The sequence below is a fragment of the Ochrobactrum sp. MYb379 genome (assembly GCF_037479515.1).
Lineage (GTDB): Bacteria > Pseudomonadota > Alphaproteobacteria > Rhizobiales > Rhizobiaceae > Brucella.
The window spans coordinates 461372-519042 of the sequence record NZ_JBBGYW010000004.1 but is presented as its reverse complement, the minus strand read 5'-3'; the positions used below and the strand labels follow the sequence as shown (position 1 = coordinate 519042).

The window sequence follows — 57671 nt, the reverse complement described above, 5'->3', positions numbered from 1 at the left end:
AGCATCGTAGAAGCTCTTGGCAGTTGGCGAAGAGAACAGTTCGCCAACTGCAACCGCGTCAAGCAGGTTTTTGCCGGTATAGCCGATGAAAGCTGGCTCATGGCCCGAGCCACCACCCGTGATAACGCCAACTTTGCCCTCAAACGGTGCATCTTTAGCGACAACCACGCGCGGGTTTTCCGTCGAAAGCCGGACAAGGTCCTTATGCGCCTTAATGAAACCCTTAACGGTATCTTCGACCACTTCATCCGGGTTATTGATAAATCTTTGCATTTTGCACCTATCGAAGGCGAGAGATAAGTTCCCGCTCTGTAATTTTAAAGCCGAACTTCCGGCCCCGAACAATCGTCAGACTGTCGGCATACTTAGAGAATTGTGTAGCCACCATCGATCAGGAGGTCTGCACCATTTATCATGTTTGCGCCACTGGATGCGAGGAACACTGCAGCGGCAGCAATTTCTTCCGGAAAGGCAAAACGTCCGGTTGGAATGCGCTTCTTGGCAGCTTCGCCCTTTTCGCCATTCCAGGCCTTCTTGCCGAGCTCTGTGAGAACGATGGTCGGCGAGATCGTGTTGACGGTGATGCCATATTTGCCCCATTCAGCAGCAAAGGTTTTCGACATACCGATAACGCCGAACTTCGATGCACAATATGCAACGTGGTCTTCAATCGCCACGGTGCCAGCCTGAGAGGCGAGATTGACGATCTTGCCTCCTTTGCCCGCAGCGATCATGGCGCGGCCTACTTCCTGCGTAACAAGGAAGCTGCCCTTGAGGTTGATTGCAATCGTGCGATCCCAATCGGAAATGGTTAGATCTTCGGCAGGGGCTAAGAAAACAACACCGGCGCTGTTTACAGCAATATCGATCTGTCCAAACGCTTCGACCACGCCCGATACAGCAGCCTTCACCGAAGCCGGATCAGATACATCGCAGACGAAAGGTTTTGCATCCGCTCCAAGCGCTTCTGCCTTAGCGCGCGCCTGATCAGCATTGATATCAAGCACAGCAACCTTTGCACCCTTGGCAGCAAATGCCTCAGCAACAGCCGCGCCAATACCGGAAGCAGCACCAGTTACCAGAGCAACTTTACCGTTGAGCGGGAAGTTGAGGTCGATTTGGGGAGATTGGTCGGACATTGTTTGATCCTCGGCGTTGTGAGGGTAGCGGGAATTTTTAGGGTGCGGGATGAGCCGGGGGCTGCCCATCCCGCCGTTCTCTATTACTTGCGTGCTTCGAGCAGCTTGTCGACGTTGTCGGCAGTTACTGGCGTCCAAGGAACATTGTATTCCTTGTCCTTACCGTCGTTGAACGGCATGTCAGGATACTGCGCCCAAATGTCGGACTGTGGCTTGTAGTCACCCTTCTTCGCGTGAAGAATTGCGAGGTCCATTGCACCCTGCGCCTGAGCGCGTGCATCCTGAAGGATCGACGTCATGGTGCCAGCCTTAACAGCATTCAGCGCATCGGTCACACCGTCGATACCAGCGATCGCAAAGTCATCGACCTTGAGGCCTGCCGACTTGATTGCTTCAATCGCGCCGAGTGCCATTTCGTCGTTCTGACCAATGACGCCGTTGATTTCGCCCTTATGCGAAGTCAGCCAGTTTTCCATCAGGGTCTGTGCTTCAGCGCGCGACCAGTTAGCGGTCTGCTGCTCAAGAACCTTGACGTCCGGGCATTCAGCAAGCGCCTTCTTGTTGCCTTCGAGGCGCGAAACCTGCGAGGACTGGCCAATCGGGCCTTCGATGATCACAACATTGCCCTTACAGCCGATCTTATCGAGAACGTTCTTAGCTTCCATGTAACCGGAAACCGCATCGTCAGAACCGACATAAGAAGCCAGAAGATCGGAATTTACGCGGGTGTTGGAACCAACAACCGGAATGTTTGCGTCAGCTGCTGCCTGAACAGCGGTTGCGCCAGCTTCAACGTCGATTGGCACGAAGATGATCGCGTCAAATTTCTGCGTGATCATGTTGTTAAACTGTTCCTGCTGAACGAGCGCATCATAGCGACCGTCGAAAACAGTGAGCGAAACTTCGCCGCTCTTCACAGCAGGATGTTCTTTCAGAGCTTCAGACCAGATCTGCATGAATTCAGCATTCAGGCCGTAAGGCGCTGCGCCAATCTTCAGCTTTTCCTGAGCATGTGCAGCGCCTGCAAACAGGGCCGTGGCAGATGCCAAAGCAATAAGCAATTTCTTCATCGGTATTCTCCTCCACAATATCCGCCATGACTAAATGTGCGGTGTTCGTTGCGCCAGGTGACTGGCAATTAGAAAACTCTGAAAATCAGGCGTTCTGGTTGCGTTTTTGATCGAGCATCACAGCACCGACGATCAACGCGCCCTTGAGAACTTGCTGGTAGTAAGATTCGATACCCATCAGATCGAGACCGTTGTTCATCACGCCAATAATGAGCGCGCCAATCAACGTTCCGGTCACACGGCCAACGCCGCCCGAAAGGCTGGTGCCGCCGATCACAACCGCAGCAATTGCATCGAGTTCGTATGCAATACCGGCCTGTGGCAGTGCCGATCCGGTACGGGCTGCAAGCATCATGCCTGCAAGACCAGAAAGCGCGCCAGAGATGACATAGACAGAGAAGCGGACGCGGGTGACATTAATACCCGATGTCTTTGCTGCATGTGGATTGCCACCAACGGCATAAATGTAACGACCAAAACGGCTGCGCGAGAGCACCCACCAGGCAGCTGCAAACACGATCACCAGAATGATCACAGGCATTGGAATGCCGAAGATTTTTTCTGTACCGATCCAGCGGAAATCAGGTGTCAAAGCAGGCACAGGCTTGCCGCCGCCATAGATAAGCGTCATGCCGCGTGCTGCCGAAAGCATACCAAGCGTTGCAACGAATGCAGGCACTGAGAAACGCGAAACGATCCAGCCAACCAGTCCGCCGCAGGCGCAACCAACCGCAAGACCAGCAGCAATAGCAACAATTGCCGGGTAAGGGCCGCCCGCAACTCCCGCAGTTGCTGAGGTTGTTGCAAGACTTGCTGCAACAATGCCGGTCAGCGCTGCAACCGAGCCAACAGACAAATCAATGCCGCGCGTCAGAATAACAAACGTCATGCCAACAGCCAAAACGCCGTTGATTGAGGTTTGCAGCAGCACGTTTGAGATATTGCCCGTTGTCAGGAAGTATGGATTTGACACCGACAAAATGAAAACCAGAAGCAGGAAAGCGAGGAAGATGCCGTATTCCTGAATGATCAACCGGCCCTTTTCAGAAGCGAACCAGCTGGTCGATTGTGTGTTTTCGTTGTTGCTCACGTTTTCTAGCCTCTCCCAGCCTGCCAATGTCAGGCTTAATTCTCAATCTTGCGCGCAGAGCGACATCCATTGTCAGGTAGACAGATGCACCAGCTTTTGTGCATCAGTGTCGGCCCTGTCATAGACGCCAGCCGACTTGCCCTGCCGCATCACAAGGATGCGGTCAGACATGCCCAGAACTTCGTCGATTTCGGATGAAATCATAACGACGGTTCCGCCTGACGCAGTGAATTCGCAGATGATGCGATAGATTTCGCGTTTTGCGCCCACATCCACACCGCGTGTTGGCTCATCGAGCAGCAACAAGCGCGGATTACGCAGGAACCATTTACCCAGCACAACTTTCTGTTGATTGCCGCCCGAAAGACCTGAAACCGGCATCGTATCGCGTGCTGCCTTGATGCCGAAATGCTCAATCATTTTCGCGCTTGCTGCAGCTTCTTCGCGCTGGCGCATAGCAAATGACGGGCTCATTTCAGGCAGACTCGCAAGGCAGATATTGGCGCGCACGCTGTCTGTGAGGTTAAGCCCCGTCAGCTTGCGGTCTTCGGTAACAAAGGCAATGCCTTCAGCCATTGCATCCGCAGGCTTGCTCACTTTAAGCGCGCGGCCTTCAAGCTTTATTTCGCCCTTGCTTGCCTTGTCGAGACCGAAGATGCAGTTGAAAATTTCGGAACGACCCGAACCCATCAGGCCGTAAATGCCAAAGATTTCCCCCTTACGGACCGAGAAAGAAATGTCTTCAATCTTACCCGGCAGAGCAAGATCGGAAACCTCGAAGCCAATCTGATCGGCCGGCTCATTGGTCTTGATAAATTCTTCGCCAAGCTCGCGCCCAACGATCAGACGGATCAGTTCCGGGCGATCAATATCGCTCAGCGCACCCGAACCGACATAACCGCCATCGCGGAAAACCGTATAGGAATCTGCAATCTGGAAAATCTCAGACAGTCGATGCGAGACATAGACAATGCCTTTGCCCTCAGCCTTGAGACGCTCGACTGCCTTAAACAGATGCTGCGCTTCTTTTTCACCGATGGCCGATGTCGGCTCATCCATGAAGATCACATCAGCATTGTGACTGAACGCCTTGGCGATTTCCACGAGCTGCATCTGCGCAACGGACAACTGGCTCATCACCTGTGTCGCGCGAATGTCGAACTCCAGACGATCCAGAAGCGCCTGCGCTTCACTGTTCATCTTCTTGAAATCGATACCACCAAATCGCGTTGAAGGTTCGCGACCGAGATAGATATTTTCTGCGACACTCATATGCGGAACAGGGCTCAGCTCCTGCTCGATAATCGCAATGCCGGATTTCAGCGCTTCCGCAGGCGTCGAATACTGGACCTCTTCGCCGCGCAGCCAGATCTTGCCGCCGTCGCGCTGCTGGATACCCATCAGAATGGAGAGGAACGTGGATTTGCCTGCGCCATTACCACCGCACAGCGCATGGACCGAGCCTGCACGCAGTTCCAGCTGGCCATTGCGAAGTGCTGCTACACCGCCGAACGATTTTTTTAGGCTCTCAACTTTTAATAGCGTCTGCACGGCATCCTCCTTGACCACGCATGACAAAAATCAACAATTGATCGACAAATGTCAATATAAGAATTTTACATTTGTCGAGTTTTATACGTCATTTGTAATTTTGGCGATAATTTTGGCTTTAAAAATACGATGTAAATAACTGAAAATACGCCTGATATTATCATTGCAGTAATCCTACTTTGTCGCCTTTCCGTCCCGTAGAACGAGGCGGATACGGCTTCTCAAACGGGCTTTGTCAACAAAAAAATTTACAGTTGATGGGTTATTGCCTGTTCGGTTGTGAACATTAGGCGAGGCAAAGAGGAATGGCCATTGACTTCAAAGGGGCTCATTTTCATAAAAGTGTCGTGCTTTATGCCGTGTACTTTTACCTTCGTTACCCTGGCTCCTATCGCGACCTTCAAGAAATTATGGCTGAACGTGGCGTAAATGTAGATCGTTCAACATTGAACCGTTGGGTCGTTCGATACTCTCCTCAGATTGCGGATCAAGCTCAGAAGCGTAAGCGGCCAACGTCTGGCTCTTGGCGGGTCGATGAAACCTACCTAAAGGTCAAAGGGAAATAGACCTATCTGTACAGAGCCGTTGATCGTGACGGCCAAACCTTGGAATTTATGCTCTCGGAGCGCCGAAATCTCAGTGCAGCGAGGCGTTTCTTTAAGAGAGCCATTGCAAGCAATGGTGTTCCGCACAAGGTTGTCATTGAAAAAAGCGGGGCCAATCTGGCTGGTGCACAGGCTGTAAACTGCATCTTGAAAATGACAGGTGCTGGTAAGTTGATTGAAATTCTGCAAGTCAATTATCTCAACAACATCCTTGAACAGGACCACCGGTTCATCAAACGGATCACCAAACATATGTTAGGTTTCGCGGCAGCAAATCATTTTCTGGTGCCCCTCCCCCAATCCGTAATCATAAAGCGCAATATTTATAATCCGGACAACGCCACGACGGGATCAAGTTGCGACGCGCTTCTTGCCGGAAGGTATCCAAAGACCACGCCGATGAGTGTCGAACACAGAAACGCCGTCACGATTGATGTTGTTGAGTAAACGAAGCTGAAATCACTACTGAACAGGCTGAACAAGGTGCCGAAACCCAGCGCCGTGATAATGCCGAGCACACCGCCAAACAGACATACAAGCACCGCTTCAATCAGGAACTGTCGTAAAATATCACTCTGTCGTCCGCCGACAGCCATTCTGACACCGATTTCCGAAATTCGCTCGGATACGGTTACGAGCATAATATTCATCACGCCAATGCCACCGACGATCAATGATATGACAGCAATAGCCGCAACCAGAAGTGTCATCGTCTGGGTCGCACTTGTGATCGTCTTGCGAATATCATCAGTGTTCAGGATATAAAAATCCGTTGTTCCGTGCCGTTGAGTTAGGAAATCAGTCACGGTCTGTTCAGCCAATGCCGTATCAATACCGTCTTCAACTTGCAAAGTGATACTGCGCAAGGAGTTGCTGCCCAAAAAACGCGACTGGACCGTGGTGTATGGCAGATAAAGCGACAGGTTCTGGTTGGAGCCAAAGCCACCTTGCTGTGGCTCCATCACCCCAACAATGCGCACGGGGACAGTCCCGATCAGAAGCACCTGCCCGACCGGACTTTGGTTGGTGTCTGAGAACAGAGCATTTTTGGTATTTTGATCAATGACAACATCCTGCGCGATTCTGCGTACACTATCATTGTCGAAGAATTGACCGTCTGCAATTTTGCTGCCCTTAGCAACGAAGTATTGCTCACTGACCCCGTTCACCTGTGCATTGGATTCTTTCGAGCCAAATCGGACAGTGCTGCTTGTTGAAACCGTGGGTGTCGCCGCTTTCACATAAGGCTGCTTTGTAAGTTCAGTTGCGTCTGAAACCACCAATGTCGTGATCTTGCCAGAACGAACATCGCCGAAGTCCTTGCCAGCAAATATCTCGAGCGTGTTGGTGCCCAGGCTGGAAATATCGGCAAGAACCTTTTGTTGAGAGCCTTGACCCAGTGCGACAACGCTCACGACTGATGCAATACCGATGATAATACCAAGCATGGTCAAAAACGTACGTAATTTGTGTGCACGCATTGACAGCATTGCCATCAGAAATGCTTCACGAATGGCGCCAGTTACAGCGTGAAGAGATAGAGCCGGTTTCGTATTGCTCGACACTTTTTCCTGTGGGAGGGTTGCGACGGGCGTGGATTTTTCGACTTGCCGATCTGCAATTATCTCGCCGTCACTAATCTCAATTATTCTGTCGGCCTTATTGGCAATCGACATATCATGCGTAACGATAATGACTGTGCGGCCCTCAGCATGAAGCTCGCCGAGAATGCGAAGAACTTCTTCCCCGCTCTGTTTATCAAGCGCGCCCGTTGGTTCATCAGCGAGAATAAGGTTGGCATTGTTCATCAATGCACGCGCGATTGACACGCGCTGTTGCTGCCCGCCGGAAAGCTGCCCCGGTTTATGATGAAGACGCTCGCCCATACCCAAACGCTGTAGCAAAGCAGTTGCGCGTTTCGCACGCGTTGCAGGATCGACACCGGCATAAATCGCAGGAATTTCAACATTTCCAAGTGCCGTCAGTTCAGCCAAAAGATGGTAGCGCTGAAAAATAAAGCCGAAATGCTCACGACGCAAAGCCGCCAGCTCGTCGGCATTCATCAATGCTGTTTCGCGCCCTGAAACCTCAAAGCTTCCCGATGTCGGGCGATCGAGGCAGCCAAGAATATTCATCAAAGTTGACTTGCCAGAACCCGATGCGCCAACAATCGCAACCATTTCACCGGCGTGAATCGTTAAGTCGACATCTTTCAAAACGGCAATCGAACTATACCCCGATGGATATTCCCGTCGGATTGCTTTGAGTTTAATAAGCGGATCGGTCATCGTCAGAAGCCCATCGGCGGAGGTCCACCGCGATTATTCGATCCTGAATTAGCGGAGGCAGACAATTCGCCTGTGATCACGCGGTCTCCTTCGTCAAGACCGGAGCGGACTTCAACATTGACTTTATTGTTGAGGCCAATTTCTATTTCTTTGGTTTTGATTGCGCCACCTGGCTCGACAACACGCACACTATAGCGATTGTCACTATTCGAACGTCCTAAAGCGGAAGAGGGTATCGTTAAAGCATCTTTTGCCTGACCAAGCACGATATGCACTTCGGCTGTCATATATGTGCGCAAATGACCATCAGGATTTGGAACCGTAAAGAGACCATTGTAATAAATCGCTTCGGAAGAAGAGCTGCTGCTGGATGAGGACGAGGAACTTGTGCTGGAAGAGCTGAAACTGCTGTCGCTTCTGATCGATTCAGGTGCAGGCTCGACCGACTGAAGTGTTGCATCATAACGACGATCCTGATCGCCCAGAACAGTGAAATAGAGTGGCAGGCCCGGCTTGATCCGAACAATATCGGCTTCCGAAATTTCCGTGTAAACGGTCATGCGGTCGAGCTGGCCAAGGATGACTATTGTTGGCGCAGACTGCGATGCGTTAACGGTCTGCCCTTCCTGACTGACAATTGAGAGCACAGTGCCTTCAATTGGTGCTGTGATCTGGGTGTAACCAAGGTTTGCTTTCGCTGTTTCAACGGCAACCTCTGCCTCCCTGATCTGCGCACCGATCGACTCAATCTGTGCCTGCGTTATATCCAGATCAGCCGCTGCTGTGTCGTAATCTGCCTGCGAGACAGCATGTCTGGCAAGCATGGTTTTCTGGCGGCTCAAGGTCTGTTGGTTCAGCTGGAGAGTTGCCTGCTTTTCTTTCAGCTGTGCCTTCATATTGGCAAGTGCTGCTTCTGAGGTGCGCAGATCGTTCTTCTGCGTTGTCGAGTCAATTTCTGCAATCAGATCATTGGCTTTAACAAGCTGACCGAGTTCCACCTTCACAGACGTGATACGTCCCGAAGCCTGCGCACCCACAGCGACAAGACGAACAGGCTTGATTGTTCCTGTGGCGAGCACTGTGACGTCAATATCGCCGCGCGTTGCAACGGCAGTCATAATTGACTGCGTTTGCGAGGCTGATTGACCGTAGAAGTAATAATAACCGCATAGGGCGACGGCGATAATCACAGCAGCCAAGATAGACAGACGTTTGAAACCCATTACCGAAAACCCTGAAGCTGCTGCATTATCTTACGTAAAACCATGTTATTGCGTTGATGCCTTGGTGACAGCGCCATGTTGCTGAAGATGAGGCCCTGTGTTGGTGTCAGCGATCTCTGGCTTTGCCACTTCAACAGCGCCACTCCAACCACCACCAAGTGCTTTATTCAATGCGATATAGTCTGTGGAGATGGCCACCTGACTGCTCAGCAGTGAATCTTCTGCCGAGTAAAGCGAGCGATCAGCCTCAAGCAGATCAAGGAAGCTCGTCGTGCCGGACTGGTAAAGCGAACGCGCGAGCGAAGCGGCCTCACGATAATGGCGTGCAGAAACGGAGAGCTTCGACGACTTGATGCGTTCTTGCGCAAGCGAAACCATAGCATTATCAACGTCTTCAAGTGCGGTGAGGATCGATGATCTGTAGGCGATAAAATACTGATCGCGCTGTGCTTGGGCGACTTCAACGGCTGCTTTGAGTTTTCCGGCATTGAAGATCGGAACACTCAAGCTTGGGCCGAAAGACCAGCTGATTGAAGAGCTTTTGCCAAGATCACCAAGTTGCGAACCGGAGGTTGCGATACTACCGGTAAGGCTGACGCTTGGATAGCGTGCTGCTTCTGCCTGCCCGACCTTTGCAGTATATTGCGCGTATTGACGTTCTGCCAAGCGTACATCGGGGCGGGTCAGGAGTATGTCAGCCGGTATGCCCGTGGGCATTGGTAATTTTGGTTTTGGAATTGCTTTGACAGGCTTCATGCGATCAGCAAGTGCTGATGGTGCGCGGCCCGTCAGTACCGACAACCGGTGAACTGATTGCGCATAGGACGATTCAAGATCAGGGATAGCAGCTTCAGTTGATGCGGCCTGTCCCGATGCATTCGAAAGATCGACTGCCGAGGAAGCACCGGCTTCAAATTTATCACGCGTCAGCTGTGCGGTCTTTCGTTGCGAGGCAGCTGTTCGTTTCGCCAGAGCAATACGAGCTTGATAGCCTCTTGCTTCGACATAATTGGTGGTGACGTCACCAATCAGCGTCAGCAATGTGTTGCGCAACTCTTCTTCGGCACTATCCATACCATATTTTGCTGCTTCCACAGAGCGCTTATTGGCACCGAACAGATCCGCTTCCCAACTTGCATCAAGCCCTGACTTAAACAGGCTGCTGGTTGATGACGCACCACTATCACCACCGGCTGTTCTGCTGCGTGTTGCAGATGCAGTGCCATCCGCTGAAGGGAACAGGCCTGAAACACTCTGCCTGTAAGATGCACGCGCTTCGCGCACCTTGGCTTTGGCGGTTGCGACTGTCAGGCTACCTTCCACGGATTCATCAACCAGTGCATTCAACAATGGATCGTTGAAACGCTTCCACCACTCAGCCAGCTGCGCTGGCTTTTCTTGTTTGGTGGCGGCCTTATTGACCCAACTAAATGGCATGTTCACGATTGGCTTTTGGTAGTCCGGCCCGACAACGCAGCCACTAACAGCTGTCATCAGGAGCACTGCACTCAGCACTCTGAAATATCGGCTAAAGGGGCGCTTTTCAGCGCCCTGTAAATTCTGTTGCATATTGTTCGCAGCCAGTAGTTTGTTAGTTTTTGTCATGATGATTTTCCGTCTGTAACTGCGGCGAAACTGTTTGATGAGAAGCGGGTTTGCCCTTGAATATGTGTCGAACCGTCACAAACAGCAGTGGAGCAAGAAAAATGCCAATGAAGGTAGAGGCAATCATGCCGCCCATCACGCCAATACCGATAGCATTTTGCGCGCCAGAACCTGCACCGCTGGCAATAGCCAAGGGGGTGACACCTAAGATAAAGGCAAATGAGGTCATGAGAATTGGCCGCAAACGCTGACGGGAAGCCTCAAGCGTTGCTTCGATAACCCCCATGCCTGCGGCCTGACGTTCAATGGCAAATTCGACAATGAGGATCGCGTTTTTCGCTGCAAGGCCAATGGTCGTAAGCAGCCCCACTTTGAAATAAACGTCGTTTGATTGGCCAAAAATCGTCGCTGCCAGCAGTGCACCGAATATGCCGATAGGAACTGTCAGCATGACGGCAAAAGGAATAGACCAACTTTCATAAAGCGCCACCAGACACAGGAACACGACCAGCACCGAAATAGCATAAAGCGCTGTTGCCTGATTGCCGGAAAGCCGCTCCTGATAAGAGAGCCCTGTCCACTCATGGGAATAACCGGCTGGCAATTGTTTCATGATGGCGTCAATTTCATCCATCGCGACACCGGAACTGACGCCCGATGCAGCTTCGCCCTGAATTTCAACGGCTGACGAACCATTATAGCGTTCAAGGCGCGGTGAGCCATAATTCCAATGACCGGTGGCAAATGCTGAGAACGGAACCATCGTGCCGCTTGAATTGCGCACCTGCCATTTTTCCAGATCTTCCGGCTGCATTCTAAAATCGCTGTCGGCCTGAATGTAGACAGGCTTGATGCGTCCACGATCAATGAAATCATTGACGTAAGAACTGCCCCATGCGGTCGAAAGCGTTTTGTTGATGTCAGACAACGACACGCCGAGGGCGCTCGCCTTTTCCTGATCAATCGTGATTGAGAATTGCGGTGTATCTTCCTGACCATTCGGACGAGTGTTGGTCAGCTTTTCACTTTGCTGGGCAAGCCCCAACAGCTGGTTGCGTGTTTCAATCAGCTTCGCATGACCGGCGCCATTGACGTCTTTCAAGTAAAAATCAAAGCCATTGGAGTTGCCCATTCCCTGAATTGCGGGCGGTGCAAGTGCATAAACCTTGCCATCCCGAATTTGCGAAAAGACTTTCATCGCTCGACCGGCAACAGCACTTGAAGACAGATCAGCAGATTTGCGGGCGTCAAAATCTTTCAACCGGACAAAGGCCATGCCGACGTTCTGGCCTTGTCCACCAAAGCCAAAACCAACCACGCTCATCACACCATCGACGGCATCTTTTTCGTTTTCGAGATAGTAGTCAGTAACCTGCTTCAGGACGCGCTCGGTACGGTCTTGCGTCGCGCCAACAGGTAGCTGGACGCCGGTGATCAAAATGCCCTGATCTTCCTGCGGGAGAAACGAACTCGGCAATTTGGTGAAAAGCCAACCCATCGCAATAACGATTGCGACAAAGACGGCAAGAAACCGTGTTGAACGATTGAGAATTCCACTCACACCATTGCGATAGGCATTGGTTGTGCGATCAAATCCCCTGTTAAACCAGCCGGTTATGCCAGTTTGTTTAGCATGTCCTTCAGTTTTTTTCAAAAGTGTTGCGCAAAGCGCCGGCGTGAGCACAAGTGCCACGACCACCGAAAGAACCATCGCTGAAACAATGGTGACCGAAAACTGGCGATAGATAATGCCGACGGAACCACCAAAAAATGCCATTGGAACGAAAACAGCAGAAAGAACCGTTGCAATACCGATAAGAGCGCCAGTAATTTCCTGCATGGACTTGAGCGTCGCTTCTTTAGGCGAAAGCCCTTCTTCCTCCATGACACGTTCAACGTTTTCGACGACGACAATCGCATCATCGACGAGAAGACCGATAGCGAGCACCATCGCAAACATTGTCAGCGTATTGATGGAGTAACCAAACAGAGCCAGAACACCAAATGTACCAAGCAGAACCACTGGAACTGCGAGTGTTGGGATCAGTGTTGCGCGGATATTTTGCAGGAAGACCAACATCACCACAAAGACGAGGATGATGGCTTCGATCAGGGTTTTAATAACTTCTTCGATGGACAACTGAACGAAGGGCGTCGTGTCATAGGGGTAGACGACTTCAACGCCTTCCGGGAATGTGCCGGACAGGTTGTTGATGGTCTGCTGAACGGCTTCAGCCGTGCTGATGGCATTTGCACCCGTTGCGAGATTGATCGCAAGACCAGCCGCTGGCTTGCCATTGTAGCTGGAAGAGTTGGTGTAACTCTCTGCACCCAGTTCTACACGCGCAACATCATTAAGTCTAACAAGCGATCCGTCTGTTGTGCTTTTGAGAATAATATTGCGAAACTGTTCTGGTGTCTGGAGACGGCTCTGGGCTGTAACCGTCGCATTGAGTTGTTGGCCTTGTTTTGCAGGAAGAGCTCCAAGCTGACCGGCAGAGACTTGTGTATTCTGCGCTTCGAGTGCCGTCGTCACATCGCTCGGCATAAGCGCATATTTTGCGAGCTTATTGGCATCGAGCCATATGCGCATTGCATAGCCTGAACCAAAAATTTGTGTGTCGCCAACACCTTCAACACGCTTGAGCGTATCGTTGAGAGTGCTGTCGATATAATCGGCAAGGTCAGTTGCATTGAGTTTGCCGTCTTGCGAGACAAAGCCAATGACCATCAGAAAGCTGTCAGACGATTTGCTGACCGTAATACCCTGACTTTGAACGCTTTCAGGCAATTGCGACTGCACAAGCTGTAGCTTATTCTGCACCTGCATCTGCGCAACATCGGGATCAGCTGCACTGGTAAATGTCAGCGAAATGGATGCCGATCCTGTCGAGGTTGACGTAGCAGTCATGTAGTCGAGATTATCGATCCCGGTCATGCCCTGCTCAATCACTTTCGTAACTGAGTTTTCGACTGTCTCTGCATCCGCACCCGCATAAGTGGCATTGATGCGGACTGTCGTTGGCGCAATCTGCGGATATTGGGAAACGGATAGTGAGTTGAGCGCGAGCAGCCCGCCCAGCATGATGACAATTGCAATCACCCAGGCAAAGTTGGGGCGGTTAATGAAGAAACGTGACATCGTCTATTCCTTCACCGCATTGTTTTCAGTTGAACTTGCTGGTGCCTGTGCAGATTTGCGCTCGCGGACCTCTCCGGTGGTGTCGTCAACGATAACCGTCACGGCTTCGACATTCTGGCCGGCTTTAACCATGAGAGAGCCTTCGACGATCACGCGATCGCCAGCAGATACGCCTGCACTGACCAGCCAATTATTGCCGACACTTCGGTCAACCTGCAGAACGCGCTCTTCAACCTTGTTTTCAGCGTTTACGAATAAGGCGGTTGGCTCACCCTTGGTGTTGCGGGAGACGGCGCGCTGCGGGACAAGAAAACTGTTCGGCGCGACGCCTTCTTCAACAAGAGCACGGACATACATTCCCGGCAGCAAAAGCCGGTCGGGGTTTGGAAACTGCGCGCGCACTGTAAATGTGCCGGTCGTTTCACTCACGGCAGATTCAGCAAATTCGAGTGTACCCGCCAAAAGATATGTTTCACCATTTTCCAGACGAAGGCGAACACTCACATTTTCGCCGGTAATCTTTATGCGTCCATCTTTGATTGCTTGCCGTAAATTAAGAAGGTTGGTGCTGGATTGCGTCACATCCACATTGATCGGATCAATTGTCCGGATAGTTGTGAGCGCCGTCTCCTGACTTGCGGTTACAAGTGCGCCGGGCGTGAGGGTCGATTTATCAATGCGGCCACTGATTGGCGCTTTGATGGATGTGTAATCGAGGTTGATTTTCGCAGTGTCGAGCGCTGCTTTCGCCGCCGCGACATCTGCTTTTGCTTGCGCTAAAGAAGCTGCGGCTTCGTCAAAATCTTGGCGAGCGACCGCATTTTGTTTGATCAACCCTTGATAACGCGTGACCTTAGCCTGTGCACTTGGAACAGAGGCTTCCGCTTTCTGAAGATCAGCAGCTGCGCTGTCATAGGCGGCCTGATAGCTGGCAGGATCAATCTGATAGAGAACCTCACCTTCTTTGACCTCACCGCCTTCTTTAAAAAGGCGTTTTTGAATAATGCCGTTAACCTGTGGACGTACTTCTGATGTCAGTGAAGCCGTCGTACGACCGGGCATTTCAGCCGTTATTGAGATCGATTGCGGCTGCAAGGTTACTACGCCGACTTGTGGTTTTGGGGCGGACTCGGCACCTGCGCCTGTCGTTCCTTCTTGAGAACATGCAGAAAGCAATATGAGTGAAAACGTAGCGGAAACCATGCAGCCATAGCGAACGGACTTTATGGTATTCTTCATTTTTTTATAGGTGACGCAGGGGGGGAACATCGTATAACCTTATTTATAAAACGAAGTCGTACCATTATTATATTTGCATAATGAGTCAATCATGCGTGGTCCGTATTCGGACCAAATGATATGCAACGCGCGAAATTGTGATGATAAGCGAGGGCCTAATGATGGAAACGAAAGCAAAACGCGGCCGTCCAAAAACGAAGTCTGATGAACAACGGACCGTTGAAATTGCACATCTTGCGCGTGATCTTTTTATTGCTAATGGATACGCGAATGTGACGATGGATGACATCGCTATTAATTGCCATATCTCTAAACGAACGCTCTATTCTTTGTTCAAAAGTAAGAGCGATATCTTTTCGACAATCATCGACAACCATCGTCAGACCATGCTTGCGCTGCCCGGCGACTACGATCACTTGTCGATCTTTGACGCGCTCTGGGCGATATTCCTGCTGGATTTGAGCAAAGAGCAGGACCATGAGCGCCTTGCGATCATCCGTCTCGTACGCCTTGAAGCAGAGCGGTTTCCTGAGCTTGAGGAAGTGTTGCATGAGCGCGGAGGGGAGTATTCGCGTCGTTTGCTTGCAGATTGGCTGCAAAAGCAAAAGGATGCGGGACGGATTGTTCTCGGTGATCCCTGGAATGCTGCAAAAATCCTGATGGACATGATCTTCGGAGCGATCATCGTAAAACACAGACAGGAGCTTTTCTGGCCATCGGATACGGAAAGACGTGCCTATCTCAGTCAATGTATCGCGATTTTTACAAAGGGCATTTTGCCTGTTGAAAGCACGGAACGTCCTGATTGATCTTTGATCGGATGACACGGATTTAGCCTGACCACCAAACCATCCCCTCTGGAAGAGGCAATAAAAATGCCGAGGACGCAGAAGGTTCGGATACCATGCGTCCCCGGCTTTTATGCGATGGGCAAAGTGAACTTTGCGTCGCGTAAGCTGATCATTTTGGAGAACATTGCACGGGGTCTTGCGGGCCATAGATACACATGTTGTCCGATCAGTTTTGGGTACTGGCGCACCCATATTCAATTTACTTTTAGCCACATCTAAAGCAAGTTTCGTTTTGTAATGATTGTTGTCCGAATGTTTCTCGGCGCGCTTTGATGTTGTTTGCAACATGCTCTCGGCTTTTATTTTCGAGCGGCTTTTAACGTGACGCGCTGCATAAAACCCTTGGGCGTTTTATTCTCAACAGTGATGGTGCCACCAAGACGCTCTATAATTTCCTTAGCGATTGCCATGCCGAGTCCAGCACCGGGATGCTTCTTGCGCCGACCTGCATCCACACGGAAAAAAGGCTCGAATATGTGTTCAATCATGTCCTCGGGTATCCCGGGGCCCTCATCTTCAATTTGAACGACCACATTTTTTCCATCCGTGCACCACGACACTTTGGCGTGCTCGCCATGTGTCGCTGCATTGATGATGAGATTTCGCAATGCGCGGGTTAATGCAATCGGGTTTGCAACGACAGATGTTTGCTTATCATAATCACGTTTGCTGAGTTCCACTGAATAACCGAGCGTTGAAAGCTCACTGACAAGACCGCTAACCAATTCGCTGACACGTAAGGACTGCGTTTCTTCAGCTCCGCCAACCTCTTCCCGCACAAGCCGGATCGCGCTATCAGCAATCAGGTCCAGCTCTTCAAGATCTGAAAGCCACTTCGCACGTTCTTCTGCATCTGCAACAAATTCGGCACGCAATCGCATTCGGGTCATAGGTGTCCGCAAGTCGTGACCTGCGGCCGCAACCAGTCGCATACGGCTTTCCATCGCATTCTTCAGGCGAAGCGACAGATTATTGAGTGCGCGCGCTGTCGCCCGAATTTCTGCTGAACCTGTTTCGGGCACATGGTTTAACCTGCCGTCAGGTCCAATATGGGAGACGGCATCTTCAAGAAGGCGCAATGATTTTGTGGCCTTGTTCGCGGCCCATAAAGCGAGCAAACCGCTACCAAGAATAATCGTGACGACCCACATTGCCAAAATACTGTTTCTGCCCGGAGGCGGGCCCATGCGTGGTATTTGAGTAATCAGCCACTTGCCCGGCTGAATATGGACGGAAACAGCATCAGATCGAGGGTTTTCGGTATGGCTGACAATGATTTCCCAATTGCGACCACTTGAGCGAAGAGATTTAGCAATAAAGTGAGTTGCTCTTTCGTCAACGTCCTGCACATCAGGCGCAGTTTCGATCCGCACACCTAAAGATCTCGCCTTATCTGCGTCCTCTTCGGCGAGTGCAGCAGCAACGACGATCTGGCGCGCGATTGGATCAAACATCAACGGCTGCGGCGGTGGGCTTAAAACACGATCGGCCGCAAAAATGACCAATCCAACGACCATGACAATGACGCAGATTAGCAAGAGGGCTATTCGGTTGCGAAGTGAGTTCATTGCTTAACAACGGATGTTGAAACGGGAAGTGTCATTTGATACCCGCCATTGCGCACTGTCTTGAACACGTCGGACGTATGATAAGGTTCCAGCTTTTTGCGCAGACGGCTCATCAAAACATCGATAGAGCGGTCGAGTGGACCGCGTCCGCGTCCCTGGGTGAAATCGAGAAGCTGATCACGTGATAATAGCCGTCCCGGCCTTTCCAGAAACACCTTAAGAAGATCAAATTCAGCCGCAGTCAGATCGACTGCGCCGCAATCTGCCACAACCACAGTCCGCAGCTGCGGATTTAGTGTAAGCTGGCCAAAATGATAAATTGTGACTTCGTCGCTTGGCAATGTGCCAAGTTGCTGTGTGCGTCGGAGCACGGCCTTTATGCGCGCTATCAGTTCACGCGGGTTAAAAGGTTTGCCGAGATAATCGTCAGCGCCGATTTCCAGCCCAATGATCCGATCAACGTCTTCTTTGAGTGCAGTTAGTAAGATTACTGGAAGGGTTGAGTTTTCATTGTGCAGCCGCCGACAAATATCCAGCCCTGAACCATCTGGCAACATGACATCCAGAACTAAGAGATCCGGGTTTGTCTCCTGTAACTTCCGTTCGCACTCGCGGCGGTCGCCAGCCACAGAAACGCGAAAACCCTGCTCACTGATATAGCGAGACAGGAGGCTGCGTATTTCTGGGTCATCATCGACAATTAAGATATGTGGCTGCGCGTTCATTGAGTTCCATCGCTTGTTATGGAAACATTTATAATGAGTTTGCCAGCTTTGGCTGAGCTTTTTTGTATCCGAATATTGCTGCATAGCGTTCAGCAATATTCGGATACAAATTTCGATGCCATTTTCACGTTCAGAAACATGCTGGACGGAAGAGAATTACACAGCTGCGATAATTAGCCTCTTCATGTTTTGAATATGAAGGGAAAAATCGTGAAGCGCTATCTTTTGGCTACGCTTCTGCTCACGCAGATAGCTATTATTCCACAATTCGCATTTGCTCAGAATTTTCCACCGCATGAATTTGAAAGTTCCCCTCCAGAAGGGCAACTGCCCTTTTATCCGGCAAATAAGCTTTGGATGGGCGAGAAGCCACCTCTTCATCCGGGCCTTATTTTGGCTGCGGAACTGAATGCGGTTGCGACTTACATCGGTTTGGAATCTGGACAGAACGAAGCCTGGATCGGTTTCACAACATCGCTCATTGCTTTGCGCGAACCGCCAAAACCAAAAGATTTTTCCCCGGCGCATATGGATGTGATGGGCTTGCTTCACCAGGAAGCCGATGACGCAATCCGTCATGGGCAGGATGCTGAAAAGTTTAAGGACGCTTTGGCGAAATTGTCAGCAACCTTGCGAGCTGACCAATTGGAAAAATTACAAGCGGTTTTAAATCCAATGCCGCGTTTGATGCCCAAGCCGCCTTTTGGATCTGGTCCTCATATCGAGAGAGAACCACTCGGGGCTCCTTCGGAAAATTAAATCCGATTTTCCTTACGCGTTCTTTTTCACTTGGCCATCAAAGCCGAGCATCCAGCTATTCGAAAGACAGACAATTGTATTTACGGACCGCTAGCTTCCACACGTATCCCCGCGGTTGGCCCTACTACCCGGGTTCGTGGCTTTCCTATTCCAAGTTTCAATATCGAATTGAAGCAAGTGATGCTTTGCGCCGCGGAATGCAGAGAACCGGAATGAAAACCGAAGTCGGCCCTAAGTGGAAGCCGAGTAATGCCGATATAGCAGTGATCTGGAGCTGGAAGCGCCCCAAAATCATTAAGATGGCGCAGCAAAAGAATACACCGCTCATTGTGATGGAGCGTGGTTTCATCCAACCACGCAATGAGTGGGTCAGCCTCGCACTGAATGGCTTCAACAATCGGGGGTATTTCCCGCCAGCCAATGATGCCGGAGAACGGTGGGAGAAGCATTTCAGCCATCATTTGCGACCGTGGCAGGAGCGAAAAGGCTATGCGTTGCTCATAGGGCAGGTCCCCGGAGACTCGTCGCTAAACGGCCTTGATATCGTGGAGTGGGCACAGTTTCGAACTGATGAGTTGCGAAAGGCTGGGCACGTTGTTGTCTATAGACCACACCCTTTGGCCTATACACCTGTGCCTGATGGTGCCGTCTGCTCAAGACGTGACCTGCAAACTGACCTTAACCACGCTGGCTTTGTCGTAACTTACTGCTCAACAGCAGCAGTTGAGGCTGTTCTCGCCGGGGTTCCGGTCTGCGTCGAAGACGAAGGCTCCGTTGCTTATCCAATGGGTTCTCATCGAATTGATGAGCCCTTGATACGGCCTGATCGCACACAGTGGTGTCACGACCTTGCATGGCGCCAGTGGTCAATCAATGAATTAAAAAACGGCAGTGCGTGGCGACATTTGCTCTCCGCGTTTTCCCCTCTCTAAGATAAAACCTGGCGAACTCTTGATGAAGAAGCTTCTTTACATTTTGATTGTTGCTGCGTTTACTTATGACGTAGGAACTGCCGCTGCCGCGTTGCAAACTGCGAGCGACATGACGTCTCCTTCTATCGCTTTGGAAGTGCCAGAAAAGAAGGGTCCGACTGAAATCAGTCAAATGACTGATACGGCGGAAGAAGTGAGAGCTTCTCCTCAATGGTCGAGCGAAGCGGATGCTATAATTGAGAAATACGGCAATTGGACCTTTGATTGTCGGCGTTATGCGGAAGGACCGCGTTGTTCAATCAGTCAAAAAGTTGGCGACCAGCTCGGCATTGAGGTGCTGCAACCTGATAAGAAGGATACAAATAAGGCGTTGTTATTATTGCCTTTTGGACTGGCCGTTTCGGAAGGCGTTACTCTGGTGATAGACAATATACCATCTGACCATCGCATACCTTTTTCCACCTGCGCTCCAGATGGATGCATTGTGCCGATGGTGGTGGCAGATAATAGCATGGATCAAATTCTAGCTGGCACTCAATTAAAAATAATCAGTTTCGACGCTATTTCTTCAAAAAGAAAAGAATTCTCCATACCACTTAACGGCATTGTGAAGGCCTACCATAGGCTCAGAAGCTACCAAAAAAACTGATAGACCCGATCAATTCACAGGCCACCTATATGGACATAATATATACAATTGCAGGTGCGTTGTTGATCCTGCGTTTCATCATGATAGCTATAGTAGCAGCGCTATTCTTAGGCGTATTTTTTCTACTAAAATCGCTTTTTAAAGTATGCAGGATAAAGTCTGATACGCTTCAATAGCGCGCAATCCCAGCTTCAGTTATGCTGAATTGCCAGAGCAACTTTCAGCAAACAAATGTTACAAATTACGCGTTGTAAGCAGTGCAACACTCAATATCATCGCGTGCACAAAGACACAGATTCTGGACAACCCTTCCGTAAGTGTCTTGTCTGCCCTCGTTTTTTAGTATCGTGTAAGAAAGCTCTTCCTGCATGAAAAACCCCAAGATTCTTGGTGCCGCTTCAGCGCTCGCCATGTCAGTTGCTCTGGTAGCTTCAGGTTCGGCTGCGCTTTCTCTTGCATCGGTCACTGCTGCTCAGGCTGCTGTTGTCAATCGCATTGAAGTGCGCGGCAATGCACGCGTCGATGCGCAGACGGTCCGTGATAATATCGGCATTCAGCCGGGCAAAGCTTTCAACGCCAATGACATCGATGAAGCTGTAAAGCGTCTTTACGCTATGGGCCTGTTCTCTGATGTTCGCATCAACCAGTCCGGCAGCACGCTTGTTGTTCATGTTGATGAGCGCTCGGTCGTCAATAACGTCCTGTTCCAGGGCAATAAGAAGATCAAGGATCCTGATCTGGCACGTGCTGTTCAGCTCAAGGCGCGTTCGCCTTATGATGCTGCAACCATGGAAGCCGATAAGGAATCCATCAAGGGTGCTTACGCGCATATCGGACGCAGCGATGCGATCGTGAATGCACGTACCGTTGATCTCGGTCAGGGTCGCGTCAACGTGGTCTATGAGATCACTGAAGGTGGCCGCACCAAGATCGCTGACATTAATTTTGTCGGTAACAATGCTTACGGTTCGCGCCGTCTGCGCGATGTTATTTCCACCAAGCGTTCGAACCCGCTGTCGTGGTTGACCCGTAATGACGTTTACGACGAAGGCCGTTTGCAGGCTGACGAAGAAGCGCTGCGTCGTTTCTATTACAACCGTGGTTATGCCGATTTCCGCGTGTTGTCTTCCAATGCGACGCTTGATCCTTCGACCAATGAATACACGATCACCATCAATGTTGATGAAGGTAATCGTTACAACTTCGGTGACGTTTCGGTTGAAAGCACCGTTGAAGGTGTTGATACGCAGGCACTCAATGGCCTCGTAAAGACCCGTTCCGGCAAAGCTTACAGCGCCAAAGAAGTTGAAGACTCGGTGACTGCGATTACTGAAAACGTAGCCGGCAGCGGTTATGCTTTCGCGAAGGTTGAGCCGCGTGGCGATCGTAACTTTGAGAACAACACGATCTCGGTTGTTTATAGCGTTGATCAGGGTCCGCGCGCTTATGTTGAGCGTATTGAAATCCGTGGCAACGACAAGACACGTGATTACGTAATCCGTCGCGAATTCGACATGAACGAAGGCGATGCCTTCAATCAGGTCATGGTTCAGCGCGCAAAGCGTCGTCTTGAAGCGCTTGATTTCTTCCAGACAGTCAATGTTTCAACCGCTCCGGGTGCAGAGCCTGATCAGGTTGTTCTGATTGTTGATGTTGTCGAAAAGTCGACCGGTGAATTCTCCATCAGTGGTGGTTATACAACAGGTGGTGATACTGCCGGCCCATCTGTTGAAGCCTCCGTAACAGAGCGGAATTTTCTCGGTCGCGGTCAGTTTATAAAAGTGAGCGCCGGTGTCGGAACAGACGATGTGCAAAATTATGCACTCTCATTCACGGAGCCATATTTTCTTGGCTCCCGCGTGGCAGCTGGTTTCGATGTATTTCGTAGAACATATACGGCTAATAGCACGTATTATGTTGAGCAGACTGGTGGTACGGTGCGCCTTGGTCTGCCAATTACCGAAAATGTTACTGGTGGTATAGCTTATAATCTCGTTCAGGATAAATACACACTGGATGATGATGTGAGCGACCCGGAAAGTTACTATGCGCCAGCCATCATTGACGCTGTCAACAACAGCCCCTGGATTCGTTCTTCGATCAGTTATTCGCTGACCTATAATTTGATTGATGACATGAAGAACCCGCATGATGGTATCTTTGCAAAGTTCAATCAGGAATTTGCAGGTCTCGGCGGTGACGCGAAGTACATCAAGACGACTTTCAAGGGCAATTATTATCAGACGCTCGCACAGGAAGCTGATATCGTCGGCATGCTGGGCGTAGGTGGCGGTTATATCTACGACTATAGTGGCGACGGAACGCGTATTTTCGATCTCTTTAAAAGCAGCACCGACATAATTCGTGGCTTTAAATACATCGGACCCTATCAGGAATCGACTAGCGGTAAAAAATATTGGCTTGGTGGTAATACTTATTTCAACGCAACTGCTGAGCTACAGTTTCCTCTTCCACTAGTACCAGATAGCCTAGGTATGCGCGGCGGCGTTTTTGCAGATGCCGCAACGATTTATGGCAATGATACGAGTGGGGCACTCGGTGAGGATATGAAGTTGCGTTCGTCAGCGGGCGTTAGTCTTATGTGGGCGTCGCCATTCGGGCCTTTGCGTTTCGATTATGCTTTCCCAATCACCAAGGCTGACTCTGATAAGGTGCAAAACTTCAATTTCGGCATGTCTACCAAGTTCTAATGTTTAACGCATAACCGTTTCATGTCGTAGGGAAGCAGAGAATAGTTTCTTGCTACTACAATTTACGCGCGGCAGCAGCCAGACGAGACACGAGTTTGGGAAAACCATAGGGCATTGAGAGGACCGTCGGCGTCAACACAGACCAGATTTCTGCCGGGTCCTCTAAAGCCACAACTGTTCCTCGCTCAACCGATGGCAAAGTACGGAATATTGGCTGTCTATTCAGCGCTGCTTCTGCCCCTTCAGAAAACCAGGCTATCAAAATGTCACAGTCCAGCACATCAAGCTGCTCAAGACTGACCGGTTTGACGTATCGACCGCTTTCCGCTTTTCACAGATTAAGAACACCTTGGCATGGACGCAAACCCAACTGTTCAAACATTTCGAAACGGCTATCACCAGATAAATAAACATCAAAGCCGTTTTGCCGCGGAAAATGTGATACAAGCGCGAAAGACTTACCTGCAATTTCCGCGTGTTTTGTTCTCAAATCATCAATTGACAGATCAACCGCATCTATCAACTGAGTCGCTTGCGACGTTTTCCCCATGGCGTGTCCTGCCAATAGGGTTTGCTCACGCCAGTCGCTTGTCCAGGCACCATTTAAAGGGCAAACGACTGGAGCGATCTGCGATAGCCTTTGGTAGGCAAGCCCATCTATCCCCGAAAAAACAGACAAAATGATATCTGGGCGCAACGCAGCAATCTGTTCGTGATCTATCAAATAGTTCATCAGAACTGGCTTCTCGGAACCAATATACGATCTGTTCCAATCCGCGATTTTATCCGGCCAATAAGGATAACCCGTCATGCCAACCGGCACTTCGCCCAATGCGATAACCGGATCCTCGCCACACCACCCAATTGTCACAATTCTCTTGGGAGGTTTAGGAACAATCGTTTCCCCAAACGAATGCCTGATCGTAACAGGAAAGCCGTCGTCTGCTGTTGCCGGCTCGATAAAGAATAGTGAGGGGACAGCGATCCCCCCAATCAAGAGCTGCCTGCGCTATAGACGCATAGGACGCTTTCTCAGTAGCTGCCGCGAAGCCTCGTCACACATTATATGTGCTCAAAATTTCGCAGTTAGAGTAAGATTAAAATTGCGGGGTGCTCCGTAAAACAGGAGACCGTCTTCCGTTAATCGGGAGTACTTTTTATCAAATACGTTGTTAACGTTGAGCTGTGCTTCCATGCTGTCGGTAAATTTATATCGTGTAAGGAGATCGACTGTCGCAAATCCAGATTGCTTGAAGTCTACAGTCTCAGTACCAGTAGATATTGGCCTTGATGTTCCGCCCTGCCAACAGACCCCACCGCCCAGCGTCAGCCCGTCCAAGCGATCCTTCAAGTCATAAGTGGTAAACAGACCAGCGGTAGCGCGTGGAATTTGTGGATTGACCCGAACTCCGTCAGCATCTTTGCTTTCCATATAGGTTCCACTCAGCCAGGCATTCCAGCCGTAAGCGATCTCTCCACCAATCTCGGCTTCAATACCCTTCGTTTCAACACCTTTGGCGCCAATATAGGCCTGACTGGATGTGCCGGGTACGTAATAACCAGTATCTGTAACGGCGACATTGTCCTGGAGTGTGCGGAAGACCGCAGCAGAAGCATTCAACCGACCATCCAGAAACTCACCCTTTAATCCAATCTCGTAACTTTTTCCTGTTTTTGGATCGAGAAAATTGCCATACCTGTCAAGATTGGTTTGCGGGGCAAAAATGTCCGTATAACTCGCATAAACAGTCAAATTATCAGTCAGATCGTAGGTCAATCCAACGTAAGGGATAACTTCATTGCCGGTGGCGATGGTTCCATAAGTGTTCTGTTCCCACTTTGTAAACCGGCTTCCGACGATCGCGTGAAGCCCATCATATAACGAGAGCCGTGTCGCAACATAGGCCGCCTGCTGTTTAGTTTCCGTGAGGTAGTAATATGGGTTTGTCCATTCTGGTTCTGCCATCGAACCGTTCCAGTCGAACAGGTTCACAATCGGGGTGAGCGATTTTCTCGAGCGGAAATAGTAATTCTGCTTGGCATAGTCACTCGTCAGTCCGGCCGTGAATTCATGCTGTCGTTCAAACAGCTCGAAGTCGCCTGACAAATTAAGATTAAGGACACGCTGCTCTGCATCCGCAATCATATAGCTTGGAGCAAAGCTGATCCCACTACCATCCGGGTTAAGTACCCCACGCGGGAAATTCCCCTTCATGTCATAGTTGCTGCCACGTTGCAGCGCATCCGCACGCAGTTTCCAGCCATTATCGAACTCATGATCAAGGCGCCCAAAGACATTCCATGTCTCAGCTTTATAATAAGTCCAATCCGTTGATGTAGAGAATGATCTCGGGAGGTTGGCAGGCTGGCCGTTACTCATCATGGCCGGTATTCCACCCCACTGCGCACCATCGGTATCTCGTTTTTGATAATCCGCGCCAATGGTGACAAGCGTATCTTCAGAGACATCTATTTCTGCGGTTCCATAGATCGCGCCGCGTTTCATGTGCTCGCGATCAAAAAACGCTTCTTTATTTTGCAGTACGCCAATCACGCGCCCACGAACCGTACCCTCCCTATTTAAAGGCGAAGAATAGTCCAAAATCGTTCGATAATTGTCCCAAGAACCAGCACTTGCTGTGATCGACCCATGCGGAGTTTTGGAGTCGGCACGTTTACGAACAAAATTTATGGATGCAGACAGATTGCCAGCGCCGGTCATAAGGCCAGTCGAGCCTCTGACGATTTCAGCATGATCGTAAAATGCACTCTCATTGGAATGCTCGCCATGCCAGCCATTCTGCACATTGATCGTCACGCCATCATATTGAAAGCGGTCGATATAAAAGCCACGGGCATATGGTTCTGATCGATAACCATCTGTTTCATTTACAAAAATGCCGGGGCTGGATTTCAACACATCTGTAATATTTTGCGCATTTGTATCTTTGACGCGCTGTTGTGTAATCACACTTATGGATTGGGGAGTTTCTCGCGGCGAGAGCGCCAATCCAGTCGCAGAATTCATGGACTCAATCGTATAGAGATTGGAACCTTCAGTCTGGTTGCCGCTACCCTGAACTGTAATTGTGTTCAGAACAGTGGTGCCTTCAGCATTTAAACCACTGGCCTGTATGCCGGGTTTTGCAATCAGAACTGTCTTGGGTCCCGCGAATTTATATTCTAACCCTGAACCTGTCAGAAGACGTGTAAGTGCTGCCTGTGGAGTTAACGATCCGGAAACACCTGCCGAGGTGAGGCCACGCAACGCAGAAGCATCAACCGATACCTGCATCCCAGCCTGCTGTCCAAAAACAACAAGAGCATTTTGAAGAGATTGTGGGTGGATAGTAAAAGACTTGCTTTCAGCATGCTGCGAAAGAGCTGGAGTAGCCATTCCAATGATCGCAATTGCGGTACTCATCCACAACGCCGCAACCACACCTCGTCTCACAATGCCCTTAGCACGCATTTCTAAAACCCTTCACTCTTCAGTATGAGGAGCAATGCAATTGCATCGCCTGAAAGCCTCTTACCTAAAGAACGAAACAGGTTTCAGTTTTTTCAGATAAAAATACTCATGTTTTCAATTTTCTTCAAAAACGCGCTTAAAATGTTGAAACGACTGTCAGCCAGGGACTGATCTGCCGGATACGTGCACCATGAACCTGCACAAGAGCAGTCAAAGCATCCATAGGCTTATTAAGATCATATACCCCGGTTACCCGCCTATTACCGAGATCATCGCTAGCCAGGACTACATATGGCGTCTTAGCGGTATGCTGAGCTAAGACGCCATATTTGTTACACATATTTCAGTCGCCGGAAACTAACTCTTATGTTCAACGCATGTGCCGACGAGAAAATTAGTCTATTAAAGGTTACTAGCGGCCTTCTCGCATCTAAGCAGCATTCCATAAAGATCGCGTGGCTCATCGGGATCGGCAAGCATATCAAGCTCATCAAACAAGCCTGTTTCAGCAAGCTTGCTACGAACATAGCGAAGTGCGGAAAAATCTTCGATCGCAAAGCCGACGCTATCGAACAGAGTGATCGCGCGTTCTGATGAGCGACCTTGAATGCCACCAGTAATGACTTCCCACAGCTCCTTCACCGGATAATCCGCATCAAGCTGCTGAATTTCACCTTCAATGCGGGTCTGCGGTGGGTACTCGACAAAGATGTCGGAGCGCAACAGGATATCCTTGTTTAGTTCCGTCTTGCCAGGGCAATCACCACCAACAGCATTGATGTGTACGCCCGGACCAACCATGTTGTCGCTCAGGATCGTTGCATATTGTTTGTCTGCCGTCACAGTCGTGATGATATCAGCGCCTTCAACAGCCTCTTGGGAGGTGCCAAAGATCGAAACTGAAAGTCCGGTGTTGGCGAGATTGCGCGCGCAGCGCTCGCTCGCAGAACGGTCAATGTCGAAGAGACGCAGGTTTTCAACACCGACAATCGCTTTGAATGCGAGTGCCTGAAATTCGCTCTGTGCGCCATTACCAATGATGGTCATCGTTTTTGAATCTGGCCTTGCAAGATGCTTAGCCGCAACTGCCGACATTGCGGCGGTGCGCAAGGCAGTCAGGATCGTCATCTCGGTCAAAAGCATTGGATAGCCATTGCCAACATCAGACAAGACGCCAAAAGCGGTTACAGTTTGACGACCTTCTTTGGTATTCTTTGGATGACCATTGACGTATTTGAAGCCGTAAAGCGTACCATCGCTTGTCGGCATCAACTCAATCACACCTTCATCGGAATGCGATGCAATGCGTGGCGTTTTGTCGAACTGCTCCCAACGGCGGAAGTCTTCTTCAATCACATCCGCCAGTTCTTTGAGGAAGGTCTCGACACCAATGGTCAAAACCAGCTTCATCATATTATCAACGCTGACGAAGGGGACAATGTTCAGCTTTTCAATGGTCATCTTGTTAATCCTCTATCGGATGGTTTGGTGCTGAACTTCAGTCACGCTTAGACAAAAACTCTTCGGCGATCATCGATACTACCTGCGGCAACACCCCAAATGCATAAGGCGCATGCACGCGTTCCAGCTTCTGGTGGAATTCACGCCCCCAAGGACCGATGTTAACGACAGGGAACCGCAATGCATCGCTTGCCGGATGATCAACCAAACGTGCAACTGGTGTATTGAGTGAAACGAGATCCTGACCCAGCGTCGCCTGCCCCAGGAAGCTCATGTCTGAAATGCCTTGGAAATATGGCTTCCAGACCAATGCCTGATCTGCAAAATTTGCAAACTGCTGCATTGTCACATCAATCGCCTGTTTGAATGCACGGTCATTCACCTGCTTTTCATCCAAATGGCTTGCAGGATAATGAAGACCGGCAAAGCCGACGACGACCGCTGGCCCGGACAGATGCGCCACACCCACCAGCCATTCAGTCAACTGGCGGCTGACGGACAAAGGATTATCGATGTGTGAAAGGCGCTTTTCCTGTTCGCCGTAAAGCGCCTCGAACTTATCGCCTGCTACTTCTGCAGCCATAAGCCGTAATTGCTCGAATGTGATGAGCTTCGGAGCTGCCGGAATTGCACCCGCACGTTTGCCGATCAGCTTGCCAAAAGCTTCGGACTGGGCTGCAAAACGTTCAACTGCTTGCGTGGCCCCTGCAAGCACTTCACTCTTGAAGCGCTCAAACAGTTCTTCTGCTGTCATGGCATGGTAAAGCCAATTCAATGCGATCCAGAAGCGTTCCGGTGTTGTGACTTCATAGCCATCGCGCAAGTCTTTTGCTTCAAGGCAGATAGGCGGTGGTGAAATATCATTTTCGTCGCGATCTGCAAGAGCAGCATTGCCCTCAAAACGTGCTAAAATACCCGCAGCCATCGCCTGCGCACTGACACCTTCATATGGGTAGCTCGCATGCGAACTGAGGCCAATAACCAAGGCAAACGGCAACAACTTACCAATCGTTCCGGCGTAAACCGCGCGGCCTTCCTGACCATCGCCCTGATCAGACGTCACATCGAGATTAATTGCTGCTGCAATTTCAATATCAAAGTCACGCGCAATTGCAGGCAGCGCATTGCGCATTGAGCGCATACCACGGCTTTCGCGTTCTTCATCCGGTGTGAAAACAAGCAGGAGATTGCCGCTGCGATCTTCATCTTCGGCAAATTTTTCGACGCAAGCGATACCAACGGCAAGGCCGCTTTTCATGTCAAGCATACCGCGTCCCGGAAGGAAGTCGCCGCTCAGCAAATCTTCCAATGCGCGCTCTTCCTGTGCAGAGCGTGAACGCCTGGATAAATCCGCAATCAGCGCATCTTTAAGTTTGGTGCTTTCGCAGGCAAGCGATTTCAACTCGTGATAATTATCAGTCGCAACCGTATCAAAATGACCTGCCAAAGCGAGCGTATGCTTGCCCTTACCTCGCACCAGTGCGACGACATTATGCGTTAGCGGATCACCATGGCTGGCAATCGTACGAATATTATCGGGGTTCTGCTGGAAATATGGAATTTCCTTCAATACAGAAACCAGATGGTCGGAGAATGTCGCTTCGCCCGGCGTTCCGGTTTCGCTGCTCCAGCCAACAAGACGCAGCGCCAGTTCTTCAACATGCTGCGCATTAATATGGTTGTGCACCATCGTTACGGCGTTGGGCGCGCCGTTTGTAATATTTGCAGTCATAGATCAAATCTCCTTTGATCGAAGCGTGTTCGCAATCAGCGCAACACGCCTTTAAGGCATTAATTTCAAATTCTAATGAGACAGATGCTTACGCAAGAATGCGCGCGTGCGCTCTTCCGTTGGATTGGACAGAACCTGATCGGGTGAACCTTGTTCAACAACCACACCGCCATCCATAAACATCACATGATCACAGACTTCCGCTGCAAAGCGCATCTCATGCGTAACAATCAGCATTGTCATGTGTTCACTTGCGAGCTGCTTCATCACCTGGTTCACTTCTTCAACCAGTTCGGGATCAAGCGCGGATGTTGCTTCATCAAACAGCATAACCTTGGGCTGCATCGCCAGTGCGCGGGCAATCGCAACACGCTGCTTTTGGCCGCCCGAAAGTCGTGCTGGATAGGCATGGCCCTTATCGACAAGTCCGACCTTCGCAAGCAGACTATTGGCACGTTCCAGTGCAACAGCTTTCGACAAGCCCTTCAGCTTCATCGGGCCAACCATGATATTCTGGAGAACAGTCAGATGTGGGAACAAATTAAACTGCTGGAACACCATCCCCATTTCCTGACGGATATGGTTGATGTGCTTTTCAAAAGCGCGTCCCTTCAGCGGGCGATTGACCTGATGCCCATCCAGCCAGATTTCGCCGCTATTGGTCTCTTCCAGCATATTAATAGAACGCAAAAGCGTGCTTTTGCCTGAGCCGCTGGGGCCAATAATGGAAACGATTTTACCTTTGGCTACAGTCAGATCGATGCCTTTCAGCACTTCGATATCGCCATAGGACTTTCTGATCTGACGCAGTTCGATCATAGGAGGCTGTGTATTCATCGGATAGCTTCCGCTTTCTTGGCCGCTTTACTCAAAAACCATTCCATCAGAAGATTGACGAGGTAATAGAGAACGGCTGCAACGAAGTAGAACTCAAAAGGACGATAAGTTTCGCTGATGCCACGTTGTGCACTCAGCACCAATTCCGTGATACCAAGCACCGACAAAACGGCTGTGTCCTTGAGCAGGATAATGCTGTTATTTCCGACTTGCGGCAGCGCAGTCAGAATCGCCTGAGGGATGATGAAATAGCGCAGTGACGCGCCGCTTCCAAAACCAAGCGAACGTGCAGCTTCCATCTGTCCTTTATCAACAGCTTGAAGGGATGCACGGAAAATATCGGCATTATAAGCCGCGTAGTGCATACCAAGGCCTAAGACGCCGGTCCAGAAAGCTGGCACCATAATGCCGATTTGGGACAGACCATAATAGAGCAAATAAAGCTGCAAAAGCAGTGGCGTCCCCATGAACAGAAACACAATACCGCGTATTGGCAGGCTGATCAGTTTGGGTGCATGCAACGTTACAATCGCAATGATGATTCCCAACACAATACTAATTAAGCCAGCCAGCAGTGTTATTAGAACCGTCCAGGTCAGACCAATCAGCATCAGTTCGGCATAGGGCGGAACAACGGTAAAATCGAGACTCATGCCCCTGCCCTCTTGTCTGCACTGAAGTAGATTTCAAGGCCGCGAATGATCAGGGAAATGACAGCGATAATGACAATGTATGCCGCCGCCGCCACCGCAAAAACCTCAAACGGCTTATAAGTCGAAGTCACAAAACGCTGCGCGGTGTAAGTCAATTCGACCACGCCAATCGTGGACACAAGTGCAGTACTTTTTGTCAAAATAACCGTATTGACGCCGAGCGAGCGGATCATCAAGGGTGCAGCTTGTGGCAGAATAAAAAGGCGCATCGTTCCAACACGACTAAAGCCAAGCGACCGTGCCGCTTCATTCTGCCCCTTATCAACGGCCAGAATTGCGCCGCGCATGCCTTCAGACATATAGGCCCCGATATTGAAGCCCATTGTGATCACGCCAGCGACAAAGGGCGTGAATTCGAAGCCGAATTGCGGTCCGCCGAAAAAAACGAGGAACAACTGTACCAGAAGCGGCGTACCACGCATGACGCTGATATAAGCGGTTGCGATCCATCGAACGGCTGTATAACGCGAAAACTTGGCAGTCACCAACAGGCTGGCAACAACGAGGCCAATAAGCAATGACACGACAGTCAGCTCAACTGTGACCCACCCTGCCTGAACAATGAAGGGAAAAATCCGCTCAATGAGTGCGATATCCATCCTTCAACCTTTCTGCTCCAACTCAGGAAGCATCTGCCATATCTGAACAATCCGGCAAGGTGCCAGAAGATGCATATGACAAAGTTTAGGAACGAGAGCATTCTCCGAGCGATTGCGTGACATTATGTCAAAGCCAAAAGCTGGGGGAAGCTTGAGCGGCATCAACAGTGATGTCGCGTTTATCGAAGGTGGAGCGGCTAATAAGCCGCTCGCAACCAAGTTTAAGATTAGCGGATATCCGCACCAATCCACTTTTCAGAGATGGTTTTGTATGTTCCATCTGCCATCATATCATCGAGAGCTTTCTGCATGGCATCGCGCAGCTCTGGATTGTTCTTGCGCACGGCAATACCAATGTCGTAGCGCGGCAGCTGATCGTCCTTAACCTGATCGATTGGCGCATTGCTTTTGCTAATTGCAACGAGAACTGGAACGTCGTCGGCGACAACGGCATCAATACGGCCCGAACCAAGATCGAGCAGCATTTCCGGCAGGCCTTTATAAGTGCGGACTTCATATTTCCCCTGCTCACGAACCCACTTTTCGGAAGTTTCGCCGAGCGTCACGCCAATGGTCTTGCCTTCAAGCTCATTAAGCGACTTAACCGCATCACCCTTACGCACAAACAGCGCCAGACCAGAACGGTAGTAAGGCCCGACGAAATCAATCGCCTTCTTACGCTCGTCAGTAATGCCCATCGATCCAACGATCGTATCAAAACGACCCGTGACCAGACCGGCAATAATACCATCCCAGGCAGTGGTTACGATTTCAGGCTCTGCCTTCAGACGGCGCGCAATTTCAGAACCGATGTCAACGTCAAAGCCGACGACCTGATTTTTTTCATCAACAAAGCTGAAAGGTGGAAACACGCCCGAAAGCGCAATTGTCATTTTGCCGTTCTTCTGGATCTTTTCCAGATCATCAGCTTTTGCCGCATGTGCGGAGAAAGAAATGCCAAGCGCAACAAGCGCCGTGGAAATAAGTCTCGCCATTTTCATTATCAACGTTCCCTACGAAAGCTCCGAACGGAGCTGTTGACGCAATTTTCACAGCCTTGTAACCGGCCTGAACGGGGAATAATACCGCACTCCTCCTGCTTGCAGCATTTTAGGAGTCACTTTTACATTCCCCTTGGATGAAATCATTAGCTACAATCTCATTGACAAAAAAGAATATAAAGTGATTATTTTTATAATATACTGACGATTTAGTCAGAAATAATTACGAAAAAGAAAGTGCGAACGATGGACGAACTGGATAAGAGACTGATTACAGAATTGCGCATCAATGGTCGTGCGTCCGTTCCACAGCTGGCAGAACTCCTCGGCGTCGCGCGCGCGACGGCTCAAAAACGCCTCGACCGCTTGATGGCCAATGGGGACATCAAAGGTTTTACGGTGCGCGTTCGCGATGACATCGGAAAAGACCAGATCCGCGCCTTTATGCTAATCGAAATGTCAGGTGCATCACTTAAGGCCACCATTGCCGCAATTAAGCGTGTTCCCGGACTAACCAGCCTGTGCAACACCAATGGCATTTGGGATGTCATCGCCGAGCTCGAAGTCTCAACCATCTCAGAGTTGAATGAAGTCATCTCTACAATCCGTTCACTTCAAGGTGTGAGCAAAAGCGAGACTTTCATCATGCTCGGTCCTGCATAATCACAAAAGTCTTAGCCGCGGGCAGAATGCAAAGTGAATGCGCAATTTTCCATTATCGGTTAGCTATTAATTAGTTCGCATTTTTATTTACAGAATACACCAATGCCGAATAAACCTATAATTGCAGAATTTCGGGGGATATACTTCATGCGACGGCAAGCAGTGACGCTAATTCGAAACATTTCGGGGATTGGCCTTCTTTTTGGATCAGTACTGTTTGCTGCTGCGCTAACACCGAGCTTGATACCTCGCACTTTTGAAGTGCAGGGCGTATTGGCTGGAATCGCTTTCAGCGCAGGTTATGGTATCGGCGTCGCGATACGTAATCTTTGGCAGTATCTCGAATTACCAGTCGCGGATCAATATTTTACCAGGATTTGGAAATTATGCGCCGCTACGGTCTGCATCGTTATCATGCTTGTAGCTCTCTATCATGCCGCTGACTGGCAAAATTCGGTCAGGCGTGTAGTAGGAATGGAAGCAGTCGATAGCGCTTATCCTCTGAGCGTTACATGGATTGCTATTGTGTGTTTTGGCATTCTATTATTTTTGGCGCGGGGATTAATTTGGCTAGGACGGTACATCGTAAGCAAACTGAACTGGCTCCTTCCCCCCAGAGTTTCTATTGTTATCGGTGTATTTTTAACAATTTTGCTTATCTACACGATCACAAACGGCGTGCTGATCAGATACTCATTTCAAGTAATGGACAGTTCTTTTCGGCAGTTGGATGCATTGGTAGAGCCTGACAGACCGCAGCCACTGATCGCAGAACGAGCAGGAAATCCACAGTCAAAACTGGATTGGCGGAAATTAGGACGCACTGGCAGAGAGTTTGTGGCCTCCGGGCCAACGGCACAGGAAATCAGCAGCTTTACGCGGCAAACTTCTCTCGAACCTATACGTCTATATGCCGGTTTACAGATAGCTGAAACCCCCGAGCAAAGAGCATCATTATTGCTGGAAGAATTAATCGCGCTTAAAGCTTTTGAGCGTGATGCATTGGTTATCATAACTCCCACGGGTACTGGTTGGGTCGATCCGTCAGCGATTGATGGACTAGAGTTTCTGCTTAAAGGCAATGTTGCCAGCATTGCGTTGCAGTATTCCTATTTAAACAGCCCACTCTCCCTGCTATTTCAACCCGAAAACGGGCTGGTCTCGTCGGAGGCCCTGTTTAGAACAGTTTATAACTATTGGAAGACGCTACCTAAAGAACAACGTCCCAAGCTCTATCTGCACGGACTTAGCTTAGGTGCGTTCAATTCACAGCGCTCAATTACATTCTTCGATGTTCTGGGTGATCCTATAGATGGCGCAGTATGGAGCGGCCCTCCTTTCCCAAGTGAAAAATGGCGATCGCTGACAAAAAATAGGGCGCCCGGTTCGACCGAATGGCTTCCTGTTTTTCAGAACGGACGTTTTGTGCGTTTTATGAATCAATCAGGAACGCCGGAAGGAAACACCCAGCCGTGGGGCGATCTACGCTTTATATATCTGCAATACGGCAGTGATGCGATTACCTTTTTTGATAAGAGTTTGCTTTATCGAGAAGCCGATTGGATGAAATCACCACGAGCACCGGATGTATCACCAGACCTTCGTTGGTATCCGATTGTAAGTATGCTTCAGATGCTGATTGATATGCCTTTAGCCGACACCGTGCCGATGGGATATGGTCATGTTTTTGCGCCCGAACACTATCTTAATGCCTGGTTGGAAGTCACTGGCATAGAGGGTTGGACTGATGATCAAATTGTAGCGCTCAAAGCGCTGCTAAAACAACGCAGCATGCGTGGCGACGGTTATGAGGGACGCGGCGGTTAGGGGCGTTAAAGTCAAACTGCGAAAGTACTTATTAATTTGAAACGGTAAAAGAATGGCTGCGCTATTTGGGTTCTCGATCTTTAAGTCGCTATTGGCATTCACAGGCCTTGGCTTGATATTTTTTTTGGTTGGGTATTTCGTATTGTATATCCTTGCTCAACGCAAAGACTACAATCAAACAATTCCAATTGGTGCTTTCATTGGAACTGTTGCAACAGCCTGGGCACTGGCTCTGGGTTTCGTGGCTGCGGACATATGGGCGAACTCTGCAAAAGCGGAACAGGCGACTATCGATGAACGGTCTGCCATTGAGCGATTAATTGGGATCGCTGGCTCACCAGAAATAAACGCTGTCGAGATGAGAAAGGCACTTTTACTATACAGAAAGGCCGTAATGGATGACGAATGGACCAAGAATATTAATCTTCGTCCAGCCACTTCCGTTGAAGCTGCATTACAAACCATCAGAGACAATATACTGGCTCTTGGAAAATCGGATATTGCAGCCCCGATCGTCGCGCATGTACTGAACGATTTTGATATCCTACAAGATGCAAGAAACACCAGGCTGGCAGTCGGGAGGACATCAATTGACGCATATAAATGGTATCTCGTGCTTATTCTCACCGCAATGACCATCATTACGATTGCGGCTACACATGCAGACAGACGCCGTGCAGGAAACACAGCTCTTACCATTTTTTCTTGTAGTGCAACTTTATGCTTATGGATCTTAGCAATCCACGCAAACCCTTATCAAGGACTCGAAAAGCTGGAACCAACACTCTTATTGAATGAAGCCTCGACCAATCAATAATCTCCAGAATAGAAAATATATCATTTAGATATTTTTGGATATTATGAATAATGCTTTGGAATAAACGGCTATCATAGATATACCTGACGAAATAAAAAACTCCCTTGCAAATGCCAGATCTTGCAAGGGAGTAGAAGCCGCAATGTTTATTTTTTCTTCAAAAATTCAGCATGATATTCATCGGCCATTTTCCGCAATGACCGACCAATAGCGGCGTACTCAAACTCATTCAGATTTGCGAGAGATGCGCGCCCCGACGGATGCTGTGTACCGAACCCACGCCCTGGCAGCAGGATTATACCCGTTTCATCAGCGATACGAAATAGTAGCTCATTGGCAGAAAACTCTTGTTTCACCCATACTGCAAAGTCATCACCATAAAGTTTCCTTGCAATCTTCTCGAGGTCCAGAAGAGTATAATAATCAACGGAATTTTCATTGTCAGGCATATCTATGCCCAGTTCGGCATAAAGCGCTGCTTGCCTGCGACGGATAACACGCTTAAGTGTCGCTTTGTAGCTATCTTGTTCATCCATCAAAGCAAACAATGAAAACAACACCATCTGCACCTGTTGTGGGGTTGAGAGGCCAGCTGTGTGGTTCAAGGCGACTGTTCTGCTATCCGCAACTAATCTATCGATAAATTTGAGTGATGATACATCAGTCACAATTGACGAATAGCGCCTTTCTAGTGCCTCTTTGGCATCATCAGGGAGCTTGGCAATAGTGTTATCAAGCACATTATTGTGGTGGAGAGCAACGGTTCCCAAACGCCAACCTGTTGCGCCAAAATATTTCGAATAGGAATAGACGAGAATTGTATTGTTGGGGCAAATAGCAAATAGCGATTTGAAATTATCGGCAAATGTGCCGTAAACATCGTCCGTCAACACGATCAGATCCGGACGATGATTTTTCACAATATCTGCAATTCGCTGCAAGCTACGCTCATCCAGCTTCACAGAGGGTGGATTGCTTGGATTGATGCAAAAGAAGACCTTGATTGAAGGGTCTTTCAACTTGTCCAGTTCGGCGTCCGGATACTGCCAATCTGCATCTGGATCGGCATTAATCGCCACCTCTTCCAGACCATAAGCATCCAGCTCAGGGATTTCGATATAGGGCGTGAAAACTGGCATCCCGATAGCAACTTTATCGCCTTTTTTGACAAGGTGATTTTTCTTTAACGTGTCAAAAACATAAGTCATGGCAGCAGTGCCGCCTTCGGTCGCGAACACATCGACATCTTTGCCTGAAATATGTCCGCCAACCATTTCTTTCATCAGATATTGGCGAACAATATCTTCACTGATACGCAACATTCTCGGCGGAACCGGATAATTGCAACCCAAAATTCCTTCAACCATTTCATGCAGAAAGTCTGAAGCCGACAAACCGAGCTGGTCGCGAACATAGCTGATGGCGCGGCGCAGAAAATCGACGCCCTCCTGATCGCGATTATCTGCCAGAAAACGTTCAAATCTCGCTTCAATGCCTTCAATGCGCGGCAAGCCACCAATACCCTGCTGCATGTAGGAAAAGGAGAGTTCAGACTCTGTCGCAGCAAAAAGACCAAGCCTGAAAAAGCCCCGACGAGGAAGGGTCGCAAGGAAGTTAGGGTTGCCGCGTCCAGCATTAAGCATAACCATATCGGTTTTGGTGGACGCCAATTTGATGAGCTCGTCTTTAAGTTCAAATGGGCTGAGCTTGGCGAACTGGCTGTAGTCGTTCATTGCTTCTCTCTCCAATAATTTAAACGAACGCGATAACGAGTGGCCCCAACAACGTCAGGAAGACGTTTGCAAGAGCATAGGTGATGGCGAAAGGTGTGGTGGGTACAGAATTGCCAGCCTTGTCGAGAACTTCGCCAAATGCTGGGTTGGCGCTACGAGAACCTGTCAGGGCGCCAGCGAATACAGCCACGTTTTCGTAACGCAGGATGTACCTTCCCACAAGCATTGTGATAATGAGCGGCACAACTGTCACAATGACACCTGCGATAAAGATCGACAGGCCACTTTGTGCAATCGTTGTCACAGCTTGCTGGCCAGACTGAAGACCGACAACGACGACAAACCCGGCGAGGCCAAGATCACGAAGTAATGTTGATGCAGCAGTTGGCATATTGCCAAGCGTCATATGTCGGCTTTTATACCAGCCGAACACGAGGCCAGACATAAGTGCACCACCGCCCGATCCCAGTGTCAGAGGGATCGAACCTATCTTGACGACAGCCAATCCGATGAGCAAACCAACAGCAATGCCGAGGCCGTGAAATACAAAGTCGGTTTTATCACTTGGGATAAGCGCAGGGCCAACACGTGCGGTTAAACGTTGAAGATCTTCCTGTACGCCATGGACCGTTACAATATCACCGATCTTGATAACCGCGTCGTTGGTGAGATCAACTTTGCTTCCGCCACGTGTAACATTGAGCACATAGATACCATGGCGCAGTTCACCACTGGCTTGAATAATCTCAGCTACAGTATGATCTGCAAAATCTTTGTTACGAACGACAATGTCACGGGTTGTGACAACCAATTCCATGCCTTCACTACCAGATACTTCTGGACCAAGCTTGTCTTCTAGTCCGATGACACCATTGCGACGTCCAACAATCAGAACCAGATCATCAGCGAGAAGCTTTGTGGTTGGCTCGACACCGATGATTTTTCCTTTTCGTTTGATGCGTTCAATCGTGACTGCATTACCACCAACAGTAATAACACCGTCATTTGTGAGAGACTCAATCGTGCTGACAGTTTTGCCCGCAGCTGAACTTATCCGATAAATACGGCCGACAAGTTCAGGGAGTGCTGGCGTTTCGCCTACTCCGTAAATTTTCGCGCCCTTTAACATTTCCGCTTCGGCTTTAAGAGCATCATCACGAATGCTGCGCTTCATAAACCAAGGCAAAATATTAACGCAGACGATAATCGCACCAAATGATCCGAAGATATAAGTCACCGCGTAACCAATCGCCACGTTTGACTGCAAACGTTGCACTTCATCGGCGGCAAGACCTAGCTTCTCAATTGCAGAACCTGCTGTACCTATAATCGCAGATTGCGTTAAGCCTCCCGCTGCAATACCAGCGGCAATTCCTTTGTCGAGTCCCATAATCCGTGCAAGAATAACAACAGTTACAAGACCACTAATGGCAAGAACTGTTGCCATCACGATTTCACGGATTGATTGTTTGCCTAACGATCGGAAAAATTGCGGACCACTTTCAAAGCCAACTGCGTAAATAAAAAGTGCAAAGAGTACAGCTTTGATACCATTGTCAATTTCCACGCCAACCTGGCTGATCACTACCGCAGCGAGCAATGAACCTGCGACGCCGCCAAGCTGAAACTTACCAAATTGAATTTTTCCGATCCAGTACCCGATCGCCAAAGACAGGAACAGCGCGATTTCTGGCGAATGTTTAAATATGTCACCAAGGGAAAACATCAGATTTCCTAACCATCAGACCAAATACATCTATCTTTGATAGATCTCTTTCGTGAACTTAGAAAAAATGAATAATACCTGTCCAGAACTTTATTTAACATTATAAATATTTATCCACCTTCATAAAATCGAACAAGAAAATATATATCCGGCAGAATGAATGACAAAATATTTGTCATTCATTCTGCCGGTTACAACAAATATTGTTCAATCCTCTATGGGATTAATTTTTAATATCTACCGTTAGAAACTTCAATTCTCCAGCACTGGAAAAATCTTTACTGACCTCGCTCACAATGCCATTTTCCAGAGTCAAATCCTCAACCAGATTGAGTTTCATCTGATCCGCGCCCTTGGCCAGGTTTAAATCCTTGATGTTCACCCAGACGATGTTCGGGCGCGTCGTCGACTCAAATACATAGCGCTTATTGGTCAAGTCCACGACGGTTTGCCACAAAGTCTGCGACGCCTCCGGTGCATCTGGATCTGGTATTCTGAAGGGCTGGGCTGCATTGCGCATGACGCTAAACATTGAAGCAACAGCCTGCACGTCACTTTTTGGTTTAGGCAAACGGCTGACGTAATAACTAGCGCGCGCAAAACGATCACTTGCTTTTGTTGATCCGGGAAGTGATTGCGATCCGCCCAAACCGCTAATTTGTTTAACCAACTCCAATTGCTGATCATAGGTAGGCGAGTTCGTCATTACACGGTAATCCGTACTATGATAAACGACAGGCTTGCCATGAACATATTCTATGATGCAGGAGTCTCCGGTAGCATCTTCAAGAGCCAGGTGGAGCGCAAGTGGAACGCCACCTGTTGGGTCCTCCATCTGCACGACTTGTACATTGGTCGCCTTGATCCAGGAAACAGCGTCCGCGACAGTTGAAAAATTATCAAGAAAATATTGCAGCCATATCGCCTGACTAAGCTGCGGCCGGCTTGGATCCACTTCACCGTATTCCGACTCCGCCAACCACAGAATATGCCCGGCAAGTCCAGCTTCGTTTAATCCATCAACAGAGATCATATCGAAACAGCTAGCGACCACACTTCCATATTTGGACGTCCATTTCAAATCGCCGTTAACACCGTTATTTCTATCAATACCACGAGGCTGCGTCCAAATATTTGTCATAAGATCTTTATAAAAATCCATATTTCGACCGGCTATTACTAAGCCATTATCATCAGACCAAAGAACTCGTGTGCACATACATGACCCCCGTATGATTTAACCCGCAATGAGTATTTTGATATAACCTAGGCCAAATACCAGATTAATCAATCTGCGCAGAAAAAATAAAGCGCTAATAAAATGCTGTTCAAAAAAAATTTAAGAACCGCAATTATAAAATCGTGCCACCGATCGATATTTTGGTTTACGTAACGCTCATAATATCGATACATGTTAAGAAAAGTTATATTCACGGCGGATATACAAGGATTATTAAATGGATTTCGCGCCTGATCTGGTAAAATATGTATCTATTGTGGTGATAGGTCTTCTGCCAATTATGAACCCACTGACCACCATTCCTTTATATATGTCATTGACCAAACGCATGAGCGACGAAAACAAACGCGCGCAGGCAAGAAAGACATGCATTTATGCGTTCTTAATCCTTACTGTATTTATGCTGCTGGGCAATGGCATTATCAAAATATTTGGAATATCGTTGCCAGGCATTCGTGTCGCTGGCGGTATAATCATAATGATATTAGCCTTACGCATGATTTTCTCTGGCGAAGACACTTCCTCTGAGGTGGACGCAGATCCCGCAGACATTAAAAAAGCGGATCTCGATTACTCATTCTCACCTCTTGCCATGCCAAGCTTGGCGGGCCCCGGCTCTATAGCTGTTGTTATGGGTTTCTCATCCCAGATCCCAAGTGATCATAGTATATTTGGCCATGCTGTGATCGCTATCGGTGTCGCTATCATGTCCATCATCGCCTATATTGGCTTGCTATCATCCAACTGGATTGAAAAATTTCTGGGTGATCACGGCATGCAAGCGGTGACGAAAATTATGGGGTTTCTTTTAACTTGCCTTGCAGTTCAATTTCTAGCATCTGGTATTAGTCAATTTGTCGTGCAATTTGGCAAACTCTAGTCTCGTGACAGATTGACTATGAATCAATAGCGATAGTCCACAGATGCACTTTAAAACCATAACTGTGGACACCCAACGCGGCAGCTGCTTCCTTTAAATGGAGCACACCTCGTGCTGGAGCATGTTATACTAACACTTTCTTCACGAGGTTCCGCCAATATGCAACACCGAATGGTATAGCTTTATCATCAAAGTCATATTCTGAGCTGTGCAGTGATGCGCTGTCACCATTACCAATGAACATGAATGCCCCCGGCACCTTGCGCAGGAGAAAGCCGAAGTCTTCTGCCGCCATTGTTGGCTTCATGTCTGCATTGACAAGGCCCGCATCTGTAGCCGCTTTGGCTGCGTCTACTGCAATATCGACCTGTGCCGGATGATTGATCGTAGCTGGATAAGGAATGCATCCTTCAGGCAGGACTGCTTCAATATTGACACCAAAGCCATTCGCGGTTTGCAAACACAAGGACTGAATTTCATTACCAATGGTTGCGGCGACATCTTCCGAAAAGCTGCGAATATTGCAACGCATCTGCACCTTGTCTGGGATGACATTCCACGCCTCGCCGCCATGAATAGATGTGATCGAAACGACTGCAGGATCCAGCGGGTCTAGCTTGCGTGACACAATCGTTTGCAACAGGGTGATAAGATAGCCAGCAGCGGCTATAGGATCACGTCCAAGATGTGGCTGTGCGGCATGTGAACCTGTACCCTCAATCGTAATGAGGAGCGCATCCGCGCCTGCCATCATAGCACGCGGTGCAATGCCAAAGGATCCAACTGGCATCCCCGGCCAGTTATGCAAACCAAACGCTGATTGAACCGGATATTTTTCCAACAAACCCGCATCAATCATTGCTTGAGCGCCTGCCCCACCCTCTTCAGCGGGCTGAAAACAGAAGACAATGCTGCCTTCAAAATCACGCCCATCAGCAAGAAGTTTTGCAGCACCTAATAACATAACCATGTGGCCATCATGACCACATGCATGCATATTGCCCGGAAATTTCGAACGATATCCAAGGCTTGCTCGCTCTTCAATCGGCAAAGCATCCATATCCGACCGCAGCAGAATGCGATGCTGCCGGCTTTTTGCAGGCCCCGTTCTGCCATGCAAAACACCAATAACACCGCTTTTCGCTATGCCTTCAATAACCTCATCAAAGCCAAACTGACGAAGCTTATTGGCGACAAAAGACGCTGTCCGGGGCAACTCATACATAAGCTCAGGATATCGATGCAGTTCGTGCCGCCAGCTGATAAGCTCTTGCAGAAACTCCGAATTGTTTTCCAGATTGAGCAAAGACATAACAGACCTTTTTAAACGAGATATTTCAATGTCTGAAGACTAACCCGTTCAAGGCCGGCGCTTACTGCTTTCCGGAATAAGATAAATAGCACCAGCGGCAATTAGGCTTGTAACCATCACATACCAAGCCGGAGAAATCGGATTGCCAGTCGTTTTAATCAAATAGGTAATGATGAAGTGGGTGGTGCCACCAAAAATCGTCACACTCAGACCGTAGGCAATCGACAGACCTGTTGCACGTATCGACCGGGGCAGCAATTCCGGAATAGCTATGAAGGTAGCAGCTCCACTGATTGAAGTTATACCTGCAAGGATTGCGGATGTAAGAAACAGTGTCGTAGGTGACGGATGCAGTGTCAGCCAAATAAATAGCGGCACGATGATGACAGCAGTCATAACACGAGGCCAGAACATCACGTTCCACCGCCCAATACGATCAGACATCCAGCCGCCAATAAGACTACAAATCAAAACTGCCAAGCCGCCTGCAATTGTTGCACCGATTGCCACAGAAGGTGAAAGCTTTAGCGTCGTGATTGCATATGTCGTCATATATTGAGCGACATATGTTGAAACAGTCAGGCCCATAATGCTTAATATCGCCAGAATAATTAGTCGGGTATAACCGCGTAACTCACCCCAGCCCTGATGTTCACGTGAAGACGTGCCATGCTCGCGGGTTTCAGGCATATCGCGGCGTAAATAGATGCCAATAGGGATAAGCAGCAGACAAAAAAGGAACGGAACACGCCAACCCCAATCGGCAAGCTGTTCAAGAGGCAAAATCAAGGACATCAGCAGGCCTATTAACCCTGCCATCATCGCAGCAACACCCTGACTTGCAAGCTGCCAGCTAACGAAGAAGCCTTTTTTATTTTCCGGGGCGATCTCGACCAGAAATGCTGTCGATGGTCCAACCTCGCCACCCAAAGCAAAACCTTGAATCAATCTGCATATAACGATGATAATAGGAGCAGCGACACCAATTGCTGCATATGTTGGCGTAAAGGCAAGACCCAAAGTCCCAACTGTAATGAGCATGATAGTCAGCAGCATGGCCGGTTTACGACCGATCCTATCAGCAAAACCGCCGATAAAAATTGCGCCTAATGGTCGGGAAAAGAAGCCAACGCCATAGACTGCAACGCTCAACAACAGACTGACATACGGATCCGTTGCCGGAAAGAAAGCATTGCCAATATAGACAGCAAAAAACGCATAGACGATGAAGTCATAGAACTCCAACGCATTGCCAGCGACCGCGGCAACCACGACTTTCTTTTTAACCGGGCTATCTGCCTGAGCATTTTGATTGGACAGAATGCTGCCCTCATTTGGCGTTGTTACATTCAAGTTCATCTATGTTCCCCAAGGTCATGGCCTTTAAACCAACGATTGAATGGATTGATGCCTGACTTTAAAGCCGGCAGTTCCATTTTCTTTTCTCGCAGTTTGATCTGATACTCACTTTATCGGCTGGCAGGTTAGCAGTAGTGGTACGTATGTTTTTATCGATCGGGCCTGAGTCTTTATGCATGGGGACATTTTTCCTTACAGTCAGACGCGACGGCCCATTTGCTAGACTTTGCCAGCAAACAGGCAGTCGAAATACTTAATCAATGCAAACCATCTATTTTTTCACCAGTGCACATTGTGACTTGTCCAAAGGTTGAAACGCCTTGTCGGGTGAAACAGTAGCCAACAACTTATAGTAATCCCAATCACCACTCGATTCCGTGGGCGTTTTCACCTCAAATAGATACATGTCATGCATCATTCGACCATCTTCACGGATATATCCGTTCTTGTAGAAAACGTCATTTACGGGCAGTTCCCGCATTTTTGCGACTACTTGCTCGGTATCATCGGATCCTGCTTTCTCAATCGCGCGAAGATAGTGCAGCACTGACGAGTAAACACCTGTTTGCAACATATTGGGCATTGCGTTGCGCTGCTCATAAAACCGCTTAGACCAAGCTCTGGTTTCATCATTCATGTCCCAGTAACTCGCTTCGACAATTGTCAAACCTTGCGCTTCCTCAAGTCCCAACCCATGGACGTCGTTGATAAAGCCACCGAGTGTTGCAACTTTTTGCCCTGCCTGTGTAAGACCGAACTGCGCAGCCTGTTTCACCGAGTTGATTGTATCTGCACCAGCATTTGCAAGCGCTACGACATTAGCACCTGAACCCTGAGCCGTCAGAAGAACTGAAGCGAAATCTGTGGTTCCAATCGGCAGACGGGTGCTACCTAAAACAGTGCCACCACGCGCCTTAACCACATCGCCTGTTTCTTTTTCAAGACCGTGCCCAAAAGCGTAATCCGCCGTTACAAAATACCAGCTATTCATACCCTGATCAACGAGGGCCTGCCCCGTCGTATGGGCAATAGCATAGGTATCGTAGGCCCAATGCATAACATATGGACCACAAAGGTCATTTGTTATGCGCAATGAACCAGGAGAGCTCAAAACGATCAGTTTATTTTTTTGCTTGGCAACTTCAAGAGCTGCCAACGCAGGCGATGATGAAGCGACGTCAAGAATTGCATCAACATTGTCTTCATCAAGCCATTTACGCGCGATTGCCCCGCCAATATCCGGTTTATTCTGATGATCCGCGCTTAAAATTTCAATTGGCATACCAAGAACGGTTCCACCAACCTCGTCTACCGCCATCTGAGCGGCCGTAACGGCTCCCATGCCTGTGATATCGGCATAAACTCCGCTCATATCTTCAATCAGGCCAATCCGAACGACACCGTCACTGATCTTTTCCTGAGCATAACTTGCAGATGTGGCGAGCAAGCCGGTCAGACATAGCGTATAGCCTAAAATCTTCAGAGATATTCCCATATTCATGCACCTCCCAATGCATATATTTCCAACACTCAAACCAAATCGGCGAGTAAGCCCACAGCAAATCTTTCTGCTTGTTCCAATGCGGACAGCGAAACTCCGGTTGAATATCCTCTCTCTTGAAGATGTGTTACGAGAGAAGAGGTTTTTAGGTTTCCAGCAGCACCAGGCGCGTAAGGACAGCCACCGAGCCCCCCGGCAGCACTGTCAAAGACACGAATATCGTGATTGAGAGCGACATCGACGTTATTGAGCGCCTGCCCTGACGTATCGTGAAAATGACATGCCAAGCCCTCAGCCGGAAATTGTTCCCTCACGTTCTCTAACATGGCATCAACCTGATCTGGAGAAGCACGGCCAATAGTATCCGCAAGAGAGACCTCCGTGCAGCCCAGGGCCATTAAAGCAGCAACCACTTGAGTTGTGGCTTGTGGCTTTATGAGACCTTCAAATGGGCACTCCGTCGTGCAGGATATGTAGCCACGCAATCTCGCCCCATATTCTTGCGCGAGAGCAGCCACAGGTGCAAAACGCTCAAAGCTTTCAGCAATCGAGCAATTAATATTCTTTTGTGCAAAGGTTTCTGAGGCGCTGGTAAAGATGGCAATTTCTTCAACGCCGATTGCCAAAGCGCTTAATGCGCCCTTTTCATTGGGCACCAGAACAGACCTCTTTAACCCTGAAATTTTAGGCACATTGCGCAACACCATTTCATGATCTGCCATTTGTGGAACCCATCGCGGTGACACAAATGCAGTGACCTCAATGCGTGACAATCCTGCATCAAATAGAAGTTCGATCAGCCGCAACTTATCATTGGTTGGCACAATGTGTTTTTCATTTTGCAACCCGTCGCGCGGGCTGACTTCAACGATTGAAATATCGGTCATCAGCACATCACCACAAAAGCTGCTCTGTTATCCGCCACAGCATGATCATCACGTTTGTCTCGATCTATTGGCAAAAGCTGCGAGGCCGCGCTGCGCGTCTTCACTTGTGAAAGTACGTTGCCCGAGAGCAGCTTCCCATCGATAAGCCTCCACGAGAGGTAAGTGCTGCAACGTCAGCGCAGCTTCTTTGATAGTCTGCACAGCCGTTGCGCTTAACGAAGCAATGTGATGCGCTGTCTCATGTGCCACCTCATCGACGTCGGCAACGCCATGGAGGTGATTAACCACGCCCACTCTGTACATATCCGCCGCAGAAAATCGCTTTGCTGTCAGCATAATTTCCATCGCATGTGCGTAGCCAACCTGACGAACCAATCGAACAAGTGTGCCTCCCGCAGGCACGAAACCATGACCTGCTTCCGGCAACTGGAATTGAGCGTCATGCGCTGCAATACGAATATCGGTTGCAAGCATGACCTCGAATCCGCCACCAAGACAAAGCCCTTTGATCGCGCTGATCACAGGTTTAAAAAAGCCTTCAACCTTCAGATGGGCCGGATCCCATTCAGAGATATCGAAGCGGCCTTCCGCCAATGCAGGAATTGACTCGGTCAGATCCGCACCTACACAAAATGCCCTGTCTCCTGCCCCCGTGAGTACGACCGCTCGTATTGCTTCATCTTTAGCCGCTTCATCAAAAGCTTTGCCAAGATCGTCATACATCGCGAGCGTCAAGGCATTGAGTTTATCGGGCCGGTTGATGCAGATGGTGGCAACGCCTTTGTCTTTATGATAATCGATTGACATCAGATGGCCCCCGTAACCTTGAGACGGTTGAGTTCATCTGCATCAATTCCAATCAGCCTTTCCAGGACAAGAGCATTATGCTCGCCGGGTGCCGGCGCCTTTTCATGATCCGTTTCCTGCTTGCCTGATAGTTTGATTGGCATACCAAACATACCGATCAGTTTGCCAGCAACAGGAACATTAACAATCATGTTTCGCGCGGCGATATGTGGATCCTCAACAACCTCGGCGATTGTTTTAATGGCGCTCAATGGTACTTTGTCGCCGGCCATATCCTCAAGTTCGGCCTTGGTATAATTGGAGAACCATCCCTCAAGCAAAGGCTTAACCACAGTCTCCGCAATGACCGGATCAAACCGCTTCTCCATTGTATCAATCGTTGGATCCGTTGCCTTTTCAGGATTGCCAAACATAGCACATGTGATGGCCCAGAATTTGTCAGTGTAGCCACCAAAGAAGACAAAGCCGTCTTTGCAACGAAACTGACCATAGGGCCGAACAAAGGGATGGTCGTTGCCGAGCGGTGTAGCCACTTCTTTTTGCGTGGTATAGCGAACAACCGCATTTTCTGTCAGCGTCAAAACTGAGTCTTGCTGCGATACATCGACGACTTGGCCTTGCCCTGTGCGTTCAGCTTCCCTTAATGCTGCGATTGCCCCAATTGCAGCGTAAAGCGACGCAGCAAGATCACCGATGATTGTGCCGACACGCACAGGAGGACGATCTGCGTAGCCGTTCATTGACCACAAGCCACCTGCAGCCTGCCCAGTATTATCATATGCGGGCCGTGACGAGTTTGGCCCGGTGCGTCCAAAACCACTGATAGCTGTATAAACAAGCTTTGGATTGATGGCTTTCAAGCTATCGTAACCGAGGCCGAGTTTTTCCATCGTGCCCGGTCGAAAATTCTCAACAAGAATATCAACCTTGCGCACTAATTTACGCAGCAGTTCCTTCCCTTCGTCCGACTTCAAATTGAGTGTGATACCCAGCTTATTGCGATTAAACTGCGTGAAAAATGCACTAAGCTGCTCTTCGTCGTCACCGACGAAGGGAGGGAAAGTACGGGCATAATCTGGTTCAGCGGGGTGTTCCACCTTGATGACTGTTGCGCCAAGCTCTGCCATCAGCATCGAACAAAACGGTCCAGCGACAACGCGTGTTATATCCAGAACTGTTACGCCAGTCAGCGGCCCGGTGCGACGGGCGTTCCAGCTGTCGAATTCGTTTTGTTCTGTCATCATGTTTCTCCCAAAGTCTGAACTATCTGCCTGATCGCCCGATAAAGCGTAAAATTCAGCGGAATGAAATCGATTAGCGTTTGCAAACCATTATTTTATTTAAGATTTTTCATGGCGCACTGCGCTAATAAGCTCTTTTGCTCGGTCCACACGCACGTCATGATCAGTCGCCAGCTTGGCAGCTATGAGCTCTATTTCGCTGCCAACAGCTCCGGCAACAATCGCGATATTGCGAGCATGAAGAGCCATGTGACCACGTTGAATCCCCTCGGTCGCGAGAGCGCGCAGCGCTGCCATGTTTTGTGCCAGCCCGACCGCTGTCGTCACTTCAGCAAGTTCCTGCGCCGTCGAAACACCTAGAATCCGTAACGCGGCCTGAGCAGACGGGTGGGTTTTGGTTGCTCCGCCGACAATACCAAGGGCCATTGGCAGTTCCAGTGTACCGGTAAGATGGTTCTCGTTATCAATTTCCCATCGGGTGAGTGAGGTATAACGACCGCTTCGCGCTGCATAAGCATGGGCGCCTGCTTCAATTGCGCGCCAATCATTGCCGGTTGCTACCACAACCGGATCAATGCCGTTCATAATACCCTTATTGTGGGTGGCAGCACGATACGGATCAACAATCGCAAAGGCGCATGCCTCGACAATTCCCTGCGCAATCCGCGCACCTTCATATTCATCCGTCTTGAGAATATCAGGTGAAAGCCGCACACTGGCGCGCGCCAAACGAAGATCGGCAAAGTTGGACAGAATACGCAGGCGCACCACACCACCCGAAACCTTTTCGATGAGTGGCGCAACGGCTTCTGCCATGGTGTTAACGGTATTCGCACCCATGGCATCGCGAACATCAACGATGAGATGCGCAGCGAGCATTGGCCCAACCGGCGTATCATCAAAGATATGAACTTCGACATCACGGCAGCCACCACCAAGCGAAACCAGCACTTTGTCTCGTGCGTTGGCGGCAGCTATAATCGCATCCCGCTCGCGCAAAATCCGAGCCCGTGCGCCGTGAGGGTCGGTCACGTTAATAACCTGAATCTGCGCTCGCATAATAGGTCCGCTGCTGGAAGTAAAAAAACCTCCACCCGCGCGCGCAAGCCTTGCCATATATGACGCAGCAGCGACGACAGAAGGCTCTTCCACTGCCATCGGGATCAGGTAATCTTTGCCATTAACGGTAAAATTCGTTGCGATGCCTATCGGCAGTTCGAAGGTTCCGATAACATTCTCGATCATTCCATTCGCAAGCGAAAGCGGCAATGAACCCGGCTCAAAGGCCTTTTGTTGCGCGTCATTCAGCCGTACCGCCTCAACGACGCGTGCCATGCGCTCTTCAGGTTTTAAATTGCGCAGGCCCTCAATACGCGAATTAAGCTGATGTGTTCCGCTGTTGTGAATGTCGGCCAATACTGCCTCCCATGTATTCTTCCTCTTGATCAGAAATCAACGTTATTGCTATGATTGAACAGGTACAGTTAAACTTAATTGTTACCAAACTGTACCCAATACGGAGGCAGCCTTTTGACAAGCCCTAACATTGCGCCTGAGCAATCGGGTACATTGACCGATCAACTATTCACGCTGTTGAGTAGCGAGGTTAAACAAGGACTGCGGCCGGTTGGAAGTCGTTTGATGTCGATCCGTAAAGCAGCCGAACGGTTTAGTGTCTCTAAGAATACTATCATTGAGGTCTATGATCGACTCGTCGCCGCAGGTTTAGCCGTAGCGAGACCCGGTTCGGGATTTGTGGTCTGTTTGCCGCAGGATATGCAACGAAATGAGCGTCCGCGCCATGTGGCAGAGGCCGTTGATATTGCCACTCTTCTCAGCGCCCAGTTAGACGAGAATTTTACAATTCGTGTCGGCGATGGACGCCCGCCAGCTTCATGGGCAGAACAGTCAGAAATAAAGCGTCATTTGGGCGCGTCAGGCATCGCTCACATCATGGGAACAGACGCCTACGGCTCCGCACTTGGCTTTCCACCGCTTCGTCAGGAAATCTCGAAAAGATTGGCCTCACAGCACGTTAATGCGTCACCTGAGCAGATACTGATGACCTTTGGTGCAAATCACGCGCTTGATCTTATCGTGCGTGCCTTTCTGTCGCCTGGCGATGTCGTGCTGGTTGATGAGCCCGGCTATTATCCACTCTTTGCGAAACTGAAACTGGCACAGATAAGAATGGTCGGTATACGCAGAAACGCTGATGGACCAGACGTCTCTAATTTCATCGCAAAAGCCGCATCAGAACGCCCACGATTTTTCTTCACCCAATCAATCGGGCACAACCCAACGGGAAGCTCAATCAGCCTACCCGTAGCCCACGCTCTGCTGAATGCCGCAGCCCAACATAACATTACAATTGTTGAAGACGATCCTTTCTCTGATTTAGCTTCAAACGTCCCAAGTCGCCTTGTCACCCTCGATCAGCTCAACCGGGTCATGTCGATTGGCACTTTTTCAAAGACACTCTCGGCCAGCTTGCGCAGCGGCTATATTGTCGGAAGCGCCGAGTGGATTAATGCTTTGACTGAGCTCAAAATGCTCACAAGCGTCAACAGTTCCGGCCATGTTGAGCGACTTATCCATCGGCTGCTTATGGAAGGCCATTACGCACGACATCTTAAGCGGCTATCACATCGTATCGAGACAGCAGCTGACCGTGCGATGAAGCAACTGGAAATGCTGGGATATCACGTTTTCTCAGATAATGGCGGCGGGTATTATCTCTATCTGCAACTTCCTTCGCATATCGATGACATTGAGCTGGCAAAACGCGGCGCAAAAGACGGTATCTTCATCGCCCCTGGCAGTGTTTTCTGCGTCAATAAAGACAATCCAGTGCGGCGGGGAATCCGTTTGAACGTCGCCCACACGGACAATGAAGAATTCTACAGATTCCTCGCACGCCACCTCAGTTAAAAAGAAGAGTCACGGCGTGGAGCTTGTCTTTTCGGACCTTGCAACCTGTTTGCTCGCAGCCACCGAAAGCTTTGCGGTATTGTCGACTTCGCGCATTCGCAACATCCAGTATTTTAGGCTTGTGTCATCAAGTTTGCTAACAATGTGCTCAAAAGTCTCAGATGTTTCATCCTGACCGAGCTTGAAGCGTGCCGATACAGAAACAATCTGCGCCCTAAAGCCAACAATTGCTGTCTTGAGCTTCTCATATCGTTCGCCGATCTGATCAATAGACCACGGCAATGGTTGATCCTGCTCCATATGCGCGACTGTCCGGCGAAGTGCTTCATCAGTCAGCCCATCATCGGTGCTGATATCTGCGATGATTTTGACCGTTATAAAGTTCCACGTCGGCGCCCAGTTTGACCGCCCGGCCATTGCGGGGGAAATGTATCCCGCTGGACCGTGAAAAATGAAGATAGCGCGCGCGACAACACCTTTTCCCCGAACGAGGGTCGACCGGCGCGGTAAGTGGCCCAACAGACTTGAGGGCTTACCCGATGCATCCCTTTCAAGCAAAACCGGCATATCAAGCGTTGAAGGATCTTCATCTAACCCCAGAATACTGGCCATCGGATAGGCGCCAACGACATCCGATAAATCCTGATCTGACCAGGTACTGAACTTATCACTCATTTTATTCTTTCATTATCCCTTCTCAGCAGAAGCGATCATAGAGGCATCAAGAAAGCCGGTTTATCGTTTGTCAGCGTGGCCCAAAATATTAAGCACCACACGCGAAAATACCCTGGCACCAATCAGTATAAGCTCATCAGGAAAATCGTAGTCCGGACTATGAAGAGCCTGTACTGCGTGTCCGGCGCCTAAGAAAAACATCGCCGAAGGCGCCACAGAGCGGAATCGTCCAAAATCCTCCGATCCGCGCATTGGTAAATCGCCGGGACCAAAAGCCACACCTTCATCAGTCATAGCGACTATAAGATGTTCCACCGCCTCAGGACTGTTCTCACAATGCGGAAACACATCATGATAGTCTATCACGACATCAAGTCCGTCCTCATACGCCACCTTTTGCACAAGCGCCTCAACATCGGCTTGCAGTACATCCATGCGGCTATCCGTCAAGGTTCGAAGCGTTGCCCATATTTCGGCAGAACCCGGCGCAACCCCAAATGTGGGCTCGCCCAGCGCAGCATGGGTGACGGTGATCATCGCAAATGAATGAGCAATCTCCTCACCTGCTTTCGGCATGTTTTCCGAAAATGCTGCCAAATTCGGCATAAGGCGCGACAAAGCCAACATGGGCGATTTTCCGGTTTCGGGCGTCGATGCATGCGCGGTCCGTCCGGTTAAACGCACTCTAATACCACGTGATGCACAATTGACCGGACCTGTTTTCAATACACAATAGCCCATGTCATAGCCGGGCATATTATGCAGTGAAAATGACAGATCTGGCCGTATTTCCTCAAATGCCGGATCTTCCAGAACAGCTAACGCACCCGCCCCTGTTTCTTCAGCGGGCTGAAACAGCAGAATTGCGCGCCCCCTGGCGGGGCGATTTCGGGAAACAACACGCGCAAAGGCTGCCATCGTAGCCATATGACCGTCATGTCCACACATATGACCCTTACCGGCCCTAACCGATGCGTGAGCGAGGCCATTCGTTTCCGCAATCGGCAGAGCATCAAGTTCACAACGAAACAGAACTGATGGGCCTGGCTCACGACCTTCAAACACAACAGCCACACCAGTCTGCCCGAGCGCCGTTAACATGCGATCCGGCTTAAGAGGTTCGAGAAATGAGACGACGCGTTGCGCTGTCTCATACTCTTCGCCCGATATTTCTGGATTACGATGCAGATCATGTCGAAATGCAACCAATTCCCGAATATCCTGATCAGAGAACAAAGCTTGCCCCGCTTGGTCAGTCAATGTGCGCTTCCTTCCTCTTAATTTTTGAGAACGTTTTTTATAAATCGGGCGCCATCAGCGATTGCTTCCCGTGCCAAACTCGACATGGACATCGCTTCAAGAAATGAATGCGTTGCACCTTTGTAAATTTTATAATCTGGTTTTGCACCAGTATCCTGCAACTTGGCTACCATCGCGTAGCTATTATCGGCAATGATGTCCCGGTCAGGAATCACAAAAAATGTGGGCGGAAGATCACGGACATCGGCCTTGAGCGAATAGATTTCCGGACTAATCAAATCCTCGGTAGAGCGCGTGTAATTCGAATAATAATAGTTAATCTCATCGCGGTCCATGACCGAGCCAGAACCACCATGCAGTGCTTCAGCCTCATCGGAGCATTCGGTCGAAAAACCTGCATAGTTGAACAAAACACCCTTAAGAAAGGCCGCCTCACCCTTTTCCCGCAAGCGAATTACAACAGCCATGCTGATATTGCCTCCGGCAGAATCTCCGCCAATTGCCACGCGATCAAGAGCGATGCCAATATCCGCCGTTTTCAGCCAGGTTAAAGTATCTTCGACCTGATCGATTGCTACGGGATATTTGTATTCAGGTGAGAGATAATAATCCAACCCAAGAACCTTAACATTCGCAGCAGCCGCATATTCCCGCATCAGGCGATCATGTGTATCTATACTAAAAAGTGTGAACCCTCCGCCATGGAGATAAATGAGCAGCGGTGCCTCATCATCAAGACCGGGAATGTATAGGCGTGCGCGCATCGCACCATGCCTCGTTGGGATCGACAACTCGCGAATATCTGCCATTTCGGGCCCACCCTGACGAAATGGTTCTCGAACAGCTTCAGCAATCTTACGCGCTTCGTCCGTCGAGACAGACGATAATGAGGGATGCTTCGCCCAACCTTCACGCATCTTTGCGAGAAAAAGCCTAATCTCACCATCAATGGGCGAAAGATCGAGTTCGGATTGTGCAGCCAGAAGAGTTTTGTTCACTGGATTGTTCCTATCAATTGTCTTGGCCAGACGACCCTAGCAACTGTCCACTTTGAACTGCTCGTTCTATCGGGTCTTTTACTTTCTCATTCAGGCCGTTATCGAACGCCGCGACAAATTCTGCGCTGCCCGATAATGGCTAGGTGGAAAGCCGAAAGAACGATGAAAAACTGAGGTAAAGGCCGAAACACTTTCATAGCCGATACCAAAGGCAACTGATGTGATTGAATGGCCTGCATGCAGCAAAGAAACTGCGTGCATCAACCGAACCTGCAACCGCCATGTCGCCATGCCCATACCGGTCTCATTCTTGAAAATACGGGTAAAAGTCCGGCGTCCCATATTGGCGATAGATGCCCAATAGTCGATATCACTCTGATCGCTTGGGTTCTCGATCAGCTGATTGCAAACGCGTAAGATACGATTGTCGCGCGGCATGGGGATATGAATATTCATCGTTGGCATGCGCGGGATTTCATCAAGAAGCAACCGGACAATCTGCCCCTCGCGTCCCGTTTCATCATAGGCAAAGTTGAAGGTTACAATCTCGCCGATCAGCGCGCAGATCAGATCAGACACCTCGAATACACGGCATTTTTCAGGCAAGTTATCGAGTGTAGGATCGATGTAAACAACGTGAAACCTGACATTCTCTCGACAACTGGTTTGATGGCGCACACCGGGAGGGATCCAGATAGCGCGATTGGGCGGCAAAATATAGCTCGCATCTTCCGTCGTGATACAAAGAACGCCTGAAATCGAAAAGCTCAATTGTGCTCGTTCATGGGAATGAAACGGATCAACATAGCCAGCCGGATACTCATCAGACAGCGTTACCACTGGTCGAATTGTAAGAGGATAATCTTGGCTGCGTTTCATTGTGTCTCCCGGCGCATTACGACTCCCTTATATTCATTGCCGATTTTGACGTCCCTATAGCCAAATTCAAGTAGTATAGTTCTAAATTACCTCAAATTGGCCAAATCGAAGAACTTTCAGTCCCGCAAGCGACAAACTTTCGCTGGCTCTGCTGTTAGTCTGATGGTGTGCGGGCTCTATGGAACTTTTGATTAGAGTGCCGAACCAAACGACCTATCAAAAAGGGGAACGGTATGAATACCACCAGAAAACTCTCTGGGGCATTGCTTATTGCGTGTGGATTTCTAGTTTCATCCGCTGGTCTGGCAACTGCTAATGACATTTCAAAGTGCATTTTATCGGGTGCGAAAGGGGATATATCACTCACTCCCGCGAACCCCGGCGTGATTACTGCCGAGATAGCCCTTCCAAATCCTGGTTGGTTGAATGGCGATACTCCAGACCATATCCTTGATGGCTTCGAGTATTGCCTTGCAGCAAACATTGCTCATCGTGCTGGCTTCGACGAAGTTAAGCTTGTCGTCTCCTCAGTGCCCGCAATGATTGCAAATAATAACCAGAAGAAAGATCTGGGCATGGCAACGCTCTCCATCACGGATGAGCGCAAGAAAGTCATCGATTTTTCATCGCCTTACTTCTCTTCCGACATTGGAGTTCTGGTAAAAGCCGGTAAAAAAGTCGACGCAGATGCGATGAAAACATTCCGCATCGGCGTTCTGCAAGGGACCACCGGCGCAAACTTTGTAAGCGATCGCATAAAACCCGAAGACATTCGTGTTTATTCCGAGAATCCTGCAATGTTTGCAGCACTTATGGCTGGCCAGATTGATGCGGCTGTCACCGATACGGCAATTCTAATGGCGCAAGCAGCAAAATCGAACGGCGCACTGGAAATCGCCGGACAATATGAAACAGGTGAGTCTTACGGTGCAATTCTGCCGAAAGGCTCCCCAAACAAAGAAGCCATTGATAAGGTGATAGATGACATGCGCGCCGACGGCACGCTAAAGAAAATGGCCTCGACCTATCTTTCCGGCATATGGGGCGCTGATCCGACAACAATACCTTACCTTCAACCATGATCGTTGGAGGAATGGTATGACTTCGATTTCTTCGGGTAAACCGACCCTACAATCTCAAAATAGCAAACGTTCTTTTGGCGCAGGTGCTGCGCCAAAAGATGTGCGTGGGTGGACAGCCTCTGCTGTCATATGTTTCTTTCTGGTTTCAATTGGTATGTGGGTTACAGCCCGCGAAGCCTATCACAAATCTGTAACACTTGATGTGCAGCCACTTTTAGCCAGCGCTATACCAGGCATAGCAATCATCTGCATATTAGCGCTTTGCTGGCCAGCTGTGCACACTATTCTGAAAACACAGGAAGTGAGAAGAGCGCTTGAGGCAGATCAACTCATAGAGGCACGCGTTGCAACCGCCAAGGCGCTGGATTACGCCCAATATACAATTGGGTTTTCCGTATTCGCAGCCGTCATTGTCGCATTCACCCAGTTTTTGCTGGCCAATGATCTTGCGGTCAGCAAAACCTTCCTCTCGCCTTCGCTCATTTGGCAGTCATTCCCTCTGATACTCAAGGCCTTCTGGGTCAACATTTATATCTTCCTGATTGCCGAAGTTTGCGTTCTGGTTTGGGGACTTATCGTTGCAATCGCCCGACTTGTTCCGGGCAAAACTGGCGCACCTATCAGAGGACTCGCCATACTCTATACAGATATCTTCCGGGGGATGCCCGCTATCATCACCATATATCTGGTGGGGTTTGGGTTACCTTTGAGTGGCCTACCGATACTCAGCGGACTGTCGGTTGAGACTTACGCAATCATCGCACTGACTTTAACATTTGGCGCATATGTGGCCGAGGTTTATCGCTCGGGCATTGAAGGCATTCACTGGAGTCAGGTTGCAGCAGCAAGATCGCTCGGCCTCTCTTATATCCAAACCATGCGTTATGTCAT

General features: G+C 49.4%; 46 protein-coding genes and 1 pseudogene (2 of these 47 running past the window's edge). 13 read left to right on the top strand and 34 right to left on the bottom strand.

The genetic code is table 11. The annotated features are described in order from the left end of the window. The 5 genes from WH356_RS12300 to WH356_RS12280 form a co-directional block, all read right to left on the bottom strand. Nucleotides 1-273, bottom strand: the 5' portion of a protein-coding gene (locus WH356_RS12300) for a dihydroxyacetone kinase subunit DhaK (protein ID WP_339511135.1). The gene continues 723 nt to the left of window position 1, outside the view; the window shows 273 of its 996 coding nt (coding positions 1-273); its start codon is at nucleotides 271-273; its stop codon lies beyond the left edge, outside the window. A 92-nt stretch (nucleotides 274-365) separates the two neighbouring features. Next, nucleotides 366-1139 (bottom strand): SDR family oxidoreductase, encoded by a 774-nt coding sequence (locus WH356_RS12295; protein WP_339511133.1) that lies wholly within the window; start codon nucleotides 1137-1139, stop codon nucleotides 366-368. A gap of 83 nt (nucleotides 1140-1222) precedes the next feature. Then, complete coding sequence (locus WH356_RS12290; RefSeq protein WP_339511131.1) at nucleotides 1223-2209, bottom strand: substrate-binding domain-containing protein; 987 nt, start codon at nucleotides 2207-2209, stop codon at nucleotides 1223-1225. 85 nt (nucleotides 2210-2294) lie between these two features. Continuing rightward, entirely contained in the window at nucleotides 2295-3299 is a 1005-nt protein-coding gene (locus tag WH356_RS12285; RefSeq protein ID WP_339511130.1) for an ABC transporter permease, read from the bottom strand. A gap of 72 nt (nucleotides 3300-3371) precedes the next feature. Next, the gene (locus tag WH356_RS12280; protein ID WP_339511128.1) at nucleotides 3372-4850 is read right to left on the bottom strand and encodes a sugar ABC transporter ATP-binding protein; all 1479 of its coding nucleotides are present in this window, start codon (nucleotides 4848-4850) and stop codon (nucleotides 3372-3374) included. Between the two features lie 305 nt (nucleotides 4851-5155). Between WH356_RS12280 and WH356_RS12275 the strand changes: the two are divergent. Continuing rightward, nucleotides 5156-5725 (top strand): annotated as a pseudogene (locus WH356_RS12275) (IS6 family transposase); the annotation flags it as partial. A gap of 53 nt (nucleotides 5726-5778) precedes the next feature. On the opposite strand, the gene WH356_RS12270 reads toward WH356_RS12275, so the two are convergent. From WH356_RS12270 to WH356_RS12250, 5 genes are read right to left on the bottom strand one after another with little or no spacing between them, the layout of a single operon-like run. Further along, nucleotides 5779-7743 (bottom strand): MacB family efflux pump subunit, encoded by a 1965-nt coding sequence (locus tag WH356_RS12270; RefSeq protein WP_339511126.1) that lies wholly within the window; start codon nucleotides 7741-7743, stop codon nucleotides 5779-5781. A gap of 2 nt (nucleotides 7744-7745) precedes the next feature. After that, nucleotides 7746-8966, bottom strand: coding sequence for an efflux RND transporter periplasmic adaptor subunit (locus WH356_RS12265; protein WP_339511124.1), 1221 nt, complete (start codon nucleotides 8964-8966; stop codon nucleotides 7746-7748). A gap of 45 nt (nucleotides 8967-9011) precedes the next feature. Next, nucleotides 9012-10535 (bottom strand): efflux transporter outer membrane subunit, encoded by a 1524-nt coding sequence (locus WH356_RS12260; protein ID WP_445253668.1) that lies wholly within the window; start codon nucleotides 10533-10535, stop codon nucleotides 9012-9014. Between the two features lie 22 nt (nucleotides 10536-10557). Then, nucleotides 10558-13713 (bottom strand): efflux RND transporter permease subunit, encoded by a 3156-nt coding sequence (locus tag WH356_RS12255; RefSeq protein ID WP_339511122.1) that lies wholly within the window; start codon nucleotides 13711-13713, stop codon nucleotides 10558-10560. A gap of 3 nt (nucleotides 13714-13716) precedes the next feature. Beyond that, a complete protein-coding gene (locus tag WH356_RS12250; protein WP_339511120.1) occupies nucleotides 13717-14952 on the bottom strand; it encodes an efflux RND transporter periplasmic adaptor subunit in 1236 nt (411 codons plus the stop codon). A gap of 158 nt (nucleotides 14953-15110) precedes the next feature. Between WH356_RS12250 and WH356_RS12245 the strand changes: the two genes are divergently transcribed. Beyond that, a complete protein-coding gene (locus WH356_RS12245) occupies nucleotides 15111-15761 on the top strand; it encodes a TetR/AcrR family transcriptional regulator (RefSeq protein ID WP_339511118.1) in 651 nt (216 codons plus the stop codon). 341 nt (nucleotides 15762-16102) lie between these two features. Here the strand turns inward: WH356_RS12245 and WH356_RS12240 are convergent, their stop codons facing one another. Further along, nucleotides 16103-17257, bottom strand: coding sequence for a sensor histidine kinase (locus WH356_RS12240; RefSeq protein WP_339511116.1), 1155 nt, complete (start codon nucleotides 17255-17257; stop codon nucleotides 16103-16105). A 110-nt stretch (nucleotides 17258-17367) separates the two neighbouring features. Then, the gene (locus tag WH356_RS12235) at nucleotides 17368-18096 is read right to left on the bottom strand and encodes a response regulator (protein ID WP_339511114.1); all 729 of its coding nucleotides are present in this window, start codon (nucleotides 18094-18096) and stop codon (nucleotides 17368-17370) included. A 210-nt stretch (nucleotides 18097-18306) separates the two neighbouring features. Here WH356_RS12235 and WH356_RS12230 point away from each other — a divergent pair, with 210 nt between their 5' ends. From WH356_RS12230 to bamA, 4 genes are all read left to right on the top strand, one after another. Then, nucleotides 18307-18855 carry a hypothetical protein gene (locus WH356_RS12230; RefSeq protein WP_339511112.1) on the top strand — a complete coding sequence of 183 codons (549 nt, stop codon included), beginning with the start codon at nucleotides 18307-18309 and terminating at the stop codon, nucleotides 18853-18855. 212 nt (nucleotides 18856-19067) lie between these two features. After that, nucleotides 19068-19787: a hypothetical protein gene (locus WH356_RS12225; protein ID WP_339511110.1), complete on the top strand. Its 720-nt coding sequence runs from the start codon at nucleotides 19068-19070 to the stop codon at nucleotides 19785-19787. Between the two features lie 22 nt (nucleotides 19788-19809). Beyond that, nucleotides 19810-20436: an invasion associated locus B family protein gene (locus WH356_RS12220; RefSeq protein WP_339511108.1), complete on the top strand. Its 627-nt coding sequence runs from the start codon at nucleotides 19810-19812 to the stop codon at nucleotides 20434-20436. Nucleotides 20437-20804: 368 nt separating this feature from the next. Continuing rightward, nucleotides 20805-23147 (top strand): outer membrane protein assembly factor BamA, encoded by a 2343-nt coding sequence (bamA, locus tag WH356_RS12215; protein WP_339511106.1) that lies wholly within the window; start codon nucleotides 20805-20807, stop codon nucleotides 23145-23147. Between the two features lie 331 nt (nucleotides 23148-23478). Here the strand turns inward: bamA and WH356_RS12210 are convergent, their stop codons facing one another. The 8 genes from WH356_RS12210 to WH356_RS12175 all read right to left on the bottom strand — a co-directional run bounded on the left by WH356_RS12210 (nucleotide 23479) and on the right by WH356_RS12175 (nucleotide 32956). After that, the gene (locus tag WH356_RS12210) at nucleotides 23479-24144 is read right to left on the bottom strand and encodes an ABC transporter substrate-binding protein (protein WP_339511104.1); all 666 of its coding nucleotides are present in this window, start codon (nucleotides 24142-24144) and stop codon (nucleotides 23479-23481) included. A 75-nt stretch (nucleotides 24145-24219) separates the two neighbouring features. Continuing rightward, entirely contained in the window at nucleotides 24220-26571 is a 2352-nt protein-coding gene (locus WH356_RS12205; protein WP_339511102.1) for a TonB-dependent siderophore receptor, read from the bottom strand. 450 nt (nucleotides 26572-27021) lie between these two features. Then, nucleotides 27022-28080 carry an ornithine cyclodeaminase gene (locus tag WH356_RS12200; protein ID WP_339511100.1) on the bottom strand — a complete coding sequence of 353 codons (1059 nt, stop codon included), beginning with the start codon at nucleotides 28078-28080 and terminating at the stop codon, nucleotides 27022-27024. A gap of 37 nt (nucleotides 28081-28117) precedes the next feature. After that, a complete protein-coding gene (locus WH356_RS12195) occupies nucleotides 28118-29800 on the bottom strand; it encodes a M20/M25/M40 family metallo-hydrolase (protein ID WP_445253667.1) in 1683 nt (560 codons plus the stop codon). A gap of 84 nt (nucleotides 29801-29884) precedes the next feature. Next, the gene (locus tag WH356_RS12190; protein ID WP_339511096.1) at nucleotides 29885-30649 is read right to left on the bottom strand and encodes an amino acid ABC transporter ATP-binding protein; all 765 of its coding nucleotides are present in this window, start codon (nucleotides 30647-30649) and stop codon (nucleotides 29885-29887) included. Further along, nucleotides 30646-31302, bottom strand: a complete 657-nt coding sequence (locus WH356_RS12185) for an amino acid ABC transporter permease (protein ID WP_339511094.1) — start codon at nucleotides 31300-31302, stop codon at nucleotides 30646-30648. Before WH356_RS12185 ends, WH356_RS12190 begins: the two co-directional genes overlap by 4 nt. Continuing rightward, nucleotides 31299-31961 (bottom strand): amino acid ABC transporter permease, encoded by a 663-nt coding sequence (locus tag WH356_RS12180; protein ID WP_339511092.1) that lies wholly within the window; start codon nucleotides 31959-31961, stop codon nucleotides 31299-31301. Before WH356_RS12180 ends, WH356_RS12185 begins: the two co-directional genes overlap by 4 nt. A gap of 227 nt (nucleotides 31962-32188) precedes the next feature. Next, complete coding sequence (locus WH356_RS12175) at nucleotides 32189-32956, bottom strand: transporter substrate-binding domain-containing protein (RefSeq protein ID WP_339511195.1); 768 nt, start codon at nucleotides 32954-32956, stop codon at nucleotides 32189-32191. Between the two features lie 252 nt (nucleotides 32957-33208). On the opposite strand from WH356_RS12175, the gene WH356_RS12170 reads away from it, so the two are divergent. The 3 genes from WH356_RS12170 to WH356_RS12160 all read left to right on the top strand — a co-directional run bounded on the left by WH356_RS12170 (nucleotide 33209) and on the right by WH356_RS12160 (nucleotide 36269). Beyond that, nucleotides 33209-33625 carry an Lrp/AsnC family transcriptional regulator gene (locus WH356_RS12170; RefSeq protein ID WP_250044181.1) on the top strand — a complete coding sequence of 139 codons (417 nt, stop codon included), beginning with the start codon at nucleotides 33209-33211 and terminating at the stop codon, nucleotides 33623-33625. 147 nt (nucleotides 33626-33772) lie between these two features. Continuing rightward, nucleotides 33773-35452, top strand: coding sequence for an alpha/beta hydrolase (locus tag WH356_RS12165; RefSeq protein WP_339511087.1), 1680 nt, complete (start codon nucleotides 33773-33775; stop codon nucleotides 35450-35452). A gap of 52 nt (nucleotides 35453-35504) precedes the next feature. Continuing rightward, complete coding sequence (locus WH356_RS12160) at nucleotides 35505-36269, top strand: bestrophin-like domain (protein ID WP_339511085.1); 765 nt, start codon at nucleotides 35505-35507, stop codon at nucleotides 36267-36269. Between the two features lie 146 nt (nucleotides 36270-36415). Here the strand turns inward: WH356_RS12160 and WH356_RS12155 are convergent, their stop codons facing one another. The 3 genes from WH356_RS12155 to WH356_RS12145 form a co-directional block, all read right to left on the bottom strand. Then, complete coding sequence (locus WH356_RS12155) at nucleotides 36416-38002, bottom strand: bifunctional aspartate transaminase/aspartate 4-decarboxylase (protein WP_339511083.1); 1587 nt, start codon at nucleotides 38000-38002, stop codon at nucleotides 36416-36418. 19 nt (nucleotides 38003-38021) lie between these two features. After that, on the bottom strand, nucleotides 38022-39728 hold the full coding sequence (gene aspT, locus WH356_RS12150; protein ID WP_339511081.1) for an aspartate-alanine antiporter: 1707 nt from the start codon (nucleotides 39726-39728) through the stop codon (nucleotides 38022-38024). Between the two features lie 223 nt (nucleotides 39729-39951). Then, the gene (locus WH356_RS12145) at nucleotides 39952-40947 is read right to left on the bottom strand and encodes a linear amide C-N hydrolase (RefSeq protein WP_339511079.1); all 996 of its coding nucleotides are present in this window, start codon (nucleotides 40945-40947) and stop codon (nucleotides 39952-39954) included. Between the two features lie 238 nt (nucleotides 40948-41185). On the opposite strand from WH356_RS12145, the gene WH356_RS12140 reads away from it, so the two are divergent. Next, nucleotides 41186-41848, top strand: a complete 663-nt coding sequence (locus tag WH356_RS12140) for a MarC family NAAT transporter (protein WP_339511076.1) — start codon at nucleotides 41186-41188, stop codon at nucleotides 41846-41848. A gap of 124 nt (nucleotides 41849-41972) precedes the next feature. On the opposite strand, the gene WH356_RS12135 is transcribed toward WH356_RS12140, so the two are convergent. The 7 genes from WH356_RS12135 to WH356_RS12105 all read right to left on the bottom strand — a co-directional run bounded on the left by WH356_RS12135 (nucleotide 41973) and on the right by WH356_RS12105 (nucleotide 50371). Continuing rightward, the gene (locus WH356_RS12135; RefSeq protein WP_339511074.1) at nucleotides 41973-43160 is read right to left on the bottom strand and encodes an amidohydrolase; all 1188 of its coding nucleotides are present in this window, start codon (nucleotides 43158-43160) and stop codon (nucleotides 41973-41975) included. Between the two features lie 48 nt (nucleotides 43161-43208). Then, nucleotides 43209-44519 (bottom strand): MFS transporter, encoded by a 1311-nt coding sequence (locus WH356_RS12130; protein WP_339511072.1) that lies wholly within the window; start codon nucleotides 44517-44519, stop codon nucleotides 43209-43211. Nucleotides 44520-44790: 271 nt separating this feature from the next. Beyond that, entirely contained in the window at nucleotides 44791-46014 is a 1224-nt protein-coding gene (locus tag WH356_RS12125) for an ABC transporter substrate-binding protein (RefSeq protein ID WP_339511070.1), read from the bottom strand. Nucleotides 46015-46049: 35 nt separating this feature from the next. Next, the gene (locus tag WH356_RS12120) at nucleotides 46050-46907 is read right to left on the bottom strand and encodes a hydroxymethylglutaryl-CoA lyase (RefSeq protein ID WP_339511068.1); all 858 of its coding nucleotides are present in this window, start codon (nucleotides 46905-46907) and stop codon (nucleotides 46050-46052) included. Nucleotides 46908-46955: 48 nt separating this feature from the next. Further along, nucleotides 46956-47714, bottom strand: a complete 759-nt coding sequence (locus WH356_RS12115; protein ID WP_339511066.1) for an enoyl-CoA hydratase/isomerase family protein — start codon at nucleotides 47712-47714, stop codon at nucleotides 46956-46958. Continuing rightward, the gene (locus tag WH356_RS12110) at nucleotides 47714-48955 is read right to left on the bottom strand and encodes a CaiB/BaiF CoA transferase family protein (RefSeq protein ID WP_339511064.1); all 1242 of its coding nucleotides are present in this window, start codon (nucleotides 48953-48955) and stop codon (nucleotides 47714-47716) included. The genes WH356_RS12115 and WH356_RS12110 overlap by 1 nt, the downstream gene beginning before the upstream one ends. A gap of 99 nt (nucleotides 48956-49054) precedes the next feature. Further along, nucleotides 49055-50371, bottom strand: coding sequence for a hydroxymethylglutaryl-CoA reductase, degradative (locus WH356_RS12105; protein ID WP_339511063.1), 1317 nt, complete (start codon nucleotides 50369-50371; stop codon nucleotides 49055-49057). Between the two features lie 114 nt (nucleotides 50372-50485). Here WH356_RS12105 and WH356_RS12100 point away from each other — a divergent pair, with 114 nt between their 5' ends. Continuing rightward, nucleotides 50486-51886, top strand: a complete 1401-nt coding sequence (locus tag WH356_RS12100) for an aminotransferase-like domain-containing protein (RefSeq protein ID WP_339511062.1) — start codon at nucleotides 50486-50488, stop codon at nucleotides 51884-51886. Between the two features lie 9 nt (nucleotides 51887-51895). On the opposite strand, the gene WH356_RS12095 is transcribed toward WH356_RS12100, so the two are convergent. The 4 genes from WH356_RS12095 to WH356_RS12080 form a co-directional block, all read right to left on the bottom strand. Further along, nucleotides 51896-52561, bottom strand: coding sequence for an FMN-binding negative transcriptional regulator (locus WH356_RS12095; protein WP_339511061.1), 666 nt, complete (start codon nucleotides 52559-52561; stop codon nucleotides 51896-51898). A 60-nt stretch (nucleotides 52562-52621) separates the two neighbouring features. Then, the gene (locus WH356_RS12090) at nucleotides 52622-53821 is read right to left on the bottom strand and encodes an amidohydrolase (protein ID WP_339511060.1); all 1200 of its coding nucleotides are present in this window, start codon (nucleotides 53819-53821) and stop codon (nucleotides 52622-52624) included. A 17-nt stretch (nucleotides 53822-53838) separates the two neighbouring features. Then, nucleotides 53839-54819: an alpha/beta hydrolase fold domain-containing protein gene (locus WH356_RS12085; RefSeq protein ID WP_339511059.1), complete on the bottom strand. Its 981-nt coding sequence runs from the start codon at nucleotides 54817-54819 to the stop codon at nucleotides 53839-53841. 90 nt (nucleotides 54820-54909) lie between these two features. Then, nucleotides 54910-55698, bottom strand: a complete 789-nt coding sequence (locus WH356_RS12080; protein ID WP_310014671.1) for an AraC family transcriptional regulator — start codon at nucleotides 55696-55698, stop codon at nucleotides 54910-54912. 233 nt (nucleotides 55699-55931) lie between these two features. Between WH356_RS12080 and WH356_RS12075 the strand changes: the two genes are divergently transcribed. Then, nucleotides 55932-56780 carry an ABC transporter substrate-binding protein gene (locus WH356_RS12075; protein ID WP_339511057.1) on the top strand — a complete coding sequence of 283 codons (849 nt, stop codon included), beginning with the start codon at nucleotides 55932-55934 and terminating at the stop codon, nucleotides 56778-56780. A gap of 16 nt (nucleotides 56781-56796) precedes the next feature. Further along, nucleotides 56797-57671: the 5' portion of an amino acid ABC transporter permease gene (locus tag WH356_RS12070; RefSeq protein ID WP_339511055.1), read on the top strand. The gene runs 253 nt beyond the window's last position; 875 of the gene's 1128 nt are visible here — the first part of the coding sequence; it begins with the start codon at nucleotides 56797-56799; the stop codon falls past the right edge of the window.

Coding starts and splice junctions, on each gene's coding strand:
- WH356_RS12295 (WP_339511133.1), bottom strand. CDS start 1,139: ATGTCCGACCAATCTCCCCAAATCGACCTCAACTTCCCGCTCAACGGT.
- WH356_RS12290 (WP_339511131.1), bottom strand. CDS start 2,209: ATGAAGAAATTGCTTATTGCTTTGGCATCTGCCACGGCCCTGTTTGCA.
- WH356_RS12270 (WP_339511126.1), bottom strand. CDS start 7,743: ATGACCGATCCGCTTATTAAACTCAAAGCAATCCGACGGGAATATCCA.
- WH356_RS12265 (WP_339511124.1), bottom strand. CDS start 8,966: ATGGGTTTCAAACGTCTGTCTATCTTGGCTGCTGTGATTATCGCCGTC.
- WH356_RS12260 (WP_445253668.1), bottom strand. CDS start 10,535: ATGCAACAGAATTTACAGGGCGCTGAAAAGCGCCCCTTTAGCCGATAT.
- WH356_RS12255 (WP_339511122.1), bottom strand. CDS start 13,713: ATGTCACGTTTCTTCATTAACCGCCCCAACTTTGCCTGGGTGATTGCA.
- WH356_RS12250 (WP_339511120.1), bottom strand. CDS start 14,952: ATGAAGAATACCATAAAGTCCGTTCGCTATGGCTGCATGGTTTCCGCT.
- WH356_RS12245 (WP_339511118.1), top strand. CDS start 15,111: ATGATGGAAACGAAAGCAAAACGCGGCCGTCCAAAAACGAAGTCTGAT.
- WH356_RS12240 (WP_339511116.1), bottom strand. CDS start 17,257: ATGTTTGATCCAATCGCGCGCCAGATCGTCGTTGCTGCTGCACTCGCC.
- WH356_RS12235 (WP_339511114.1), bottom strand. CDS start 18,096: ATGAACGCGCAGCCACATATCTTAATTGTCGATGATGACCCAGAAATA.
- WH356_RS12225 (WP_339511110.1), top strand. CDS start 19,068: ATGAAAACCGAAGTCGGCCCTAAGTGGAAGCCGAGTAATGCCGATATA.
- WH356_RS12220 (WP_339511108.1), top strand. CDS start 19,810: ATGAAGAAGCTTCTTTACATTTTGATTGTTGCTGCGTTTACTTATGAC.
- bamA (WP_339511106.1), top strand. CDS start 20,805: ATGAAAAACCCCAAGATTCTTGGTGCCGCTTCAGCGCTCGCCATGTCA.
- WH356_RS12205 (WP_339511102.1), bottom strand. CDS start 26,571: ATGAGTACCGCAATTGCGATCATTGGAATGGCTACTCCAGCTCTTTCG.
- WH356_RS12200 (WP_339511100.1), bottom strand. CDS start 28,080: ATGACCATTGAAAAGCTGAACATTGTCCCCTTCGTCAGCGTTGATAAT.
- WH356_RS12190 (WP_339511096.1), bottom strand. CDS start 30,649: ATGAATACACAGCCTCCTATGATCGAACTGCGTCAGATCAGAAAGTCC.
- WH356_RS12185 (WP_339511094.1), bottom strand. CDS start 31,302: ATGAGTCTCGATTTTACCGTTGTTCCGCCCTATGCCGAACTGATGCTG.
- WH356_RS12180 (WP_339511092.1), bottom strand. CDS start 31,961: ATGGATATCGCACTCATTGAGCGGATTTTTCCCTTCATTGTTCAGGCA.
- WH356_RS12175 (WP_339511195.1), bottom strand. CDS start 32,956: ATGGCGAGACTTATTTCCACGGCGCTTGTTGCGCTTGGCATTTCTTTC.
- WH356_RS12170 (WP_250044181.1), top strand. CDS start 33,209: ATGGACGAACTGGATAAGAGACTGATTACAGAATTGCGCATCAATGGT.
- WH356_RS12165 (WP_339511087.1), top strand. CDS start 33,773: ATGCGACGGCAAGCAGTGACGCTAATTCGAAACATTTCGGGGATTGGC.
- WH356_RS12160 (WP_339511085.1), top strand. CDS start 35,505: ATGGCTGCGCTATTTGGGTTCTCGATCTTTAAGTCGCTATTGGCATTC.
- WH356_RS12155 (WP_339511083.1), bottom strand. CDS start 38,002: ATGAACGACTACAGCCAGTTCGCCAAGCTCAGCCCATTTGAACTTAAA.
- aspT (WP_339511081.1), bottom strand. CDS start 39,728: ATGTTTTCCCTTGGTGACATATTTAAACATTCGCCAGAAATCGCGCTG.
- WH356_RS12145 (WP_339511079.1), bottom strand. CDS start 40,947: ATGTGCACACGAGTTCTTTGGTCTGATGATAATGGCTTAGTAATAGCC.
- WH356_RS12140 (WP_339511076.1), top strand. CDS start 41,186: ATGGATTTCGCGCCTGATCTGGTAAAATATGTATCTATTGTGGTGATA.
- WH356_RS12135 (WP_339511074.1), bottom strand. CDS start 43,160: ATGTCTTTGCTCAATCTGGAAAACAATTCGGAGTTTCTGCAAGAGCTT.
- WH356_RS12130 (WP_339511072.1), bottom strand. CDS start 44,519: ATGAACTTGAATGTAACAACGCCAAATGAGGGCAGCATTCTGTCCAAT.
- WH356_RS12125 (WP_339511070.1), bottom strand. CDS start 46,014: ATGGGAATATCTCTGAAGATTTTAGGCTATACGCTATGTCTGACCGGC.
- WH356_RS12120 (WP_339511068.1), bottom strand. CDS start 46,907: ATGACCGATATTTCAATCGTTGAAGTCAGCCCGCGCGACGGGTTGCAA.
- WH356_RS12115 (WP_339511066.1), bottom strand. CDS start 47,714: ATGTCAATCGATTATCATAAAGACAAAGGCGTTGCCACCATCTGCATC.
- WH356_RS12110 (WP_339511064.1), bottom strand. CDS start 48,955: ATGACAGAACAAAACGAATTCGACAGCTGGAACGCCCGTCGCACCGGG.
- WH356_RS12095 (WP_339511061.1), bottom strand. CDS start 52,561: ATGAGTGATAAGTTCAGTACCTGGTCAGATCAGGATTTATCGGATGTC.
- WH356_RS12080 (WP_310014671.1), bottom strand. CDS start 55,698: ATGAAACGCAGCCAAGATTATCCTCTTACAATTCGACCAGTGGTAACG.
- WH356_RS12075 (WP_339511057.1), top strand. CDS start 55,932: ATGAATACCACCAGAAAACTCTCTGGGGCATTGCTTATTGCGTGTGGA.